We start from the raw sequence: 57,671 nt of genomic DNA on the forward strand, positions 1-57,671 counted from the left end.
CGGGCCGGCCGTCGAGGCGCGGGCGGGACAGCACGGGCCAGTAGCGCACCGCGTACAGGCCGAAGCCCGCCGACCACAGCAGAGCCGAGGCGAGCGTGGCGTGCACGAACAGGGCCGGTGCGATCAGGGGCAGGATCACGCGCACGGCGGCGGCGGACGCGACCAGCAGGTAGCAGGCGACCTCGTAGCGGTCGGCCTTCAAGGGCCGCCCGGTGTGGCCGCGCGCGGTGCGCGTCATCATGCCGATGACGAGGCCGCCCACGGCGCCCACGGTCAGCGCATGCGTGGCGAGCGACGGCATCAGCCAGCCGGCTGCGGCCAGCGCGCGCAGCAGCAGGTGCACCGGCACCCACAGATAGGCCAGGTGCAGCACCCACACGATGGGTACCCGCAGCGTGCGCCAGGGCTGCCACAACGCCCAGCGCCAGGCGTGCGCGGCGCCGGCCGCGAGGGTCAGCACCGCCAGCGGCACGCCCTGCAGCCCGAGGGCATCGGCGGCCAGCAGCGCCAGCACACCGCCCAGCGCCGCCTTCTCCACCCAGGCATTGCGTGCCGCGGCCGCGCCGGGCACGCCGTTGTTCGTGAACATCGGGATGACGCGCCCGCCCACCACGGCGAGGATGAAGAGCACCACGTCCAGCGCCACCTGGATGCCGATCCAGCCGGGCACCGCGACGACGCCGAACTGCGCCAGATGCACACAGCCGGCGGCCAGCGCCAGCAGGGCGAGCAGGCCGATGAAGAAGTAGTTGCGCCGGCTGCGGGCCTTCACGAAGGGCACGGCCAGCGCGATGGCGGCGGCCAGCGGAAAGGCGACGTTGGTGACTGCGGCGGTCAGTGCATAAGGCGTCAGCACCAGCACCCGGGCGGCCACCCAAAGCGCCGCCAGCGCCGCGAGCTTCCAACCCGTGGGCGTGGGCAGGTTGGCCCAGTTGCGGCCGGCCGTGAACAGGAAGCCGACGATGACCGCCAGCGTGAAGCCGAACAGCATCTCGTGGGCATGCCAGATCGGACCGGCCAGGTAGGGCTGCCCCAGCAGGCCCGAGAACTGCAAGGCCCACAGCGGCACTGACAAGGCCGCGAAGACGCTGGCCAGCAGGTAGAACGGCCGGAAGCCCAGCGCCAACAGCGCAAAACCGCTTGGCGCCACACGTGCGGGTTCGTCAATTCTGAGCAAGTGGGTCATGTCGTGTACTTCGTTGGCGGTGCGGCGGCACAACGCCGCCACGATTCGCCTGGGCAGGCGCCGTGAAGCGCAGCAGATGAACCAGTTCCCCCCGGTTGCCGGCGATGTCGGCCAGCGTGTAGCGGTCCAGCACGGCGTAGAAGGCCGTCACGGCCTCGCCCAGCACGCCCCTGAGCTGGCAGTGATTGGCGATGGCACAACGGCTCGCCTGCGCCGAGAAGCACTCGGCCGGCAGTGGCTCGCCCTCGGCGTCGCGCACCACGTCACCGATGCAGATCCGCTCGGCAGGCCGGCCCAGCATGAGGCCACCGCCCTTGCCGCGCACCGTCGTCACCCAACCGCGCCTGGCGAGTTGGTGAACGACCTTGGTGAGGTGGTTGAGCTTGATGTCGAAGGCCGCGGAGATGGCGGCGACCGTGACGCGCCGGTCCGGCTCGCAAGCCAGGTAGATCAGCACGCGCAGGCTGTAGTCGGTGAAGGCGGTGAGCCGCACGGACGGCTCAGGCGCAGCCGCATGAGCCGCAGCACTGTCCACGGCCAGCGTCCGCAGCAAGCTTGGTGATGCGCACACGCCAGTTGTGCGGGCCGTCTTCGAGAACCTCCCAGGCAAACGCGCCGGGCTGCTCCAGGCCCAGCTGCTCACAAAGCGGTTGAGCGTTCCGATCGACGATGACTTCCAGCGAGTCGTAAGGGACGAGGCGACGAAAAGCGCTGCTCACCCCATGAGGCTGCTCGCGCTCATCCCGGCCTCGCAGGTCCAGTTTCGTGTCGTCGGTGGTGGGTGTCATTGGCGATCTCCAGAACATGCATTTGATATGCATGAATGCTAGGAGGCAGCGGGCATGGACCGCTTGATCTCCGTCAAACAACGATCTTGGGGCTCGCGTGGGAGGCGTCAACTCGAGCCGCAGCGGTCACGCAGCCCGCAGGAAGCCGAGTGACCGGTGCTTGCCGCAGCGGTCATCACACGACCAAAACTGGATGTCGTCGCCAGCCTGTTGCTGTAGTTCGGCGAGTTTCCGCTTTGGGCACTTATGCACAGTGCTCAGTTATGTGCAGGTCTCCGATACCGATAGGCTGCAGGCCCCGTGAATGCTGGCGTTGCGTGCGTCAAGGGCGATGACGCGCTGCACATAACGTTTGATTTCCGACGAGGCGAGACTGAGGTCCAACAGTCTTGCCACGCGGCAGCCACCGACGCGATGACGATGGCACACCGCCCCAACCGACATCGCCCGTTGTGACAGGTGCTCTCTCGGCAGGGGGCAATCAAATTCCTGAGATTGGAACAGTTCGCCGCACGCTGGAGATGAAGCTGCGGCGCGCACCCCAGCAAGGATTCATCGCGTTTGACGCCTTTGAGCATGACGAAACTATGGACAGTTTCGAAGCCCAGGCACGCCCCCCGCACGAGGGAGATGTCGCACGAGCACCTACTGAGCTACTCATAATCGAGCACTGTGCATAAGTGCCCAAAGCCGAAGTCCGCACCCCGGGGGGGGCAATCATTTCGCGGTTGCCATCATTGGCGGTCAGCCGTCGAGTTCACGATGCCCGGCATGAAGCAGTCGCCGGCAGACTTGGCTGTTCAACGGCTTGAACCGGGCCTTGTGCGACAGATACGCGCACGGCATGCCGAAGTCTGGATGAGCCGCCTCTCGCTGCTATGACAGGCGCCTGCTCAGGGAGGAAAAGCAGGGGGCCGAAGCACGAGACCAATGTAGCGCATCCGTGGTGATGCCTGTGGTTGAACGCCGCCGTCAGCCGAGAAGCCGCTACCAGCGCGAGGCCTATGAGACGGCGATGGTTCAATGCGAGCCCGTTGAACTTTCTACTGACTCCGTGCGCGGATTTCCAAACCGGCTCCGGCCTCTCGCGATCCTGATCCTTGCGTTGCCGGCGTGGGCGATGGCTTCCAAGTCCTCGCTGGAAGCAGCGCGGCTGCCGACATCGTTTGCTCAGTGCCCGCAGTTCTTCCTGGGACAGAAGTCTCCTGCGTTGCAACCCGGACCTAAGCTGCGGGAACTCTGCTTTGATGGCTTCGCCGTGTTGCATAGCGGAGTGACGAAGACACCTGTGTTCTCGGCGCAGCGCCTGAACAAGAGGGCCCTGGGTGGCGTCAAGCGCCAGCGTTCAGATCGCTTCTTTGCCGATGCGCGCCTGCCACGCTCGGAGCGCGCGGAGCTCGATGATTACAAGCGGTCCGGGTACTCCCGCGGGCACATGGCGGCGTCGGGCGACATGGCGACTGAAGAAGCGATGGCCCAGTCGTTCTCTCTGGCCAACATGGTCCCCCAGTCGATTCGCCACAACTCTGGCGCCTGGTCGAAGATCGAGCAGGACACGCGCAAGTACGTCCAGCGAGCAGTCGGGGATGTCTATGTGGTGACCGGCACCGTGTTTGGCGACGGCGGTGAACGGATCGGCCCCAATGGGGTCGCCGTGCCCAGCCATCTGTTCAAGCTAGTCCACGACGCGCAGACCGGGCAGACATGGGTGCACTGGCAGGCCAACCGCGACGATGAGAGGCCGTCCAAGCCGATCAGCTACGCAGAACTGGTGCGCCGGACGTCCGTCGAGTGGTTGCCGATGCGGACTCGATAGTCGCGGTGGTCCTGACGGCCAAGGTCAGCGCAGGCGCAACATGTGGTCGGACTCGCCCTTCTTGACCTCGACAACCGAGTCCAGCGCTTTCACCATCTCGGCGAAGTTGGCGTGTCCGTGGTCTTTGGGGTCAAACGTCGGGTCTAGACGTTTGACCATGTGCCAGGCGGAGCCTTTGTTGACCCAGGGCTCTCCCTTCGCTTCGGCCAGTAGCCGCACTGCGCGCTGCAAGATTTCGGCGGCCGGGTCCGCCGGTGGCCGCGTGATGGCCTTCTCACCCACCGCGATGGGGACGTCGAGCACGGGCGCTGCCACCAGGGTGTCGTAGTAGCGGAACTCGTGACAGCTCTTCGCCCAGTGCCGGTTGGTGTTCTTGCGATTGCCGATGCCGATGAGCGTCCGTCCAGCGGCCTTGATCTTCTGCGCGACTGGCATGAAGTCACTGTCGCCGCCGATGACGATCACCGTGCCGATGTGGGGGAAGCGCGCGATGTCTTCTGTCGCATCCAGGCACAGCTTGATGTCCGCGCCGTTCTTGGCAGCGGCGCCGGGTGGGAACAACTGGATCAGCTCAACGGCGCTTTGCAGCAGGGCGTCGCGGTAGCGGCCGAAGAACTGCCAGTTGCCGTACGCCCGATTGATGGCCACGGGGCCGAAGGAGGCGCTTAGTTCGACGAGGGCCTGCACATCGATCAGCGGCTCCTGCGGCTTGAATCGGTTGTCCTGCCTGGCGTACGTGCCTTCGCCATGCTTGGCGTCAATCAAGCCGGCATGAAGATTCTCGAAGTCCCAGTACAACGCGACCGAGGCGTTGTCGTCCCTGTTGCTCGTGCTCATGGCATTCCTTCCCTTTTGTCGACCATCCTAGATGGCGACGGGAAGCTGGGCGGCTGTTTGGTGCGTCCGCGGTTGCAATGGCCGCGTGGGTGCCGCGTGGGCGCTAGGGCCTGGCGGCACTTTGCGCCACCCGCCGCTTCGGGTACAAGAAAGGGCTTGCTGCGCGAGGCAGCAAACCCGATGCCATCGGGTTGATGGGACCCATGGCGACTGCGGGGTGCGTTCGTGTGCGCGGTCAGGCGGCCGTTGCCAGCTCCTGGCGCCTCAGCTGCAGCGAGCTGTGGCTGTCGTTTTGGCTGGCCATCGCGGCCTCGTGCTGGAGCCGTCGCGCGTTGGACAGCTCAAGCGTCCGGGTCAGCTCGGGATATGCCGCGATGCGGCGGCGCGCTTCGTTGATGGCCGGCGCGAGCTCGGGGCTGACCCGGACCTGGTGCGACAGGTAAGCATCGTGGCGATCCAGGAGGACGGTCCACCAGGCCACGATGCTGTCGGGGTCGTTCAGGTTCAGAAGCATGCTGGTACTCCATGGGCGTCGGGGCTGCCGTACTGACACCGGCCGCGATCGTCAGCAATTGCTGGCGGAACCGCCGCTCGCGGCTGCGGCAACAGGAGGCTGATGGCGGCAGTTGCCTCAGCTGCCTCGGTGCGTAGGATTCGGTCCAGCGAGCGCCGCACGCTTGGTCTGCATCAAACTAACGAAACTCTCTTCTCTTCGTCTTCAAGCCCCCCAGCAGCGGCGTCAAGTCCTCCAGATGCCCCGCGATCAGGTTGCTCACGCCGTCCACTCGCTGCCAGGTGCCTCTCACCGCCAGAAGTCGCGAGCTCAGCGTCTCCTGGCGCTGCCGCTCCCAGATGGCCTTGTGCACGATCACCTGCACCTCGCCGGTCTCGTCCTCCAGCGAAATGAAGATCGTCCCGTTTGCAGTTTCGGGTTGCTGCCGCGTCGTCACGATCCCGCACGCCTTCACGGCGCGCCGGTCGGGAGCTGCCTCAAGCTCCGCCGCAGTCATCAATTGCCGCTCCTGCAACTGCGGGCGCAGCAGCGCCAACGGATGACGTCTGAGCGTCAGGCCCAGCGACTCGTAGTCCTTGACGATGGCCTCTCCTTCAGGAGCCTCGGGCAATTCCAGGTAGTCCTCGTTGACCGGGGCGCCTTCCAACAGCGGCGGCGCCGCACGCAGTGCCGCGGCGTCCCAGGCCTGCTGTCGCCGGTGCCCGCTCAGGCCCATCAACGCGTCACCGGCGGCGAGCGCCGTCATCTGCTGATGGTTCAGCCCCGCGCGCAGCGACAGATCCTCGGCACTCTCGAACGGCGTTTCTTCCCGCGCCTTCGAGATTGCCAAGGCCGAGGCTTCCTGCAAGCTCTTCACAAGCCGAAGGCCCAGACGCACCGCCATGCCCGACCCCGTCTCTTCGAGCTTGCAGTCCCAGTCGCTCCAAATCACATCCGGCGGCAGGACCTTGACGCCGTGGCGCTTGGCGTCCTGCACCAGCTGGCTCGGCGAATAAAAACCCAGCGGCTGCGCGTTCAGCATCGCCGCCAGGAACTCCATCGGATGGTGAAGCTTCAGCCAGCAGGACGCGTAGACGAGCAGCGCGAAGCTGGCCGCATGGCTCTCGGGAAAGCCGTACTCGCTGAAGCCCTTGATCTGGTTGAAGATGGCCTCGGCGAACTCGCGTTGATAGCCACGGGCCGTCATGCCGTCAACGATCTTGTCGTAGTGCTGCTGCAAGCCGCCTTTGCGTTTCCAGGCCGCCATGTCGCGGCGCAGCCGGTCAGCCTCTCCGCCTGAATACCCGGCCGCCACCATCGCGACCTGCATGACCTGCTCCTGGAACAGCGGCACGCCGAGCGTGCGTCCGAGCACGGCCTCCAGTTCCTTGCTGGGGTAAGTCACCGCCTCTTGCCCCTGCCGCCGCCGCAGGTAGGGATGCACCATCTGCCCCTGGATCGGCCCCGGCCGGACGATGGCGACTTCAACCACCAGGTCATAGAAGCAGCGAGGCTGCAAGCGTGGCAGCATCGACCGCTGTGCCCTTGACTCGATCTGGAACACGCCGATGGTGTCGGCCTTGCAGATCATGTCGTAGGTGGCCGGGTCCTCGGCAGGGATGTCCTGCATCTGGAAGTCGAAACCGCGGGTCTGGCTCACGAAGTCCAGCGCCTTGCGGATGGCCGTCAGCATGCCCAGGCCAAGCACATCGACTTTCAGGAGGCCAGCGGCGTCCAGATCGTCCTTGTCCCACTGGATGACGGTGCGGTCCGGCATGCTGGCGTTCTCGATCGGCACGAGGCGCGTCAGCGGTCCGTTCGTCAACACAAAGCCGCCAGGATGCTGGGACAGGTGTCGGGGCATGCCGATGAGGTCTCGCGTCAGCTCAAGCAGCTGCCGCACCGCGAGGTCCTCGATGTCGAGGCCGGCCTCTCGCAGCCGGTCAGCGTCGATCACGTTGCCGTCCCACCATTGGTGCGAGGCGGCCAGGCGCTCCAGTTCGTCAATGTCAAAACCCAGCGCCTTGCCCACGTCCTTGATGGCGCTCTTGACCCGGTAGGAGATCACCACCGCGGCGAGCGCCGCACGGTTGCGCGTGTACTTGCCGTACAGGTACTGGATGACCTCTTCGCGCCGCTCATGTTCGAAGTCGATGTCGATGTCGGGCGGTTCATTCCTCTCTTTGGATAAAAAGCGCTCAAAGAGCACATTCATGCGGGCCGGGTCCACCTCTGTCACGCCGGTGCAATAGCAGACCACCGAGTTCGCGGCCGACCCCCGCCCCTGGCAGAGGATGTGCTGGCTGCGCGCGAACTGCACGATGTCGGCGACAGTTAAAAAGTAGTGCTCGTAGTGCATCTCGGCGATCAGGGCCAGCTCACGCTCGATCTGCTCGGTGACCGAGGCCGGGATGCCCCCGGGCCAGCGCCGGCCGGCGCCTTCGTAGGTGATGCGCCGCAGATAGCTGCCCGGCGTCTCGCCGTCCGGCACCACCTCTGACGGGTACTGATAGCGGATCTCGTCCAGGGAGAACTCGCACCGTGCGGCTACCTGGAGCGTCTGCGCCATCAGATCGGCGGGGAAGGTGCGGGCGAGCCGCCCCCGCGTGCGCAGGTGGCGTTCGGCATTGCGGTCCAGCGCCCGGCCGCATTCGGTCAGCGGTTTGCCCAACCGGGTCGCCGTCATGACGTCCATCAACGGCTTGCGGCTGCGCACGTGCATCGTCACGTCGCCGACAGCCACCAGCGGGATCTCCGTCTGCGCGCTGACCTCGCGCAAGCGCGCCAGCCGCACCTCGTCATCGCTGAGCTTGAGCAGGTCCAGCCCCAGCCAGGCCCGCCCCATGAAACGGCCCAGCAGCCAGCGCGCCAACCCGATCAGCGCCTCAGGCTTGGCACGGCGCTCCGGGCAAGCAACCACGACACAGTCGTCGAGATCGTTCGGCCCGAAGTCGTCGGGCGTGGCCGAGTACGTGCCCTTCTCCGAGCTGCGTCGCAGCTTTGAGATCAGCTGGCAGAGATTGCCGTAGCCGTTGAGATTGCAGGCGTAGACGACGAGGGTGTGAGCGAACACGCAGTCCACCTGGAACTGGCTGCCGACCAGCAACTGGATCTCGTGCTCCTTGGCCGCGACATGGGCGCGGACGATGCCGGCCATCGAGCACTCGTCGGTGATGGCAATCGCGGTGTAGCCCAGGGACTTGGCGCGCTGCACCAGCTCTTCCGGCCAGCTGGCAGCCTTCAAGAAAGAAAAGTTGCTGAGGACCCTCAGCTCCGCGTAGCCCGGCAGCGTCGTCATGCTCGCGCTCAGGCGAAGTGGCCATGTAGGAACCACGCGATGCGGCCGTCGGCATCCTGGGTGTTGAAGATGGACAGCACGCCGGCGTTGTCGGACTGGGCGATCCAGTAGTCCCGCACCACATTGCGAGTGGCCGAGGTGCCGGGCAGCCGATCCCACCAGCCTCCTTCAACGCGGTCGGGGCCGATCAGCAATGTCAGCGGACCCTCGTAGTGCGGGCGGTGGTTGATGACCGCCAGTTCAAGCGGGGCCTCCAGCACAAAGGTGGGCTCGGGCTGTTCGGGTACCGGCGCCGGCGTGCGCTTCTTCTGCTTGGCCAGCGGCGTCCAGTGAGTCATCCACTCCATGCGGTGGTCATCCACCAGCACCGGCTGCAGCACGCTCTTCGGTCCGAGGCGCGCGGCGATGCGCTCGAGGACCAGGTACAGCGATTCGCCCGAACCCAGGCTCTCGGGCAGCAGCGATGCGCTCTGCTCGGTGAGGGCTTGGACGCCGATCGCATCGATCTTCAGCTCGCCGACCGGGGCCAGCAGATCCTGCTTGGCCAGGTGCTCAGCCAGCAACCTCACGAAATGCTCCAGGTCTCGCAGCACCTCGGCCGAGCGGATCGTCACTTCACCGCCGTCGCCTGCGTCCTTGGCGCGCATCGAATCGTGAATCCACCGGAACCGAAAACCGACCGCACCAGCATGCCGGGAGGCCAGCCAGCCGCACATCTGCATGAGCAAGGGCCGGGCGTACATCAGCAGCGCCGGCGCATGGTCCTCCCGGGCAGGCAGCTCGATCCGAGCCGAGAAATCCTCGGGGATGGTCTCGTACCTGAAAACCTCGGCACGCTGTCCGTAGGCCTGGTCCAAGGCGGCGAGCAATGCGGTCCCGAACCGGCGGCTGACCTGGGCGCGCGGCAGCCGGCGCAGTTCACCGAGCAAGGTGATGCCCGCACAGGACAGCGTCTCCTCATAGGCAACGGCTGCGGTCAAGGCAGCCAGCGGCAGCTCGTCGATTACCGGTTGCAGCAGGCGGCGCCCAAGGTCGAACACGCCGCAACGCGCCATCACGAGCGCCGCCATCGCCGTCGGCGCCCACCCGATGCCGACGACGCCCACGTCTGGCGCTTCCGCACTGACGCGCTCCTTCAGGGCTTCCAGCCCCTTGAACAGCCGCAGGCTGGATTCCACCTCCATCGCGACGGCGCAGCCCTCCACGACAGCCACGCGGGGCGTGAACTGCAGTGACCACAGCACCAGGCCGCGCACGCCGTCAGAGGCTGGCGACGCGCTCGAGGACTTCTCGGGTGAGATCGCTGGGATCGAGGTAAGCAGAACGACCCACAACAACGTGGTTCTCCTTGGTTGGCTTCAGGGCGCTGGGCCGGCGCGTGCGAGGGGTCAGGACGTGTTCGATGCCACCCGGCACCGAGCTCAGCTGCAGTGGCACCTCCTGAGCTGGCCCCCTGCGCTTCACGATCTGCACCTCGATCTGCCAGTCCACCAATGGCCTGGACACGATGCGAAGAGGAGCGGGCGAGGGGTCATGGCGGGCGACCAGGGGCCTGCAGATGAAAACCAGCCCTTCGCAGGCCTGCGCCAGCACCTGCAGGCGCCTCAGCTGTTCCGGCCGGGCTTGCGGCATCCATGCCACGACGGCTGCAGCGGCATTGGCCCGGAGCAACTGTTCCGTCGCCCAAAGCCGTTGCGACGGCGCGCCTGCCGCCACCCAGATCAACTGCTGCTCTTCGATCCCCAGGTGTCGCACGCCGGGCAGGTGCAGGGGCTTGGGCGGACCCACAACGACGACGGCCCGACCGCCCTTGAGCAGCGGGCGCAGCGACGGTCCGATGAGACGCCATTCCTGCACCGACGGCTGGGGCTGCAGGATCTCGATCAGGCAGCCGCAGGGCCAGCCGCCTTCAGGGATCTCCGCGTCCAGCGCAGCAAAGCCGGTGCTGACGGCTGCCGTCCTCGCATGGCCCAGCTGGTCGGCCCGCCAGACCGAATCGATCAGTGCGTCGGGAAGCAGACACGCTGGCCCGGCGGCGTTCTGTGCAGGCGCAGCCAGCGCGACGGGCTCGAGGGCCGCGTCGTGCCTTTCGCAGGCAACAGAAGGACTTTGCAGCGAGGACAGCAAGTCCTGCTGCACCGGGTGGGCAGACATGGGGGTGTGGCGTCAGCGGGGTTGGCGCGGCTCAAACTTTTGTTGAAAGACTGTTTATTTATACAGTACACCACAAGGCGACACGCGTCCAGCAGGCGGGTCACCGACTCGGGCGCCGGCGGTCGTCCTTCACGTCACGCGCCCTGCGTGCATCGATGTGCGATAACGGCGTCTCCCCATCTGCAGGGGCAGTTCATCCATGTGCTACTCAGCCCAGGTCCGCGCCAACTACCGCGACTACGTCCGCCTGTTCGGGGCGCACCTCAGCATCAAGGAGTTCGTCCAACTCTTCTTCAACCGGCAGGAGGCCAAGCTGAAGGTTCCGAAGGCCGTGGAAGCGGCGTTCGAGGGCGAGGCCACCACGCCCGAGGAGCAGGAGGTCAAGCGCCTCATTGAGGCCTTCAAGGGCGACCGGGCGATGGCGCTGGAGAAGGAATTGTTCGCCCAGCGCAAGCGCCTGGCCGATGCCGAGCGCATCGCGCAGTCGAACCTCAAGCCGGCGAAGACCGTGCTGGACAGCCTGCGCATCGCGCCGTCGAAGATTTCCAAGGCGCGGCTGGATCTGGAGGATCTGCGCAGAACGGATCTGCTCGACCGGGACTCGCGCATCTTCCCTGGCGTGTATGCACCCGTGATGGTCGTCCGCGACGGCCAGCGCGTCGTGCTGCCCATGCGCTACCAGTGTCGGCCCGCCGGTCGGCCGGCCGCGTATGACATCGAATACCCCGGGACCTACAACGCCCGCCGCGACAACCTGGAGCGGTTCTGGAAAGGCCAATTCGGCTACACGCACGGCATCCTGCTGGTGGACACGTTCTACGAGAACGTCAAGCGCCACGACATGGAGCATCGCGCGCTCGGGCCCGACGAGAAGCCTGAGAACGTGATCCTTCGGTTCCAGCCCAATCCGCCGGAGCTGATGTACATCGCCTGCCTGTGGTCGCATTGGAAGAAGGACGGTGAGCCGGACTTGTTGTCCTTTGCCGCCATCACCGACGAGCCCCCGCCCGAGGTGCGGGATGCGGGGCACGATCGCATGATCATCCGTATCAAACCTGAGCATGTGGATGCCTGGTTGAACCCCGACCCGAAGAACCTCCAGGCGCTGTACGACATCTTCGATGACCGTGCGCCTGCCTACTACGAGCACCGCCTGGCTGCGTAACGGAACTGCGCACTGCTAGTCTGTCAAGACAACGCTACGAGCAGCCGCCATGTCCTCCCGTACCAGCCGGACCACCTTGACCGAACGTGGGATGCAGATCGCGGAGCGGCGCATTCCTGGGCTTGCGGCCAAGGCAGGCCACGAGGCCTACTGGACCACGCTGAGGCACGCGGGTGCCGTCACGGTGAAGACCGCCAGCGGGCAGGTCGTTGAGCGCAAGCGCGACGGCAGCTTCACGGTCATCAAGGATCTGCCCGTTGGCAAGCGCGTCAAGCCGGGCACCATCCTGAAGCGTGTCAAGTAAGCCGGCCAACGACGCACCGGCGGCCGGCCGAGGTCACTGATTTCGAGACCATCCGGCTGGAAGCCAGCGACATCAGTCCCTGGTTTCTCGAGACCGAGCTGTGGAAGGCCTTCTCTTGAGGCTGGCGCGCTTCATGCGGCTGACTGTGTCACGCCTGAAGCAGAGCGCAGATGTCGACGCCAAGTGCAGCGGCAAGCCGCTCAATGTTGTCCAGAGATACGTTCCGCTCGGCCCGTTCAACCGATCCCACATACGTGCGATGTAAGTCTGCCAGTGCAGCGAGCGCCTCTTGCGACAGACCGCGTGCGGCACGGTGCTCGCGAAGATGGCGCGCGAGTCGCGCCCTCGCTGATGCAACCTTTTGACTACGCCCTGGCATGGAGCGCAGGTTCGCTTTGAGATGACTATGGGTCTACAGACTTAAAGTAGCATCTCTCGCTCCTGCGCGACTTACGTCGTGATCGGAGGACGATCACCGGTGTGCAATCAGCCGGCGGCAAGCAGCTCGCAGATGTCGACGCCGAGAGCCGGCGCTAGACGCTCGATGTTGTCGATGGAAACGTTTCGCTCCCGGCGCTCAACTGAGCCGACGTAGGTTCGGTGAAGCTCAGCCCTGGCGCCAAGTTCCTCCTGAGAGAACTTTTGGACGTCTCGAAGCTCGCGGAGCCGGCGGGCTAGTCGCCCCCTTGCTTCTCCGCCATTTTTGCCCCTGGTTACCATAGGGGTAGATTCCCCGGTTGATGACTTTGGGTCTACAGACTTAAAGTAGCATCAGCGCGGACAGGATTGCCTTCCTTTGGGATGCCCTACCGTGCCGAGCAGTGGAAGTGGCACGCAAATGGACACCGAGCGTCGATTGGAATCAGACAACGGTCATCGGTTCAAAGTGCAGGATCGGCCGCTCTGTCGCGGGTACCGCATCGTGGTCGTCACCGAATCGCATGCCGATGTTCACTTTGATGATGGAACCCTGGAGCTGAGTCTTGGTTGGGCGCTTGGCTGCCTGCCCAACACTGAGGCAGAGGTTCTTGGGCTTTGGGTTCAGCCGGCCGCGAGTGGCAACGTCATTCGTGACCTTCGCGAGCGCGGTGCTGAGCGCATCGCAATGGTGATCGATGCAGGCTGGCCTTCGGCCGCAGCGGAGATGCTGAGCGCCTACCCCCGAGCCCAGCGAGCACCCTCGACCGAGCATTTCGTTCGGCGCGCCACGGAGCCGCTGAAACGCAGGCTGCGAGCTGCTGCCGCCGCAGATCTACGTGCGGCCATCAGCGGTGGCGGCGAGGCGGCCCTTCTCGGTGCGATCCAGTCGGTGTTGCCGGCCACGGATCAGGCATCTCGCCTGGGTGAGGCGCAGCAGCTGCGTAAGTCGCTCGCCGAGCTCTCCGAGCAAGACCGGCGCTTCGTCCTGGCCGCCGACCGAACGGCTACGGTATTGCTCGAAGAACTGGCGCGCGCCGTGCAACGAAACGGTTACTTCTTGAATCAAGATGCCGCGCTAGAGTTCGTGGCAAAGGCGCTATTGGGAGCCGAGCGCAGGATGGATCGGGAGCGTGCCGCCATGGCAGCGCAGGCTGGAACTCTGCGAGCTGCTTCCCAGCGCTGCCTGGCTGTGTCCAGGGCTGTCTGACCCATACCGTCGCTGCGATTGCGGTTTCTCAGATGATCAAGGATCTGCCAGGCGTATTCTCCCGGGTGAGGTCCGCGCTGATGAGGCGCGGCCAGTCGCGAGAGGACGCAGATGACTTGGTGCATGACGCCTGGATCAAGTTGGCGTCCTTCTCCCTCACGCAGCCCGTCGAACAGCCCGAGGCATTCTTGATGAGAGCCGCGCTGAACCTTTCGATCGATGCCCACCGAGCCCAGGCGGTTCGCGGCGAGCAGGTGTCGCCCGACGATGTGGTGATCATTGATGGTCGCCCCAACGTCGACGACGTGGTGCTGGCCCGGGAGCGGCTGGATCGCCTGAGCGAGTGTCTGGCCCGGATGAACGAGACGACGCGCAAGATCTACCTGGCGCACAAGGTCGATGGGGTGAGCTATGCGGAGCTGGCGAAGCAGTTCGGCATGACGAGAAGTGGCGTTGAGTGGCACATCTCGAAGGCGGTGATGTTGACGGCGAGCCATATGGAGGGCTGGTATCCATGACGCCTGAGCGCACGGATACCCCCGGTGGCAAGGAAACCAGACCCAAGGTGACACCGGCCATCGCCGCTGAGGCAGCGGTCTGGGTGACGCGCCTGCACGGCCCCGACCGGTCGCAACAGATGGAGCGCGACCTCCGCGCCTGGCAGGCACAGTCGGCGGCGCATCAGGAGGCTTTCGAGAAATGCACGGATGCATGGCTTGATGTCGAAAAAATCAAGCTTTCGACGGCCTATGAGACCCTGTCTCGCCGAAATCCATGGCAGCCGGGGGGGGGATACAGGGGCAAGCAGCGGTGGGCCGCCATGGCTGCGTCAGTGGCAGTCCTGGCCGTCGGCTTGTTCATCGGGCAGCAGTGGTGGGACGAAGGCGCATTCCGCACAGATGTCGGCGAGCAGCGCGTCGTGATGCTGGAGGACGGCACACGCATGATTCTCAACACCGACACCCGCTTGCGGGTGAGCTTTGGCACCCGGCAGCGCACGGTGAACGTGAACAGCGGGGAGGCGATTTTCGAGGTCGCCAAGGACTCGACGAGGCCTTTTGTCGTTCGTGTGGCGGGTAGTGAGGTGGTGGCCGTCGGGACGGCCTTCTCGGTCCGCTATGGCGCGGCCGTCGCCGATGCCCCCCGTGAAGTCGCTGTCACCCTCATCGAGGGGCAGGTCAGCGTTCGGGCTGCGCCGGGAGCTGGCGGTGAAGGTATTGCACCAGCCAGCCCCATCCTGATGAAGCCAGGAGAGCGACTGCGCCTGGACATGGCGCCGAGCGCGACGTCGACTGTCGTGCCGAAGGTGGACCGGCCCAACGTTGAGCAGGTCACGGCCTGGAAGCGCAGCGAAGCAGTCTTCGACGCGACCGCGTTGTCCGAGGCCGTGGCGGAAATGAACCGCTACAGCCGAACGCCGATCGTGTTGGTCGACAAGTTGGCGGACTCAAATCTGCGCGTGAGCGGTCTTTACCGGACCGGCGACAACGTTGGATTTGCCAATGCGGTCGCCAGTTTGCATGGCCTGACCCTGAAAAATGACGGTGGACGATTGGAGCTCCGAAAAGCAGAGTAGGGCATCCACTGGCCGTTGGGCACTCGACTGAATCGTCATCTTGTTGCTAGCCATCAGCACAACAAGGACATCAGATGAGACGGCCCACCCACCAGAGATTCCCCAGCCAGCGAGGAGCGCTCGCGTACAGCGCCTGGTTTTGCATCGCCTTAGGCGCCAGCTTCGCCTGCGCTGCAGAGCCCGCCAAGACAGCGCGTTACGTATTCGAGCAGCCGTCCCAACGGATGTCGGAGGCTCTGCTCTCGATCGCTCGCCAGACCAGCGCGTCGGTGCTGTTCGACCCGGATGCCGTTGTGGGGCGCGTCGCGCGGCCCGTTTCCGGCAAGCTCTCGCCGATCGAAGCGGTCGCTGCCGCCGTGAAGGGGACCGGCCTCATCGCCGAGCTGAAGGCCGACGGTGGGATTGTCGTCAAGCCGGCCCCGCCGGGCGCCACGTTGCCTGCCGCCCCTGCGAGCAGCGGGCCGGTCATGGTCCCGACGACCGGGCGTGGCGAAGCTGCAGGCGCGCAGGAACAGCGGCGCCTCAGCGTGGTGTCGGGCAACGGAGTCGCCGACGAGGCCCAGGCGCCGAGCGGCGGCACAACCGAACTCATGCGGATTGAGGTCACTGGCTCCCGCCTGCGCCGCGTTGAGGGCGAAGGCCCGGCACCGGTGAACGTCTACACGCGGGAGGACATCGCGAAGAGCGGCCAGCCAAACCTGCAGCGATTCCTCGCATCGCTGACCGAGGTGTCGGCATCGTCAGGCGAGGGTGGTTTCAGCAACACGCTGGGGCAAGGCACCGTGCAACTGCGCGGCCTGCCCTTGGGCTCAACGCTGGTGCTCATCAATGGTCGGAAGGTGCAGGCCGTGGGGTCATCCTTCGGCAACGTGTTCAACCTGAACCTCATTCCCGTGGCGGCGATCGAGCGCGTCGAGGTGGTGCCGCAGGGTTCGTCCGCCGTGTACGGCGGAGATGCGCTGGCCGGCGTGGTCAACGTGATCTTGAAGAAGTCGATCAACGGCCAGTCTTTCGCTGTCAGTGCGGGCAAGGGACGCGGCTTCGATGACCACAGCGTGTCGGTGGCCACGGGCCGGCGTGATGCCGACAGCCAGTTTCTGCTGATGGGTTCTTACAGCCGTTCGTCGCCGCTGTCGATGAGGCAACGAGAGTTCTTCCTGGACGCTGACTATCGCCGCATGGGTGGCGTGGATGGGCGCCAGGGCCGCTGCAGCCCGGGCACGGTGCGTAGCGTCTCAGGCAATTTGCCAGGGCTGAGCTCAGGCATTGCAGCCATCCCAGCCAATGCAGGCCAGTCATTGACGGCGTCCGACTTCCTGGCGACCGCTGGCACGGAGAACCTGTGCAACCTTTACGCCACGGGCAATGGTGCCGCGCTGCTGTATGGCTACAAGACCTTGTCAGTCCACGCGCTGGGGGAGCGCAAGTTGCTCGGAAGCTGGTCTGCCTTCACCGAGGTTACGCATGTCAGGGATCGCATGGAGGGCGCGGAGCGCGGCATTCTGATTTCAGGGCTGACGGTGCCGGCCACGAACGCCTTCAATCCCTTCGGCGTTGACGTGAGGGTCTCGACGGCCCTTGGCGCCGAGAACGGCACTGACGGCCTGGCCAGGCAGACCAACTTCACGCGAGCCCTGGCTGGCGCCAGGGGCGAGTTGGGCGAGGGCTGGGATGCGGAGGTGGTGCTGTCGACGGCCAGCGACAGGGGTGGTTCGCAGGTCTGGAACGACCGTGTGAATTCGACTGCCCGGGCCGCTGCCCTCGCATCGTCTGATCCGGCCACTGCGCTGAATCCGTTCACGTCGGGCCGGGCGGCCAATGACGCGGTGCTGAGCCAGATCTGGTCGGACTCCATCAGGCGTAGCGTGGGCCGCAAAGACCAGGTCAGCGCGCAGGCCCGAGGACCGCTGATCGATCTGCCCGCCGGCCCGATCGACGTCGTCGTGGGTGCGGAGGCGGCGCGCGATGAGTACAACGTGACGACCTCGGAGGTGATCGACGTCAAGCGCAGCAGCTCGGCAGCCTATGTCGAGGGGAGGGCGCCGCTGCTCCGTTCCAGCAACGAAGGTGGCGGCCGGTGGGACCTTGCCGCGTTGACATTGGCCGCACGGCGCGACCACTACAGCGACTTCGGCTCGGCGAACACGTTCCAAGGCGGCATCGAACTTCGACCATCGCGGAACCTGTTGATCCGCGGATCCGCCGCGACCTCGTTCAAGCCGCCGACACTCGTTCAGACCAACTACGCCGACACCATCTACGACGCATCGATCTTCGGCCTGGTCGACCCGTCGCGTGGTGGTGAGGCGATCAACTCGGGAACGGTTGTCCAAGGGCGTAACCCGGTCCTGATGCCGGAGCGTGGCCAGGCGCGGAGCGTCGGAGCAGTCTGGGAGCCCGAGGGTGGACTCGGCACGCGGCTGAGCGTCACGCACTGGCAGACCCGCATCCGGGACATGATCGGCGTGATCCTGCCGCAGACGGTGTTGGACGCGGAGGCAACGTTTCCCCAACTCGTGACACGCGGACCGGCGGTGAACGGACAGCCCGGCGCCGTCACCAGCGTCCAGTACACCGAGGTCAACTTCGGTCGAGTTGACACGGCGGGCACGGACCTGGACCTGGCCTATGTGTGGAAGACGCCGGCAGGCAAGCTGACGCTGTCTGGTGGCACGAGCCATACCAGCAGGTACACCGTTCGGCTGACGCCTGGAGCGGCCGAGGAAGACCGGCTGGGCCGCCGCTTCAGCGACTACTGGGCGCCCCGCTGGAAGGGCCGTCTCGGTGTCGGCATCGATCAAGGAGCCTGGAGCCTCGGCTTGACCAGCCGCTATCTCGGCAGGTACCTGGACCGCGGCACCAGTGACCGCCGTCTGGGCGCCTACTGGTTGCACGACCTGGCCGGCACGATGGACCTTAAGAAGATGTGGCCGGAGCTGCTGCCCGGCTCCAAGGCCGCATCGCTTGGATTCAGCGTTGCCAACCTGGCCAATCGCCTGCCGCAGTACGCGGACCGCACGCCGTACTACGACGTGACGCAGGCGGACTGGCGCGGCCGATACCTCACCGTGCGGCTGACCCTGGACTGGTAGTCCGCCTCCAGCCTGAGCCGCCCGATCTGGTGCGGCCAATGATTCCCTAGGTGTTCCTCGTGTGCCCCCCGCCCCCTTCGCGGGGGCGGGCCGCGCCTTGACTCAGAAGTTCTCCGATATGCGTTTCTATTTCTTTGCGACTTTGCTTGCCCTGCTGGCATCAGCGGTCGCTCCCGTCGCGGCCGCAGGAGCCGCTGGGCCTTCCGTCCGCGACGTCGTCGAGTTCAAGAAGATCGTCCAGCCACTCGCAAATGATGCTGAAGCGCTGCGCAGACAAACCTCGCCCGACGGCAGGCGCGCGTTTGTCGTCACGAGGAAGGCCGACGTGGCATCAGACTGCAACCGCTACGAAATCGTGATGCTGGATCTCGAGCCTCAACGGCTCGCGCAGGGGCGACCGTCCGCTACCGAGGTCGTGTTCTCCTTCGATGCAAAGTTCGACGAAGACAGTGGTTATCCAGCCTTGGCGGAGGTCCAGTGGGCCGGCGACCAAACGCTGGTGTTCCGCGCAAAGATCCACGATGAAATCTTCCAGGTCTACAGCCTGAACTTGTCGACTCGCCAGGTCGCCCAGCTCACCCATTCGCCGATGCCGATCTGGTCGTTTGCCGCCTCTGGCGACCTCAAGCGCCTGGTCTACGTCGCGCTCGTTTCGAATCCACCGCTGAAGGACGGGGCACGCAGCATCGTGGTTGGCAATCAGTGGGCCCGTGGGGTGCTGTACGGTCAGGAACCCCTGAAGAACCAGATCAGCAAGTTTCGCTTCTACGTGGAAGACGTCGGAACTGGTCCTTCGCCACGGCCGCTAGGCGAGCCATTTTTTCTCACGAATGCCGGCTTGCCGATGGCCAACATTTCCCCTGACGGCCGGTGGGCCATCCTGCCGAAGTATGAGCCCAGTCGAGGGCCGGCCTGGCGCCAGCAGTACCCGTTGCTGGACGAGATCACCGGGGTTCACGGACCGGCGATGAAGATCGACCCGTTGGGCTACTTCACCGGGTCCACGGCATTCACGGCAAGACGCATGGTGGCGTGGCGGCTCGACGATGGACATGTCCAGACCATCGTGGATGCACCGGATGATGCGCTGCCCGGAGGGGGGCAGTCGCGCCGCGACAAGGCTTGGTTGGGCACAGGATCGTCCATCGTGCTTGCTGGCACCCACCTTCCGCTGGTTGCCGATCAAACTTCTACCGCCTCGCATGTCATCGAGTACTGGCCGGACAGCGGGCGTTGGATCGTCGTCGCCAAACTGAACGGGCGGCTGAAGAGCGCGGTCAGCGTTGGTGACCGCCTCGAGGTCGAGGACGGCACGAAGACGCGGCAGTTTCAGCGCGCAGAGGGCGGTGGTTGGCGCGAGGTGGCTCCGGTTGCGCTCGTCGCGAAGTCGAAGTGGTCGCTGGAGGTTCAGCAAGCCCTCAACGAACCGCCCGACGTGGTCGCCACAGGCCCGGCCGGGCAGGTCGTTCGCCTCACAAATTTCAATCCTCAGTTCGATGCGAAGACCTGGGGTGCCGTGTCCACCTACCGGTGGCTCGATGCCAAGGGTCGGTCATGGGAAGGCGGACTTCTGCCACCGCTAGACGCATCGCCTGGGAAGAGACTGCCCCTGGTCATCCAGGCCTACCTCTACCGCCCCAATGCGTTCTATCTGGACGGACCCAATTCGCGGTCGCAGGGTTATACAAGCGCGTATCCAGGCCGAGCGTTCGTTCGCGAAGGCGTTCTTGTTCTGGCGATGCGGTACTGGCCGCTGAACGGCAGCAACGAGAACTCGGCTGAAGAGAATCGCATCTTCAATGAGGGCGTAAAAGGGGCAGTCGATGCGCTGGTGAGGGAAGGGCGCGTCGACCCCGACAGGGTCGGCATCATCGGATTCAGCGCGACGGGCGCGAAAGTCATGAACCTGATTACCTTTTCGGGGCTCCCGATGCGAGCAGCAACGATCGCGGACGGCGATTCGGACACGCTCTTTTCATACGCCATCACCTACGCGTCCTCGGACTACACATGGTGGCACAAGGAGATGATCAATGGCGGCATCCCTGTGCGTCCGACGCTCTCGAGCTGGATGGCAAACGACCCCGCACTGAACACCGACTGCATAGGGTCGGCGCTTCGCATTGAGACTTACGGAAGGGCGATATCCAACTATTGGGACATCTACGCACTGATGAGACGACAGTACAAGCCTGCGGATCTCATCCTCATCCCGAGCGGAACCCATGGGCTCTCCACGCCGAGCGAACGCATGATCTCGCTGCAGGGCAACGTCGACTGGTTCAACTTCTGGCTGCAGGGGGAAAAACGCGACGAGCCATTTCTGGTCGCCGAAACTCAGGCCTCGTTGCGAGCGCAGTATGAGGCTTGGGACCAGATGGCCGTTCTGAAGCAGGCCGACGACGGCCGCCCGAGGTGCCCATTGAAGAGCGCTGGCTGACAGCAGCACTGCAACCCGGCGGGTAGTCAGTCGAGACCACCGCCTGGCGGCGGCTACTGCTCTTGGCCCGCCGAGTTCCCATCCATCTGGCGCCGCCAGAGCTGACAGTACAGGCCGCCCTGTGCAAGCAGGCTTGTGTGTGTCCCGCGCTCGAGGATACGACCGTGATCCAGGACAATGATCTCGTCGGCATCCATGACCGTCGACAGGCGGTGCGCAACGATCAGCGTTGTCGAGTTCGCCGCGACTTTGCGAATGGCCTGCAGGACCGCAGATTCGGTCTTGCTGTCCAGCATGGATGTGGGCTCATCCAGCAGAAAAATTGCCGACTGGCGCAGCAGGGCCCGAGCGATCGCCAGACGCTGGCGCTCACCGCCTGACAGCTTGAGCCCGCGTTCACCCACGACAGTCGCGTACCGGCTCGGCAACGACTCGACCACCCGATCAAGCTGTGCAGCAGTGGCGGCCCGCTCGATGTCGGCATGCTCTGTGCTTTGCCTGCCTAACGCGATGTTCGTCGCAATGGATGCGTGAAGCAGAGGGGTGTCCTGGGGCACCAGCGCGATGCTCGACCGCAGATCGGCAACCCCAAGGGCGTCGATCGGGCAGCCGTCCAGCAAGATGCGGCCTGACTGGGGTGCGTAGAGCCGCAGCATCAATCGGATCAACGACGACTTTCCGGAGCCGCTGGGGCCCACGATCGCCGTGGTGCTGCCCGCTGGGATCTCAAGGTCCAGCTCACGGATCACGGGGCGCCCGGGCTCGTAGCCGAAGGTCAACCCTTCGAATCGGATGCAGGGTGCTGAGCGCTGTCGTCCGGGGGTAGAGGTCGTTTCGGCATTGTGGCCAGGCTCAGTCTGCTCACGCAGCACATGCAGCAGAGGCTGTACGAATCCGAAAGCGCGCGCCAGATCTCTTGCGGCGGAACCAATGATCTCCAGCGGGCGCATCATCTGTAGCAGGTAGACGCTGCTGAGGACCAGGCCACCGATGCTCAGCGACCCGCTTACAACGCTGCCGGCGGCAGTGGCTATGCAGGCGGTGAGCGAGACTCCAAAGATCAACGTCGCGCAGAGCGCCGTCCCGGTACTCACGCGGTGGTAGCCCCGCCAAGCGCCGAGCAACCTTGAAGATGCTCGCGTCAGCGCCTCTTCGGCAGCGCTTTCTGCACCGAAGCAGCGCAGCGTCTCTACGTTGGTCAAGCTGTCGGCGAGTTGCCCGTGCACGGCGATGCTCGCGTCGGTGACAGCGCTGATGCGTCGAGTGATCCGCATGGAGCCCACCGCAAACACAGCGAGGTAGCCGACTGCAGTCAAGCCAAACAGCACGATCAAGACAGGTTGACCCAGCTGGACAAGGACCATTGTCATGACCGTGAGTTCCACAGCGACCGGAACACAGGTGCTGATGAGATGCGTCAGCAGGAGTTGGGCTCCCGTGATGCCCAGATCGAGACTGTGTTGCAGCTCGCCGCTGCGCTGGCGCAGCAAGCTGGCCAAAGGTAGGCGCAGGACATGCTCGACAAACCGTCGCCGGAGCGCCTTCATCAGGCGCTGCTCAACCTCGTTGACGAGGACAGGCCGGACATCCCCAATGAGCCTGTTCCCGCACAAGACGGCAATGTAGATGGCGCCCGGCACCATGACAGAGGTCAAGGAAATTCCGCTCACGGCAGCGCTGCCGGCTGCGCCATCGACAAGGTGCTTCAACGCGAGAGGCGCGAGGGCAGCCATGGCGCCTCCGAGGATGGCCAACCCGGCGGTAGCGGCGATGTACATGCGCAGGCGTTTGTCCATGGCTTTCGCCAGGAGCAGCATCAGGGGGCGAAGTGTCCAGCGGGTGGGCACAGCGAACCGGCCGTTCAGGGCATCGTGGCGGCGGTGCTACCGAGCACCTGGCTTAACCACGCTTCGGCCGCAAAGCAGCAGTGAACTTCTGCGACGTAGGCGCCGCTTGTCGATGGTCTTCCCGTCAGCGCTGCCTCGACCCGCTCGCGGTCCAGCAGGCCTCGACGGATCAGCTGTCCATCCAGCAGGATCTCCCTGGCCAGCGGCAGGCTTCGCTGCAGGACGGCGGTCGCATGCTCATCGATTCCGCCCTTGGAACGGCGTCTTGCGATTTCCGGTGGAATCCGGTCTGCGAACGCCTCCCGCGCCAGCGCGCGACCCTTGCCGCCGCGAGTCAGCAGATAGGTCGGCAACGTCAGGCAGAGTTCCAGGAGCGGCTGGGAGATCAAGGGGTGGACTGCCTCGGGTGAGGTGTCGCGCCGATAGGGGTTGTAGTACTCGACCGGGCAGATCAGGTTCCGAACCTGAAACAGCTTGCCGATCGGAAGATCGGATGCGCCCAAAAGCTCGGGATGAACGAAGCGCGGCGCCTGACGAAGTGTTTCCGCGACGATTGCACTGGGTACCAGGCTGATGTACTGACCGATTCCTGAGACCGGATCGTGCTTTGCAAGTCGATCTCGAATGGCAAGTTGAAGGGCCCGCCAGAATGACACGCGTCCCAGACGCGCAGCATCCAACACGGCTTGAGGGAAACCTCGATCTACCCCCCGGAGCTGCAGGTAGTCGGCGGCTGGCCAAGTGTTGCGGATCTCCTGAAACAGCTGGTCGCCGGCGGCACCCGTGAACATGACGCGCGCCCCGACGGCCTGCGCAGTCTGCGCGTCGATGCGGTCTGATCCCAAGCGTCCGAGGTGGTTGCTTGGCACAGGTTCGCGCGCGGGATGAAGAACTTCGCTGAGATGGAAGTCGTCGTCACGACGCCGCTCGATGAGCCGGCAGCCAACGCGGGCAGCAGCGATGCGCGCGTACTCGCGCTCGTCGCTATCTGAGCCTGGCGAGTGGTAGTTGAGGCAGGCAATACGAGCAGCCGAGTGCTCCTTGAGCATGCTGCCCAGCAGGATCGCCGAGTCGAGCCCGCCCGATAGTCTGAGCAAGATCGTGTCGTGGCACGACGTCCAGGCACTCACACACTGCGTCGTGGTGTCACGCAGCATGGCCGCGGCGACTTCTTGTGCGGGGTCTACGGGCTTGCGCGCGATATTGGCTGCGCTCCAGAGCAACTTCGGCTCAGAGCTTGAAGGCGTGCACGGAGTCAGTTCACCTGCCAACACCTGCGTCACGCCGGCCAATGCGGTCTCACGTCCACCGAGTTGGCGGAACACGAGGGCAGCCATCACCGCATCCCAGTTCACGGGCGGTGCCGGCATTCCGAGCAAGGCGAGCACGTCTTCCAGGGACGAGAACGTGATCGTGATGCCGTCGAGCTGCAACTGGTAGCAGGGGAGCGCGCCGCCGGGATCGCGAAGCACGCGACTCTCACCGGTCCACGAGGGCAGGAAGGCAATCCAACGTCCCCAGAAGTGGTCGATCAGGGCGCGTCCATCCGTCCTGACGATGCAATCGTCCTCGTCATCGCTGATCTGGAACTCGCGGTTGCCGCTGCCGTCTACCTCGGCTCGGCGGAAAAGTCGCCCGAGGACGACGCCCCGGCGCGATGGGAAAGTGTGGACTTCGTTCACGCCGAAAGCTGAGCCGGCAGCGTAGACGCGCAGTCCCTGGGATGAGAAGACGCGGCTCCAACCCTCACGCGGTTGGAGGGATGCTTCGAGGTGACGAGCGGAGCTCGCCTGGCCCTCGCTTGTCGATATCCAGCCGAATGCGATGTACCGGAACATGGAAGTCAAACCACGAGGATCGGGGTGTAGCCCCGCACGGTCTCGTGGAGGTCGTTGAGCACGAGAGAGCCGGCCTGAAGCCAGGAATGGGCTCCGAAGGGCCGTGTTCGAACGCCGATGACCCAGCGCGGATAGAGACCTTCCGATGACAGGAACCGAAGCATGATCAGCGAATCGCGCAGGCACTCGTCGTGAGACGACATCACCAGGGGACGTGTGCGCAAATACCAGTGTGCCGCGCCCTGTAGTTGCTCTCGCGACAAGTCCGTTGGTTCTGAGGGTTCGGTTGACCGTAGGCGTTCGACCCGAACGACGATCTCCGCGAGGTGCAGATGCCTGAGCCAGTGTCCAACTGCGAGTGTCGCGTTGGCAATGCTGGCCGCTCGTCGCCATTGCACGCCATGTCGCGCCGGTTCGTTGAAGGCCGCAAGGCTGTGTTGAGGCTCGGGAATGCCGATTCGATGGTGCATCGCCGTCGAGGCGCTGGCAAGCATGCCTTGCTGCCTCATGTGGTCGATCCAAGTGTCGACTTCTCTGCCGCTCGTTTCGCCCTCCGTCCCTGACGTGCCAAGCGGCCAGTCAGCGATTCGGGCTGACAACGCCGGCATCAGCGCACCGCCAACGCCAATGTACCGGTCGCGCCTGAGATCAAGCAGGATCACCTGCCCGTCGACATGACACCCGCGCACATGATCGGCAAGCCGAAGGTTCTGCTGGGGTGTTGCTGCGTTGGACATGGTGATCCTGCGCGGCGTGCCATCGTTGCTACACGCCGCGGCGCCGATCAGGCGTCACTCGCGGAACTTGATGACCGAGTTCTCTTCCAGGCGGTTGTTCTGCGGATCGCCCTTGGTTTCTTCCTTGGCGTCGCCCAGGTCGACCAGTTCCAGTTGCGGTGCTTCGTTCATGACGTTCTCCTTCAGTGGTTGAGGTCCGAATTGCCCTCGGCGGATGCCGCTGGCGAACCAAAGATAGGAGGGGCGGGTTCAGTCGCGCAATGGTTTGTGCCGGTCAGTTGAAGCGTTCGGGCTGGATGCGCCTGTGCTGCTCCAGCGTCCCGGCTGCGCCGACGGACATCGACTTTTGAGATGCGCCGGTCGGCATGTTCGGCGCCTTTGCAGGGGTTCTTGGCCAACTCGATTGCCAAGCTGCCCCGGTGCGAAATCTCGAGCCTGCGCACCGGGGCTCTGCGCATCATGCGCAGCCAGCGTGGCGTCGGTGCGGGGTTGGACGCCGCCTTTGGCCTCTTACGCAGACGGTGGGCGGGCCGCCTGCCGCAGTCGATTCGCGACCCCGAGACCGAACGTTTTTGGTGGTGGTCCGAAATTTCTACTGTGTCTTTTGCGGGGCTGAAACGTCATAGAGGGATGGAGACGTCTGTTTCAGCTGAAGACGGACCGAGGACGTGGCACATCTGCTGGCAGGCCGCCAAGGGGCGGAACCTGTTGGTGGACCCATCCATGGTGGACCGGATTCGCGATCGTCTGTTCGCTGCGCATGAGCCGCGGGAACGAGCGCTGCTGCTCTATCTTCTGATGCCGACTGAGATTCACGTGCTGTGCCGGCTTCCTGCAAGTGCCGGTCCCGGAACCATCGCGCGCGCGGTCGCCAACCTCGTATCCAGATGGGTGCGCGACATCGATCGGACGCGCGGACCGGTGTTTGCTGGCCGGTATCACGCCCACGAGGTTCCCGCGGCTGACATGCTGCGACGCGAGGTGCGGATGTTGGCCTGGCGACCAGTCGCTGTCGGCCTTTGCGCCAGACCGACCTACTACACCAGGTCCTCGTTGCGGATGTCCCTCGGTCTGGAGCGCACGAAGGACTTCGATGCGAAGGCGCTGGCAAGCACCTTCGGCGAGACGGTGCATGAAGCCCGCATGGCGATGCGGTCGGTGATCCGAGGTCGCCCGCCGGCTGTCGAGCTCCGTGAATGGGAGCTGTCCCATGGCCTGGCTCTCGCGATTGGGTCCGCGAACGCGGCGTCACCGCTTGTGCGAGAGGTCGACGGCGTTGCAGCGGCCTTCGTTGCCGCCGGTGGCTCGGAAGGTATTGATGGCGCCATCAAGCTGCTTGAGCGGTGGGTAGCCTTGAAGCTAGGTCTGCGTGACGGGCAGTGCCTGGCAAAGCTTGGCGGCTCGCAGGGCGCGAGAGCCAGGGCGCTGGTAGCCGGCCTCGCCGTTCAGTCGGAGCTGTGTTCCGCAGCGTTCGTGGCCCGCCATTTCAAGCGCGCGAAAGCCACTCTGTGCGAGCAGATGGCGGCCTCGCGGCGTCGGTTGGAAGACCAGCGGCTGCTCGCCGTGCCAAAGCGTGATGTCTTGAGCGAAGCCGTAAAACTCAGAGCCCAGAACAGATCTGACGGGCGGCGATGAGCGATAGACACGATCGCCTGATTGGCGATTGACCTTGCCCGCAGGCGTTGAACCGGGCGGCTCCGCATGCTGCTTCGGGCTGTTGCAGCCTGCGGCGGTCAGGTGGTGGATTCGCACCGACAGGCGCGACTGCAGCTGTCCTTGTTGCCGGTGCTCGTGGTCTTGGAGGAGGTTCGCCCGGCAGGGTACGTCGCTGCCGGGGGTCTTCAACCCACGCTCACCACACCGTCAGCGGATCGCTTGCCACCATCGCACTGCCAGGCTTGCAGCTGAACGCCTGCGCGAAGTACGCCGAATTGCTCATCGGCGTCAGCACGCGGTACTTGGCCGGCGAATGCGAGTCGGTGCGCAGCTGGTTGATGAGGAATTCCGTCCTCACCTTGGTGCGCCAGACCAGGGCGTTGCTGAGGAAGAAGCGCTGCGCCGGTGTGTAGCCGTCCACCGGCTTGGCGGCAGCAGCGCCGCCGCGCTTGAGCGCGCGCTGCAGGCCTTCGAACGCGATTGGCAGGCCGGAGAGGTCGGAGATGTTCTCGCCCAGCGTCAGCCGGCCGTTGATGCTGTAGCCGGGCAAAGGCGAGATGGCGCCGTAGCGCTCGGCCACCTTGTCGGCGCGCGCTTTGTAGCCGGCGGCATCCAGGGGCGTCCACCAGTCCGCCAGCGAGCCGCCCGCGTCGAAGTTGCGGCCGCTGTCGTCGAAGTGGTGGGTGATCTCGTGGCCGATGACCATGCCGATGCCACCGTAGTTGCTGGCGTCGTCGGCTGATGCGGAGAAGAAGGGCGGCTGCAGGATGCCGGCCGGGAAGATGATCTGGTTGAGCCCGCCGGCGAAGGCATTGACGATGTGCGGGCTGGTGCGCCAGCGGCCGCGATCGACCGGGGCATCCAGGTCCTTCATCTGCTGGCCGCTGTGCCACAGCGCCACCTTCAGCCAGTTGCCGGCGTAGTCGTTGCTGCTCAGCTGCAGGCCCTCGTACTGCGGCCACTTCTCCGGCGCGCCGATCATGGGCTGCATGCGCGCGAGTTTTTCCTGGGCGCGGGCCTTGGTGGGCGGCGTCATCCACTCCAGCTTGTCGATGCGCTCCTTCATGCTGGCGCGGATGTCTTCCACCAGCTGCACCGAGCGCCGCTGCGCCTCGGGAGAGAAGGCGCGGGCGACGAACAGCTCGCCCAGGGCCAGCGCCACCGGCTCGCCGCCCGTGCGGCCGCCGATCTGCTGGATGACGCTCTCGCTGCGCGGCGGCGGCGCCTGCAGCCCGGTGAGGGCCTTGCCGCGGTACTCGAAGGCCGCCGTGGCATAGGCCTTGGGCAGGCGTGGCGCCGTCGTGTCCAGCACGCGCAGGGCCAGGTAGCTGCGCCAGACCTCCAGCGGCGTCTCGGCCGCCAGCTTGGCAACGCGGGTCGCGAACTCCGGCTGGCCGACCAGCAGGCGCTGCGGCTGCTTGGCGCCAGCGGTCAGCACGGCGAGATAGCCCTGCCAGTCAAACCCCGGGGCGGCAACGGCCAGCTCGGCCGGTGCAAAAGGGTTGTAGTTCGCGTTGGGGTCGCGCAGCTTGGTGCGTTCCCGCGAGACCTCGGCCAGCTGGGTCTCGAAGGCCAGCAGCGCGTCCAGCTCGGCGTCACCCGCCGGGCGGCCGGAGGCGCCGAGCACCGTCTTGGCGAACACGCGGTAGGCCGCGGTGATGCTGCGCGTGCGTTCGTCGCTGCGGAAGTAGTCGTCGCGGTCCGGCAGGCCCAGCCCGGCCTGGCTCAGCGCCAGCACATTGCGCCGCGTGTCCTTGCGGTCGGGCTGCACGGCGTAAGCCAGCGGTGCGGCCACGCCTGCGCGTGACAGCAGTGCCAGCAGGGCCGGCAGGTCTTCACGGCGCTGCAGCGTGTCGATGCGGTTGAGCAGCGGCGCGACCGACGTCAGGCCGCGCGCCTCGATGGCGGCTTCGTCCATGCCGGCGGCGTAGTAGCTGGCGATGAGCTTCAGGCCGGGCGTCGTCTGCAGCGCCGGCTTGTCGGCCAGCTCCTTGAGTGCGCGGTTCAGCAACTCTTCGTTGGCCTGGCGCAGCTGCTCGAAGCTGCCGATGCGGGCGCGGCTGGCCGGGATCTCGGCTGCGGCCTCCCAATTGCCGTTGACGAAGGCATAGAAGTCGTCGCAGGGCTTGACGTCCTTGGACAGGCTGCTCAGGTCGAGGGCAGGGCTGCTGGCTGCCAGGCCGAGCAGGGTCGCTGCGAGGGCCAGGCGGTGGCGGGGAAAGCTGGGCATGGGGGTGGTGCGCAGAGTCAGGGAGAGCCGGAGATTAGAGCGCCTAACTCCTCCCAGGGTCAGCTGGAAGCTTGGGCGTCAAACCGGGGCTCAGCTCGTGCGCCCCGCCATCACAACCTCTGCCGGAAGCGATGGCCGGACAGCCGTGCGGCGTGCGTCGACCGTATCTCGCAGCGATCAGCAGGTATCCATCAGATCCAGCTTTCCACCTCTTCTTCTTGTTCCCCTCGCATCTTTCGCTTTCGCCGCTCGCATACATGCCAGATCAATACGGCAGCCCAGCCGACCATGATCGAGATCAACAAGAAAAAAATGACAAACTCACTCACTGTCAATCCCCCAGTAATTAAATGTTACAGGGGCTCGGCTGGCAGATTTCCTAAGGTTTTCCTATCCCCTGATGTAAGCGAAGCGCTGTACGGGCTAGCCCCTAGACTGATTGGTGCAGGCTGGTGCTAGGTCGGCGAATCACGGAGGGCGACGGTGGGATCAGCCAGTTCAGGGCGTTTGGAGGTGCTGCAGGCATTGCGTGCTATTGCCGCAGCGCTCGTTGTCCTGCTTCACTCTTTTTATACATACGCGGAGAAGGTTTCCCCCGTCGACCCGATTTCGGGGGTTGGGCTGCATTACGACTTGGCGGCATTTGGCGTCAAACTCTTCTTCTGCATCAGCGGATTCATCATTTATAAATCCACTGCTTCCCTTGATCCGGGGTGGGATTCAGCCAGTTTCTTTGCTCGCCGTCGCCTGATTCGAATCGTTCCCTTGTATTGGGCGGTAACCCTCATTTACGCTGCAAAGCTTGCAATGGGGGGTGATTCGCCCACCCTAATGGATGTCGCACGGTCCCTGTTCTTTATCCCTTTCGCCGACGCGAGCGGTCAGATCAGGCCTGTGCTGGGCGCGGGGTGGACTTTGAACTTCGAGATGTTGTTTTACGCTGTGCTATGCGCGTCACTTGGGTTGACGCAGAAGTGGCGGTTCGTAGTTGTTGGGGGGGCGTTCGCAGCCTTGCTGACAGCACGCCTGTTTGACGTGGCGCCCCAAAACTACCAGCCAGGCGATACCGCGTGGGGTTTGATGGCGGATTCGGTGCTGCTATTTTTTCTCGCCGGGATGGCCGTCGCATCGCTGACGCAGCGCGACAACGCGCATGGACCTTCGGCACCCACATTTGTGGTCGGAATCCTGGCGATGCTGGGAATCCTGTTTGGCTTCGCGGTTCCGGCTGCAGTTTTCGGCCTTGACGCGATCGGGAGCCCACGGTCTATAGGCGTGACCTTGCTGGAGGTGACGGTCTGCTTTGCGCTGGTGTATGTGTGTGTCAAACCTTATGTCGGAAGTGGGTTTGGTGCGGCGCGGGTGGTTCGGCGGAGTGTTGTTGCTGCGGGTGATGGGTCCTATAGCACCTATTTGATCCACGGCTTTGTAATGGGGCCCGCAGCACGAGTAATTTACGAGCTTGGACTAAATGTTGGTCCTTGGGTATTTGCAATTCTGATGGTGCTCCTCTGCACCGTGATTGGTGTGCTTGCCTATCGATTTTTTGAATGCCCTATGCAACTACGCCTGAACGAAGTTTTCGGGAAACATAAACAGGGCGAGTCGCTTCGTAGTTGTTGATGCCTTGCCGCGTGCGCCGCCTACACTTCGCGCCATGCCCGTGCCCACCGAGATCACCGTCCACCAGCAATCCCGCGTGCTGGAGATTGCCTTCGACGACGGCGCCCGCCACCGCATCCCGTTCGAGCTGATGCGCGTCTACAGCCCCTCGGCCGAGGTCATGGGCCACGGCCCCGGCCAGGAGGTGCTGCAGACCGGCAAGCGCGATGTCGTCATCACGGGCCTGGAGCCCGTCGGGCACTACGCGGTGCGCCCCGAGTTCAGTGATGGCCACGCCAGCGGCCTGTTCACCTGGGACTATCTCTACAAGCTCGGCAGCCAGCAGGACACGCTGTGGCGCGACTACGAAGCCCGCCTGGCCGCCGCCGGCAAGGGCCGCGACGATGCCATGCCGGTCAAGGGCGGCGGCAGCTGCCACTCACACTGAACACTTGCCATGAGCCAAACCCACTTCGGTTTCAGCACGGTCGACGAATCTGAAAAGGCGACCAAGGTCCGTGGCGTCTTCGACTCCGTCGCGTCCAAGTACGACTTGATGAACGACTTGATGTCGGCCGGCCTGCACCGGGCCTGGAAGGCCTACACCGTGCAGGTCGCCAACCTTAAGCCGGGCGAGCGCGTGCTGGACATCGCCGGCGGCACGGGCGACCTGTCCCGCGCCTTCGCCCGCAAGGTGGGCGAGAGCGGCGTGGTCGTGCACACCGACATCAACGAGGCCATGCTGCGCCAGGGCCGTGACCGGCTGCTGGACGAAGGCCTCATCCTGCCCACCAGCCTGGCCGACGCCGAAAAGCTGCCCTTCAAGAGCGAGAGCTTCGACCTCGTCAGCGTCGCTTTCGGCCTGCGCAACATGACGCACAAGGACCTGGCCCTGGCCGAGATGTGCCGCGTGCTCAAGCCGGGTGGCCGGCTGCTGGTGCTGGAGTTCTCCCGCATCGCCGAGCCGCTGCGCAAGCCCTACGACTGGTATTCCTTCAACATCCTGCCCAAGCTGGGCTCGCTGTTCGCCGGCGACGCCGAGAGCTACAAGTACCTGGCCGAGTCCATCCGCATGCACCCCGACCAGGCCACGCTCAAGGCCATGATGAAGACGGCCGGCTTCGGGCACGTGGACGTGCACAACCTCAGTGCGGGCATCGTGGCCCTGCACGCCGGCATCAAGTGCTGATCGCCTGAGCTGGCCCAGGCCCCTCCGGGGCCGCATTTTTCGCTTTCTCCTTTGTCCTCCCCCGCAGACGCGGGGGGTGAGGGAACTTGTCCCTTGAATCCGCTCTAACCGCGGGTTCGACCCACTTTTATGCGGGACAAGGCCCCCATAGAAGCGACATATCCGGCCGCTACACTCGTTCGTTCCCTAGGGCCCGGACCCCTTCTACGCACAACAAGGACATCGAAAAGATGGCAAAGCGACTGATCAACCCCCGCGTTTCGTTGCTGGCAGCCGTGGCGGCTGCCGTGCTGCTGGCGGCCTGTGGTGGTGGTGACAAGGGTGACAAGGCTTCCCAGACGGCCGCCAAGGTCAACAAGGAAGAGATCACCGTCCATCAGATCAACTTCGTGCTGCAGCGCCAGCCGGGCCTCAAGCCCGAGCAGGCCGAGGCCGCGAGCCGCCAGGTGCTGGAGCGCCTGATCGATCAGGAGCTCGCCGTCCAGAAGGCCCAGGAGCAGAAGCTCGACCGCGACCCGCGCGTGGTGCAGCAAATCGAGGCCGCCAAGCGCGAAATCATCGCCCGCGCCTACGTCGAGCGCGTTGGTGAGAGCGTTGCCAAGCCCGCCAGCGACGAGATCGCCAAGTACTACAACGAGAAGCCGGCCCTCTTCAAGGACCGCCGCGTCTACAGCCTGCAGGAACTGCAGATCGAGGCCAAGCCTGAGCAGTTCGCCGTGCTGCGTGCCAAGCTGGCCGAGGCCAAGAGCCTGAACGAGTTCGCCGAGTTCCTGAAGGCCAACGATTTCCGCTTCGCCGGCAACCAGGCCGTGCGCGCCGCCGAGCAACTGCCGCTGGCCAGCCTGGACAACATCGCCCGCATGAAGGACGGCGACTCCATGGTCAGCCCCAGCCCCACCGGGCTGACGGTGCTGTTCCTGGTCGGCTCGCGCAGCCAGCCGGTCGACGAGGCCCGTGCCCGCCCGGCCATCGAAGCCTTCTTGCTGAACCAGCGCAAGGCCGAGGTGGTGCAGAAGGACATCAAGGCGCTGCGCGACGGCTCCAAGATCGAATACGTCGGCAAGTTCGCCGAAGCTGCGGCCAGCGCTCCTGCGCCGTCGGCCGCGCCTGTTGCCCCGGTCGCGCCTGCTGCCTCCGAGGCCGCCGCGCCCGCGCCGGCCGCCAGTGGCCTGGATCCTGCTTCGATCTCCAAGGGCATGGGCTTGAAATGATGAAGATGCGCTTCTTCCAACTGTTCTTCGCGGCCGTCCTGGGGCTGTGCTCCCTGGGCGCCCAGGCGCAAGCGGGCGCCGCCACGGCCTCCGCCGAGTACCGCCTGGGTGCCGGCGACGTCGTGCGCATCCTGGTCTACCAGAACCCCGACCTGACGCTCGAGACCCGCGTTTCCGAGTCCGGCGTCGTCAGCTTTCCGCTGCTGGGCAATGTGCGCATCGGCGGTCTGGGCATCAGCGCGGCTGAGAAGCTCATCGCAGACGGTTTGAAGAGCGGCAACTTCGTCAAGCAACCGCAGGTCACGCTAACGCTGCTGCAGGTCAAGGGCAACCAGGCCAGCGTGCTGGGCCAGGTCAACCGCCCGGGCCGCTACCCCATCGAGACGGCCGACATGCGCCTGACCGACCTGCTGGCCACGGCCGGCGGCGTGGCCAGCACCGGCGGCGACCTGCTGGTGCTCAGCGGCACGCGCAACGGCAAGCCCTTCCGCGTCGAGATCGACCTGCCTACCGTCTTCAGCGCCGACCAGAACCGCGCCAACGACGTGCTGATCCAGAACGGCGACGTGCTCTGGGTCGACCGCTCGCCGCTGGTCTATATCTACGGTGAAGTGCAGCGGCCCGGCCCCATGCGGCTGGAGCGCGACATGACGCTGCTGCAGGTGCTCGCCGCTGGCGGTGGCCTGAACCAGCGCGGTACCGAACGCGGCATCCGCGTGCACCGCAAGGGTGCTGACGGCAAGGTGCAGATCGTGCAGCCCGTGATGGACGAGCAGATTAAGGACGGCGACGTGGTCTACGTGCGCGAGAGCTTGTTCTGATCTTGAACCGCGCCAGGCCAGGGCCGGCGGATAAATGGAGTTGGGAATGACGTTTGCACAGTTTTTGTCGATCCTGCGTGCGCGCAAGTGGGCGGCGCTGGTGGTGTTTGCCGTGGTCGTGGCGAGCACCGTGGCTGTGAGTCTGCTGCTGCCCAAGCAGTACCAGGGCACGGCCAGCGTCGTGATCGACATCAAGCCCGATCCGGTGTCGGCCACCATGTTCCCCGGCCTGACGACTCCGGGCTTTATGGCCACACAGGTAGATATCCTGTTGAGTGATCGGGTCGCCCAGAGGGTGATCCGAGATCTCAAGCTGATGGACAACGCCGCCATTCGCGAGCAGTGGCAAACGGAGACCCAGGGCGAGGGCACATTCGAGCAGTACCTGATCCAGTTCCTGCATAGTTTCCTGGATGTGAAGCCCAGCCTGCAGAGCAACGTCATCAGCATCGATTACAAGAGCCCGTCGCCGCAATTCGCTGCGGGCTTGGCCAATGCCTTTGCCCAGGCCTACATCGCCACGACGCTGGAGTTGCGCGCCGATCCGGCCAAGCAGTTCAACAGCTTCTTCCAGGCCCAGACCAAGGAAGCCCGCGAATCGCTCGAGCGCTCGCAGCAGCGCCTGTCGGCCTTCCAGCAGGACAAGGGCATCATCGTCACCAATGAGCGTCTGGACGTCGAGGCCGCACGTCTTGCCGAGCTGAGCAGCCAGCTGACGCAGTCGCAGGGTATCTCGGCCGAGAGCAGCAGCCGCCAGGCCCAGGCCCGGGGTGACCAGAGCGACCGCCTGCAGGAAGTGCTGAACAACCCGCTGATCAGCGGCCTGAAGGCCGACCTGACGCGAAACGAGGCCAAGCTGCAGGAGCTGTCGCAGCGCCTGGGCGACAAGCATCCGCAGGTGGTCGAAGCCCGCGCCAACATCGCTGAGCTGCGCAGCAAGATCGATTTGGAGACGCGTCGTGTCACCAGCGGTGTGGCCGTCAGCAACAACATCAACAAGGCGCGCGAAGGCCAGGTCAGCGCAGCGCTGAATGCCCAGCGCACCAAGATGCTGGAGATGAAGGCAGTGCTCGACGAAGGGCTGGTGCTGCAGCGTGAGGTGGAGAACGCGCAGCGCGTCTACGACAACCTGGTGGCGCGCATGAACCAGTCCGCGCTGGAAGCCCAGAACACCCAGAGCTACGCCAGCGTGCTGACCGTGGCCCAGCCGCCGACCAAGCACAGCAGCCCCAAGATCCTGCTGAACACGCTGCTGGCTGTGTTCCTGGGCGGGTTGCTGGCCGTCGGCGTCGCGCTGTTGATGGAAATGAGCGATCGCCGCGTCCGCAATCCTGAAGATGCGGTTGCCGCATTGGGCCTGCCGGTCCTGGGCTCACTGCCCGCCCCCAACGCCAAGCGCTTCAACCCGGCGCGCCCGGTCGGGCTGGGACTGGCATCGCAGCAGCGAGCCGTGAGCCTGCCGGCCCCCGGCTATCAAACCGGCGTCTGACCTGTCGTCCGATCACCGCACCCAGCCGCACAGAAAGACCGCCCCGTGACCGTCGACACCCAAGATTCCAACATCGCCGACCGTTCGATCGGCAGCATCCTGGCCGATCTGCGCAACCTGTCCGCTGACCAGGTGGAAAAGATCGTCCGCCACCAGCGCGACAAGAGCGTGCGCTTCGGCGAGGCTGCCGTGGCGCTGGGCTTTGCCAGCAGCGACGATGTGCTGGTGGCGCTGAGCCAGCAGTTCCACTACCCCTACGCCCCGGAAGAAAGCCGCAAGGCCAGCCCGGAGCTGGCCGCGCTGAACCAGCCGTTCGGCGTGCAGGCCGAGAGCTTCCGGGCCATCCGCAGCCAGATCATGATGCGGCTGTTCAACGAAGGTCAGGCGCGCCATGCCATCGCTGTGGTCAGCCCCGAGTCCGGCGACGGCAAAACCTTCTTTGCCGCCAACCTGGCTGTGGTGCTGGCCCAGCTGGGCGGCCGCACGCTGCTGGTGGATGCCGACATGCGCCATCCGCGCCAGCATGACGTGTTCGGTCTCGACAACAAGGCCGGCCTGTCGGGCATCCTGAGCGGTCGCGCCGAGGCCAAGGTCATCCAGCAGGTGGCCGGTGTGCCCAGCCTGTTCGTGCTGCCGGTCGGCATCACGCCCCCGAATCCGCTGGAACTGGTGGAACGCCCGGCCTTCGGTTTGCTCATCCGCGAGCTGTTGAGCAAGTTTGATCACGTGGTCGTCGACACACCCGCCGCCTGCTACGGCAGCGACGCTGCCGTCATTGCCGCCCGTTGCGGCGCTGCACTGGTCGTGGCGCGCAAGGACCAGGGCCGCGTGCCGGCTCTGCAAGACCTGGTGGCCAATCTGGCCGAGACGCCTGCAGTGTTGGCTGGCGTCGTGTTCAACGAGTTCTGACCTTCACATGGCTGCCGCGACCGATCCGCGCAGCGCGGCGCCTCCTGCGTCGCGCGAGCGCGAACCTTTCCTGCCTGTCGGGGCCGACCTGGTGGTGCTGGGTCTGCTGCTGGCCGGCTTTGCTGTGCTGTACGTGCCGTCCTGGATGGAGCTGGCCAAAACGGTATGGGCCACCGACGAACAAGGTCATGGCCCGATCATCCTGGCCGTCAGCTTCTGGCTGCTGTATCGCAACCGCCATGATCTAGCCGCGTTGCCGGCTCGGCCCATCGGATGGCTGGGTTGGCCCATCTTGCTGTTCAGCCTGGCGCTGTATGCGCTCGGCCGATCGCAGGACATCATCATGTTTGCCGTCGGTTCTCAGATCGGCGTATTGGTGTCGTTGCTGCTGCTGTTCAAGGGCCGAGCGGCGCTTCGGCTGCTGTGGTTTCCGCTGTTCTTCATGCTGTTCATGGTGCCGCTGCCCGAGGCCCTCGTGGCGGCGGTGACGGCGCCTCTGAAGTCGGCGGTGTCGGCCATTGCGAGCAGCCTGCTCTACAGCCTGGGTTATCCGGTGGGCCGCACCGGCGTGGTCATGACCGTGGGTCAATACCAGCTGCTGGTGGCTGATGCCTGTGCCGGCCTGAACAGCATGTTCACGCTGGAAGCGCTGGGCATGCTGTACATGAATCTGATGCGGTACACCAATCCTGTGCGCAACGTGGTCCTGGCCCTGCTGCTGGTGCCTACGGCATTCGTGGCAAACATCGTGCGCGTGATGATCCTGGTGCTCGTCACCTACCACTTCGGCGACGAGGCAGGGCAAGGCTTCGTGCATGGGTTTGCCGGCATGGTGCTGTTCATCGTGGCGTTGGGCTTGATGCTGGTGCTCGACAAGTTTCTCGGGCTGTTTCTGCCGGCGCATCGCCAGGAGTCCAAGCAATGACCGCCGCTCGATGGAAGGCTGCGCTGGTTGCGTTGCTTGCTGCGCTGTCGGCGCTGGGCGCCTACGCCTGGCGTCCGACCCAGCATCTGGCAGACATGCGGCCGAAGTTGGAGCTGGCGCAGTTGTTCCCACGCAGCTTTGCTGGCTGGTCCGAGGACACGCGCGGGCCGGTGCAACTGGTTTCGCCCGACCAGCAGGCAGTCTTGAACAAGATCTACAACCAGACGCTGAGCCGGACCTACGTGAACGCGGCCGGTGACCGCGTGATGCTGTCGGTTGCCTACGGCGGCGACCAGTCCGACGGGACGCGCGCACACCGCCCGGATGTCTGCTATCCAGCGCAAGGCTTTCAGATGCGCAGTGATCGTGCATCGACCGTTTCTGTCGGTACCCATCAAGTGCGCAGCAGGCAGCTCGTGGCTCAGCTGGGCAATCGCATCGAGCCCATCACCTATTGGACGGTGGTTGGAGAACGCATCGCGCTCAGCGGTACCGAACAGAAACTGGCCCAGTTGGCCTACAGCACGCGCGGCGTCATTCCGGACGGCATGCTGGTGCGTGTTTCGACCATCGACCCCAACCCTGAGCGGGCCTACACCGTTCAACGGCAGTTCATCGAGGAAATGGCGACGACCGTCTCCGGTCCAAATCGGGCTCGAGTCTTCGGCACCCCCCTGTGAGCCTGTCGATGACGAAGGATGCGAACCCGAGCACTGCTGCCGTTGCGAAAAAGAGCCTGAGTCACTTTGCGATCGGCAAGGTGCTGGCGGTGTTGATCGGCATCACCACGCTGCTGCTGTTGGTCCGCTCCCTTAGCCGTGACGACTACGGGGTCTACATCACGCTGTTCGCGGCCTTCGAGATCCTGCAGCTTGCAGCGAGCCCGGGTGCGTATGCCATCGCCTTTCGCTACCTGCCGGAGCTGAGGCCGGCTGGCGGCGGCGTCGGCCTGCAAGCCTTGGTGCATCGGGTCACGGCCTACCGCATCGGCACCCTCGTCCTGTGCGGGGCGGCGCTCTACATTGCCGCCCCGGCGCTGGCCGACTTGGCAGGTGCTGCCTACACGACCAACGTGGTGCGGCTGTTTGCCTTGATGCTGTGCTTCGAGGGCACGGCGCGTTTCATCGACGTGCAGTTCGAGTCGCTGCTGCAGCAGGGCCGGGCGCAGGCCTCGGCGTTGCTGAGGAACGGAAGCAAGCTGGTGGGCTTGTTGTTGGTCGGCGGCGCTGGCCAGCACGAGGTGTCGCTGGAGATGTGGTTGAGCATCGAGGTGGCCACATCGGCCCTCGGAGCCGTGGTGTCCACTGGGCTGTTGCTGCACTACGGGTCAAAGCGCGGTCGCGAGGCCGTGGCGCAGACTTTGCATATGCCAGCCATGGCACGGCAGTTGCGCTTCTCGGTTCCCACCTACTTCTCACAGGTGCTCTATCTCTTGACCGGGACGGAGATGGTCAAGCTGTTGGTCAGCCGCTTGCTCGGGGTGCAGGCTATTGCCGCCTTCGGTTTCGCTTCGGCGCTGTCGGCCACCATCCAGAAGTACCTGCCGAGCTATCTGCTCATCGGCTGGGTCCGCCCGCTGTTCATCTCGGCCCGCTCCGGTGGGCGCTCCACGGCCGACCTGGTCAATCTGGCGGGGACCGTCATCAAGATCAACGTGTTGATGTTGGCGCCGATCACGACGGCGCTGCTGGTTGCCGGCGAGCCCTTGCTGGCGCTGCTGTCGGGTGGGCGCATGACCGACGGCATCGGCTACCTGTACTTCTTCGTGTTCCTGCTGTTCATCCAATCGATCCGCGCGGTGATCTCGCTGCTGGGGTTCACGATGGAGATCGGCTCGGGCGGGTTGGTCGCGACCGTGGTTTCGGTCGTCGGCATCGCGCTCGGCGTGGCGGGTTATCCGAGCTTCGGCGTCTGGTCGCTGTGCGGCGGGCTGGTCGTGTCCGAGCTGTCTTGGGGCGCCGTGATGGCCGGCTATCTGAAGGCGTCCGGCATGAGCTTCCGCCTGCCGCTTTTCAGCCTGGCGAAGTTCGCCGCCGCCATCGCGCTGTCGGCTGCGACGCTGCATGCCCTGGGGATTGAGCGTCTGGCCAGTGGCGGCCTTCTCGGGTTGTGCTGCGCACTTGCGGCGGCGGTGGCAGTCTGCCTGGCGCTGTGCGCCGCACTGCGGCCGTTCTCCAGCGACGAGCGTTCGCTGATCAACAAGCTCCTGCCCGTGAAGGTGTTCGTGTGGTGAATTCCAGTTGCAGCTGTGAGCACTGCGGTAGCGCTGCACGGCTGTGTGGGCAGCGGCTGTGTCGTGGTTCCCGCAAGAGCGGTTGAGTTTCAGGTAATCGGGTCATGGGTATCAAACAGTCATTGAAGCAATCGGTTCAGAGGAGTGCAACGCTCTGGGCTGGCTACCAGTTCATCAAGGCGCAGGTGAACCGCGTTCGCACCACTGCCTATTACCTGTATGACGCGAGGCGCTGCTGGCGCCACATGATCTGGCGTCCCACCGAGCGCGCGCGTTGGGCGCTGAGTTCGGAAATGCTTTTCCAGTACCACAAGCTGGAAAAGGGTCTGGTCATGCCGGGCAAGCCACGGTTGTTCGGCACGGATCCGGTTCGCGCCACCATGGCCCTGGTGCGGCGATGGGAAGCTGCGGGCTATCCCACTTCCGATGCGATCTATCGCGGGGCCTGTGCCACCGTGTCCTGCTATCGCGCTGGGCTGATTGCCCGCGGCCTGCATCAGGAGTCTCCTGCCATCCACCAGGTTGACCAATTCCTTGCCGAGCGACAGCAGGTATTGGCGGCCGATCCGATGGTCACACCGGTGCCGTTGGAGGCACCGACGAAGCCCGGCGCCGGGCCGTGGGAAGCGTTTGAAGCCCTCAGCGTGGCGCGTCGCAGCGTGCGCGACTTTGCGCCCACTGCGGTGCCGAAAGAGTGGGTGGAACGGGCCGTCCGAATCGCGGCGTTGAGCCCTTCGGCGTGCAATCGCCAGCCCAACAAAGTGATCTTGATCGAGGACCGTGCCGAGATCGATCGCGCGCTGTCTTTCCAGAATGGCAACCGAGGCTTTGGGCACAAGGTCCCTTTGCTGGCGGTGCTGGTCGTCGACAGCACGGGCTACTTCGACGGCTCCGAGAGAAACCAGACCTACGTGGACGGCGGGCTGTTTGCCATGAGCCTCATGTTTGCACTGCGGGCTCTCGGCCTTGGCAGCTGTTCCTTGAACTGGTGTGTGACGCCGGCCACGGACAGAGCCTTCCGAAAGCTGGGCCACGTCAAGGATCAGGAGACGGTCATGATGATGTTGGCGATTGGCTATCCACCTGAAGCAGTGGCTGTGCCGCTGTCTCCGCGCCGGGATATGGAAGACCTGATGCGTTGGAGCAAAGCCAAGAATGCCTGATGCAGCTGGCGCCGTGAACGCCTGTGGCGGCTGCGCCGGAGCGGGCGCTCGTGACGCACGCAGCTTGAATGATGGATGGGGCGGCTGTGCAAGTCGAGTCGCACCAACTGGAAAACGAAATAGGGGTACGAAATGAAATTCTTCTTCGCCGGCCACACCACGTTCGGCAACCGCGGCTGTGAGGCGCTCATCCGCTCGACCGTCGGGCTGATCCGCCAACGACAGCCGCAGGCGCGCTTCGTCGTGCCGTCGTCGGCCATCGAACTCGACCGGCGCCAGTGGCCGCAGGCGGCGGACAACGGCGTTGAGTTCGTGCCGACACCGCCCTTCCCGTCCAGCATCAAGTGGTGGAACCGCGCCGTGCGGCTGCTGCCGCCGGTTGAGCGCAGCATCGTGCCCCGCCACAGCCTGCCCGCCGACACGCTGGACGTGCTGGCCGGCTGCGACGCAATGATCATGAGCGGTGGCGACGTGATCTCGCTCGACTATGGCCTGGCCTCGCTGTACGACTGGACCGGCTACGTCGACAACGCCCGCCGCCTGGGCAAGCCGGCGCTGCTGTGGGGCGGCTCGGTCGGCCCGTTCAAGGCCAAGCCGCATGTGGAGCGGCACATGGTGGGCCACCTGCGCTCGTATGCGGCGCTCAGCGTGCGCGAGTCGTCCACCCACGCCTACCTGGCCAGCCTCGGCATCGAGGCCAGGCTGGTGGCCGACCCTGCCTTCACGATGCAGCCCGAGGTCTTCGACCACGCACCGCTGCTGCCCACCGGTGCCGGCGGCGTGCTCGGCTTCAACGTCAGCCCGCTCATCCGCGGTTACCGCGACACCGAGGCCTCACGCCAGGCGCTGGATGCCGAGATCGTCGGCTTCATCGCCGAGGTGCTGCGCCGCACCGACATGGGTGTGCTGCTGGTGCCCCATGTCGGCCCGCTGGGCGGCGGCAGCTTCAACAGCGACCACCTCTACATGAAGGGGCTGCTGGCATCCTCTGGGCTCGACCCCGCCCGCGTGAAGCTGGGGCCAGACACCCTGAATGCGGCCCAGCTCAAGCACCTGATCTCTCAGTGCCGCTTCTTCATCGGCGCGCGCACCCATGCCACGATCGCCGGCTTTTCGACGGCAGTGCCCACCGCCTCCATCGCCTACAGCGTCAAGGCCAAGGGCATCAACCGTGACCTGTTCGGCCACCTGGACCATGTGCTGGAAACCCCGTCCGTCACACGCGAGACCTTGATGCAGCACCTGAAGCTGCTGCAGGACCGCGAGTCGGACCTGCGCCGCTTCCTCGCCGAGCGCGTTCCCCAGGTGCGTGAGCAATCGATGGCCGCCGCCGACCACGCGCTGGCCCAAGTGTCTCCGGCCCACGCCTGAGGCCCGCGCCCGCCTTCCGCCGGAGACCCTCGCCATGATGCTGACACGACGAACCGCTCGAAGCCAGGTCAGCGTCCTGCCCTGGCTGCTCGGCCTGCCGCTGTTGGTGCTTGTCGGCATTGCGGTGGCGTTGGCGCCGCCCTACGCCACGGCGCTTGTGCTGGGGCTGGGGCTGCTGGGCGTGGCGCTGCTCATGCCCTTCAACGCCCTGCTGCTGGCCTGCCTAGTCACCGCGGCCGTCATCGGCGGCTCGGCCGAATACTTCCTGGGCATGGGCCAGGCCAACTGGCTGCCGTTCATGCTGGCGATGCTGCTGGCGCTCAAAGGCTTCATGCTGACCCAGCTGCAGCCCGGCGCAGGCCGCCCGCTGGCCGGGCAGCGGCTGGACCGCATCGGCTGGGCCTGGTTCGGCCTGCCCGCCGTCGTCTATGTGTTCACGCTCATCGCGTCTTCGGTGAGCAACGCCATCCCGTTGTCGCAGGCCATGGCGGCGATGAAGAACTACCTGCTGATGTGGGGCGTTCTGGTGGCGGTGATCTATCACCACGACATGGCGCGGGCCTCGACGCTGATCTGGCGCGCATTCGTGGTCATTGGCCTGCTGCAACTGCCCGTGGCCCTGTATCAACGCTTCTTCGTTGCCAGTGGACTTGCGAACACCAGCGCCTCGCTGAGCTTTGATGCCATCAACGGCACCTTCGGCGGCGGTCTGCTGGGCGGGCGCTCCGGCGCGCTGGCGATGTTCATCTGCATCGTGCTGGGCTACCTGCTGATCCTGTGGCGCGACCGCCGCCTGGGCGGCTTGTCGTTCGCCGGCCTGGCGATGCTGTTGCTGCCCACGCTGTTCCTCATCGAGGTGAAGGCCGTGGTCGTGTGGTTGCCGTTGGTGGCCGTGCTGGTCTTCAGCCAGCAGTTGCGCCGGCGACCGCTGCTGTTCGTGTTTGGCGTTCTCGGCAGCCTGGCGCTGGTCGTGGGTGTGATCGCCGTCTATCGGATGTCGTTCTATTCCCATTCCAGCGGAATGTCGCTACTGGAGTTTTTCACCAGCCAGATCCAGTACGTCTACGACCCCAACCGATTCAATCCCGAGACGCGCGAACTGGGCCGTGCCTCGGTACTCGCTCATTGGTGGCGTGAGGCGGGTAGTCATGGCGGGGTTGTGAACTGGCTTTTCGGTTTTGGGCCGGGAGCGAGCCGCGGAGTCAGTACGGTTGCGGTGGGCACCATTGCAAAGCTCTACCCGTTCTATATCGATCTGTCGGCAGCTGCAGCACTCCTTTGGGACGTGGGTGTTGTAGGGTTTGTGGCGTTCTGCTCGATGTTGCTTTTGGGCGCGATTGAATGCTGGCGCATGTCAAAACGTGTCGCTTTGCCGTTGGCATTGCGCCAGCAATATGAAGCGTCTGGGATTGCATTGCTTTTGATTCTGTCCAGCGTCATCTATGTGCGCGACGTAATTGACGGGACGATTGTTCAATTCCTGATCTTCTTCATGCTTGGCACACTTGTCTTCGGACGACGATTGCTGTCGATGACAAAAGCTTCATCAGTCGCAGTCTCTCAACGATTGCAAAGGGGCTGATGCGTGCTCGCTAAGGGACGGTTGCCCGCCGGGCTCACTCGACGTGGAGTTTTGCTGCTGCCCGGGTGCGGTCTGGGTGCGGCGATGGCGGCGGATGCCGGGCGCCCGGGTCGCGATGACGCCGCTGCGTGGCCGCCGCTGACCGAGCGGTCCCTGGAAGTCGATGCGGGCTCCGTGCTCGACTTTTCGGCGCTGGTCGAGGCCGGCCCCGCAGGGCGGCATGGCTGGGCGCGCGCTTTGGCCGATGGGCATATCGGTTTCGAGAAGCGGGCAACGGCGCAGCGCTTCTTCTCGGCTTCGTTCCAGTTCGCACCGGGCAACGGCGGCTTTCCGGAGCGGGACGAGGCGCGGCGCATGGTCACGCAGTTGGTGCGGACCGGCTACAACGCGGTCCGCCTGCAGTGCGTCGAGCAGCAGCTGATGTCCGGCCAGAAGCAGGACTTCGACTTCCAGCCCGAGCAGTTCGACCGCTTCCAGTTCCTGCTGGCCGAGCTGAAGCGCCAGGGCGTGTACACGGTGATCGACGTCGCCTACGTCGACAACGGCGCCTATGGCGGCGTGTTCCCGCACCGCTGGGTGCGCACCGCCCGGCAGTTCCGCCGCGATCTGCTGGCCGGCAGCGACGAGGCCCGCGACCACTGGAAGCGCCTGCTGCAGCGCATGCTGGGCCAGCGCAACCCGCACACCGGCACCGTGCCGCTGCAGGACCCTTCGCTGCTGTGCCTGGTGTTCAGCAACGAGGGTGGCTTGATCGAGCTGGCGTTCCGCACGGGCGGCGCCTGGAATGCCAAGCTGCCGGAGGTCTATGCCGAGCCGTTCCGCGCATGGCTGGCCAAGCGCTACCCGGCCGAAGCCGACTGGCGCCGCGCCTGGGGCAGCGAGGCCGGTGCCGACGAGTCGCTGGCAACACGAGTCCAGCTGCCCCGGCGCCTGCGCGTCAACGGCGTGCGTGAGCGCGACTTCATGCGCTTCGTGGTCGACGCCGAGCAGGAGGCCTTCCGCTGGCAACTGGCCTATGCCCAGTCGCTGGGCTACCGCGGGCTGGCCACGTCGTACAACAACTGGTCCTGGCTGCACAGCGACATCACGCGCTCGGCATTGCCGGTGGTCGACCAGCACGCCTATCACGCCCACCCCACCGGCTTTGTCGAGCCGGGTTCGTCGGTGCCGGGCGAGAGCTCGCTGCCTGGTGCCGCTTCCTATCTGCGCGAGTTGTTCGCCACGCGCCAATGGGGCAAGCCGTTCATGGTCACCGAGTATGGCCACGCGTTCTGGAACGGCTTTAGGCGCGAGGCGAGTGCGCTGGCGCCGGCCTATGCGGCCTTGCAGGGCTGGGATCTGCTGACTCAATTTTCCGAGAACTCATTGCAGTTGAGCACCCAGTCACCGCAGCCGGGGCGGCGCTCGGCGATCTTTCCGTTCACGATCAGTACGGACCCGGTGCGCCGCACCGGCGAGCGGCTGGCGGCGCTGCTGTTTGCGCGCGGCGATGTGGCGCAGGCGCGGCGCCGGCTGGAGTTCCGCGTCGATGCGCAGGCCGCGCTGGAGGCCAATGGGGGCTGGAGCCAGCTGGGCGATGCGCCGGGGCGGCTGGGCCTGGTGTCTGCCGTGGGCCTGGGCTTCGGCCGCGAGCCGGCGTCCGCGTCCGGCCGCGTGGTGCTGGACGACGTGGACGACTTCATGGTCGACAAGTCCCGCGTCGGCTACCAGGTGCTGAGCGCGCTGAACGGACGCGGGCTGCGCCGCCGTTTGGACGCTGCCGGTGGGGCGGATGCCGCGACGCTGGCTGCCTTCGAGCGGGGCCGCTACGTCAGTGACACCGGCGAACTGCAGCTCGACCCCTCGGCCCGGCGCTTCAGCGTCGAGACACCGCGCACCGTTGCGCTGCTGACGGCCTCGGCGCCCGACGCGGTGGGCCTGCTGTCGCTGCAGCGCCTCAGCGTTCCGGCCTTAGTGGCGGCCAGCAGCATGGACGGGCGCGCACTGTCACAGAGCCGGCGCATCCTGCTGTTCGTGATCACGGACGCCACCAACACCGGCATCGAGTTCCAGGACGAGGCGCGCACGCGCCTGCGCAAGCTGGGCACGCTGCCGGCGGTGGTGCAGCCGGTACAGATCACGCTGCGACTGGCCTTGTCGGGCACGCCCGGTGCGCTGCGCCTGCACTCGCTGTCCCAGAGCGGGCGCCGCCAGCAGGCGCTGCCGGTGCGCATGGACGGCGCGACCGTGCAGTGCGACATCGACACCGCTGCGCTGTCGTCCGGCCCGAGCCTGATGTTCGAACTGACCTCTGAATGAAGCCCATGTTGTCGTCGCCATCGAAGCCAGGCCAGCGGGTGTGCCTGATCGCTCCGCACTTCGCCGAATACGCGCTGGCCCTGGCGCAGGCCATGCAAGCGGCCGGCGCCGAGGTGTTGCTGGTGGCCAGCCGCGAGAACCTGCTGGCCGAGATCGGGCCGGCGGCCTTGGTCGCGGCGCCTGGCGGCCCTGCGCTGCACCTGATCCACAAGTCACGCAACCCGCTGAGCCTGTTGTGGCAGGCCCTGCGGCTGGTGGCGGTGGTGCGCCGCTTTGCCCCGCAGGTGCTGCATGTGCAGGAGGACTCGAAGGATGTGCTGGCGGCGGCGCTGCCCTGGTTGCCCAAGGTGCCCTTGCTGCTGACGATGCACGACCCCAAGCCCCACTCGGGCGACGACACGCGGGTGCGTACGCGCACGCGCCACGGCGTCTACATCGACCAGCTCCGGCGCCGCGCGGATGCCGTGCTGGTGCACGGCGAGCGGTTGGTGGCCGACGCGCGGCAGGTGCTGGGCGGCAGCCAGTTGCCGGTGCATGTGGTGCCGCACGGGCCGCTGGGTCAGGGCTTGGCGGCGCGCCAGAGTTCGGCGCAGGAGGCCGGTCGCTGCCTGTTCTTCGGTCGGATCGAGGCCTACAAGGGGCTGAAGCACTTTGTTGAGATGGTGCGCCGCTTGCGCGCTCAGGGTGTGATGGTGCGTGGCGTGGTTGCCGGCCGTGGGTCGGACCTGGAGCCGAACCGCGATGCGTTGCGCGATCAAGACGCCTTCGAGCTGATTGAGCGTTTCCTGTCGCCTGAAGAGGTGGTACGGGAGTTCCAACGTGCCAGAGTGGTCGTGATGCCATATGACAATGCGACCCAGAGTGGTGTGGCGGCCTATGCGATCGGCGTTGGCCGTGGCGTCGTGGCGTACGACGTCGGCGCTCTGCGCGAGATGGTCGAAGACGGCCGGACCGGCTTGCTGGTGCCTCATGGGGACATGCCTGCCTTGATGGCTGCGGTACGGCGGGTGGTCGAGGACGACGGCTTGGCGCACTACTTGCAAGAGCAGGCCCGGGCCCGCGCCGAAGGCGAGTTCTCCTGGGCCAGCATCGCCACGCGCACGCTGGCCGCGTATGCAAGCATGACCGCTACCCGTGGTTGATGCGGCATTCCACTGACCTCGCGCGCTAGCAATCCTCAACTCTTCAGCAAACGGCCCCGTTCACACCGTCGATGTCCAGCAACCGCCCACCGTTGATCTATCTCGCCTGCCCATGGCATCCCTTCGGTGGTGGCATGTTCAAGGTCACCGACTATCTGGTGCAGCACCAGTCGGTCGACGACAGCCCGGCGCGCCTGTGCCCGCTGGACACCCGCGGAGGTGGGCACGTGGCCATGTCTCTGTACTACATGCCCAAGGCGATGGCCACCCTGCTGTGGCGCCGCCTGACCGGGCGCCTTGCGGGCGTTCACATCAACATGGCCGAGCGTGCCAGTGCCGCACGCAAGGGCTTGCTGGTGGTGTGGGCGCGGCTGATCGGCGCACGTGTGCTGATCCACATGCATGCGGCCCAGATGCACCACGTCTACCGCGGCATGCCGGGCTGGGGTCAGGCCTTACTGCGCTGGGTGTTCTCGCTCGCAGACGAAGTGGTGGTGCTGGGTGACGCGGCGCGCAGCTTTGTGCTGGAAGACATGAAATGCGATCCGGCCCGCGTGCATTCGGTGATGAATGGCGTGCCCGGTCCCAAGGTTGCGCGCCGTGTCGAGGGCAGCCAGGACAAGCTGCGCGTGCTGTTTCTGGGCAACCTGCTTGAGCGCAAGGGGCTGTCCGACCTGTTGCAGGCCTTCGCCCGCCTTCGCACGCCCGCCGACCGTTGGCAGGCAACGGTGGCCGGTGGCGGCGACGTCGATGGCTACCGGGCGAAGTCAGCGGCCCTGGGGCTGGAATCCCAGGTGAATTTCTTTGGCTGGGCCCGTCAGGATCAGGCGGCGGAGCTGCTGTCGCAGGCCGATGTGCTGATCCTGCCTTCCTATGACGAGGGGCTTCCGCTGGTCATTCTGGAAGCGCTGGCGCATGGGGTGGCCGTGGTGTGCACGCCGGTGGGCGAGATCCCGCACACGCTGGAGGACGGCAAGCACGCGCTGTTCGTGCAGCCTGGCGATGTGGACGGCATTGCCGCCGCGTTGGACCGCCTGATGGCCGAGCCCGAGCTGCGCCTGACGCTGGAGCGCGAGGGGCATGCCACTTATCTTGAGCGCTTCTCCATGCGTGCGTTCTTCGGTTCTGTGGCCGAGGTGCACCGGCGCGTGTTTGGCATCAGTGCACGCTTTGACGAGGCGGGCAGCGCCCGGGGGCACGGCGGATGATCGAGAGCGCCGACGCCATCGAAACAGGCACTGTGCTGAAGGCCGATCTGTGCATCGTGGGTGCCGGTGCGGCCGGGATCACGCTTGCCCTGGCGATGCGCGACAGCGGCCTGGATGTGCTGCTGCTGGAGGGCGGGCGTGAGCAACTTGACCCGCGCGCCCAGGCACTGATGGAGGGTGAGGTGGCCGACCCGGCGCTGCACAGCCCGCCGGTGTTCTACCGCCAGCGGCGACTGGGCGGTGCCACCGCGATCTGGGGTGGGCGCTGCGTGCCGCTGGACCCGCTGGACTTCGAGCCTCGCGAGGCCGTGCCCGGCAGTGGCTGGCCGATCGGCTACGAAGAGGTGGCCCGGCACTATCCCGCTGCCAGCCGCCTCTGCGAGGCCGGGCAGGGGAGCTACAGCGCAGACGGCGCCTTGCCCACTGGCACGCCGCCGATGTTTGCGGCTGCGCTGGGTAACGGTGTTACCGCCGAGGGCCTGGAGCGATTCAGTTGCCCCACCAACTTCGGCACCCGCTACCGCGCCCGTCTTGCGCATGCGCGCCGGGTGCGCCTGATCACCGGCGTGAACTGCACGGCGGTGCGCCTGCAGGCTGGCGGTCGCCAGGTGAAGCACCTGGACCTGGCCACCCTGGACGGGCGGCGGCTGCAGGTCCAGGCGCAGGCCGTGGTGCTGGCGGTCGGTGGCCTGGAGACGCCTCGGCTGCTGCTGGCCTCGAACGATGTGCATCAGGCCGGCCTGGGCAACGCGCACGACGTGGTGGGCCGCTACTACATGTGCCACCTGGCCGGCAGCGTCGGCATGCTGAAGCTGGCCGGGGCGACTGCTGCGGTTCGGCACGGCTACGAGCGCAGTGACGATGGCATCTACATCCGGCGCCGCCTGGCGCTGACGGCCGAGAGCCAGCGCCGGCTGGGCGTGGCCAACATGGTCGCCCGCTTGCACTTCCCTGCCGTGTCCGACCCAGGCCATGGCAGCAGCGTGCTGTCAGGCATTTTTCTGTCGCGTCGGCTGTTGAGTCACGAGTATGGCCGCCGGGTGGCCAATGCCAAGGACGGCGGCCTGAAGCCGGCCTTGCGTCACATCGGCAACGTGTTGCGATATCCCCATGATGCGGCCGGCTTCCTGACGCATTGGCTGCTGAAGCACCATGTGGCGCCGCGTCGCTTCCCGTCGGTGATCCTGAAGAACCGGGCCAACCGCTTCAGCCTGGAGATCAACGCCGAGCAGCGGCCCCTGGCCGAGAGCCGGGTGACCCTGGTCCAGGCCACGGATGCCTTGGGCATGCCGCAGCTGAAGGTCGATTGGCGCTACCACCGCGCCGACATCGACAGCGTGGGCCAGTCGCTGCAGCAGATCGCGCGCTCGGTGGCACAGGCCGGTCTGGGTGAGTACACCTTCGATGAAGCGCGCCTGGAGCACGACCTGACCTGCTTCGGCGCCTATGGCGGCCACCACATCGGCACGGCCCGCATGGGCACGGATGCGCGCAGCAGCGTGGTGGATGCCGACTGCCGCGTGCATGGCGTCGACAACCTCTGGATTGCCAGCAGTGCGGTGTTTCCGACCTCGGGCCAGGCCAACCCCACGCTCAGCATCGTGGCCTTGAGCCTGCGACTGGCCGAGCATTTAGGCCCGCGCCTGTGCGGGCGTCCACTGGATGCCGCTGCGGCGGTGGCGTGAGGATGTCTATGCGCGTGCTTGTTATCGGTGGAGCGGGGTTTGTGGGGCGTCGCGTGGTGGCGCAACTTCAGGCGGCCGGCGATTTCGCCATCACGTCGGCATCGCGTCGCCCGCGGTCCATGCCGGGTGTGCAGGCGTTGAGCCTGGATGCACGGGACAGTGACGCCTTGCGGACGGTGCTGCGTGACCACGATGCGGTGGTGAACTGCGTGACCGGCAGCGGCCCCGACATCCTGGCCAATGCCCGCAGCATGGCGCAGGTGCTGCCTGGCAGCGCGTGCCGCAGGCTGGTGCACATGAGTTCCATGGCTGCCTTCGGCGAGCTGGACGGCGACATCGACGATGACGCCCCGCTGGGCGATGGTGGGGGTTGGTATGCGCAGGCCAAGCGCGACGCCGAACTCCAGCTTTCGGCCTTGGCCGGGCCGGATCTGGGCGTCGCCTTGTTGCGGCCCGGCTGTGTGCACGGGCCGGGCAGCCACCTTTGGGTGGAGCGCGTGGGCGACTGGCTGCGCCAGCGACGCCTGGGCGATCTTGGCGTGGCCGGTGATGGCTGGAGCAACCTGGTCCATGTGGACGATGTGGCCAAGGCGGCGGTCCGTGCGTTGCAGGTGGCGTTGCCCGCAGACGCGCCTCTGCGGGCCAACCTGGTGGCCCCGGACAGCCCGCGCTGGAACGACTACTTCACAGCGCTGGCCATCGCATTGGGGTCCACACCAGTTCGTCGCATCCATCCGCGACAGTTGCAGTTGGATGCCTATCTGGCTGCCGTCCCGCTGCGGGTGTGGGAGCGCCTGGCACCCCGGCTGGGTATGGGCCCAAGCCTGGCTCCGCCGGCTTTGCCGCCCTCGTTGCTGAAGCTGTTTGCACAGCATCGGCGCCTGCGTTCGACCAACGCGACGGCGGTTCTGGGCCTGCAGTGGACTTCTTTCGAGGACGGCGTTGCCGATTCCGCCCGCTGGTATCGCTCTTCGCGCCAACTCGCCCCATGAAGCCATCATTCGTGTCAACTGACAAGCCATTGAAGCTCGTGGCGGGTGCCTCCACAGGTGGCCATGTCAACGAGTTGTTGAACCTGCTGGATGCTGCGGGCCTGGCCTGGCCCGTGATGCCCCAGGCCTATGTCACGACGATGCAGATCGGGGTGAAGAGCTTCGACCGTTTCGGTCAGCCCGTGCATGTGCTTGGTGAGGGTGACCGCACCAAGCCGCTGCAGTCGCTGATGGTGCTGTGGCGGGCCTTCATCACGGCCTGGAAGCTGCGTCCCGATGTGGTGGTGACGACGGGCTCGATGCCGTTGGCACTGTTCTCGCTGTGGGCCAAGTTGTTCGGCGCCCGCATCGTCTGGATCGACAGCGTGGCCCAGGTGGAGCGCATGTCGCTGAGTGGTCGCCTGGCCAGCCGCTTTGCGGATCTCTGCCTGGTGCAGTGGCCGGGGGTGGCGCAGGGCAAGAAGGGCGTCGAGTACGCAGGAGAGCTGTTTTGATATTCGTGACGGTCGGCAGCATGTTTCCTTTTGATCGCCTGATCCGGGCGATGGACGAGCATGTCGCGGCCGGGCGCATCACTGATGAAGTGGTGGCGCAGATCGGATCGGGCGACTACGAGCCCAAGCATTTCCGGTTCGAGCGCTTCATGGAGAAAGGCCCGTTCGAGCACCTCTTGCGCACGGCCGACTGCATCGTTTCGCACGCCGGCATCGGCTCCATCGCCACCGCCCTGGCCCACGAAAAACCGATGCTCGTCCTGCCGCGCCTGAAGCGCCATGGCGAGCACGTGAACGATCATCAGGTGGCCACGGCGAGAAAGTACGCCGAGCTGGGCCATGTGCTGGTGGCCTATGACGAAGCCGAGATCGCGCCGGTGCTGTCGCGCCTGGCAGAGTTCAGGCCGGCGCCGCGGGTGGTCAATACGGTCGGCGTGGCCGAGCGGGTGGGGCAGTTCCTGCATCAGGTGATGCAGCGACGGTGAGTATGAATTTCTGGGGTGCGGGCGTCGCGTGGCGGACGCCGGCACTGGATTCGATTGACTTCAGGAGAATGAAAGCATGATCAGACTCGGCATGATTGGCCTCGGCAAAATGGGTTTGTCCCATCACGCCATCGTCAACGCGCATCCGCAAATCAAGGTGGTTGCCGCTTGCGACACCACGACTTACCTGACCGATGTGCTGACCAAGTACACCGGCCTGAAGTGCTATTCCGACCTCGACCGCATGCTCGCAGAGGAACAGCTCGACGCGGTGGTCGTGGCCACGCCTTCCAAGCTGCATGCCGGGATGGTCAGTAAGGCGTTGGAGCGTGGCCTGCACGTGTTCTGCGAAAAGCCGTTCATCCTGGACGTGGCCGACGGCGAGCGCCTGGTGGCGCAGGCTGAAGAGAAGAAGTTGGTGACCCAGGTGGGATACCACTACCGCTTCGTGGGCGCGTTCCAGGAGGCGGCGCGCATCGTGCAGTCGGGCGCGTTGGGTGAGATACACCATGTGCGCGCCGAGGCCTACGGCCCGGTGGTGCTGCGTGCCAAGGGCGGCACCTGGCGCTCGGCCAAGAGCGAGGGCGGCGGCGCTCTGTACGACTACGCCTGCCATGCGTTGGACCTGGTGAATTTCATCGCTGGCGCGCCCGCCAGCGTGTCGGGGGTGGTGCGCCACAGCGTGTTCTCGCGCGACGTGGACGACGAGGTGTACTGCTCGCTGAACTACGCTAGCGGCGCCAGTGGCCAACTCTGTGTGAATTGGAGCGACGAGAGCTTCCGCAAGATGTCGACCAAGGTGTCGATCTGGGGAACCAACGGCCGCGTGACGGCAGACCGCCAGGAATGCCAGATCTACCTGCGTGAGCCGGCGGCCGCCTTGCCCGACCTCAAGACGGGCTGGACGGTGCGCTACACGACCGACCTGACCCAGGAGGTCTGGTTCTATCTGCGCGGCGAAGAGTACTCGGCGCAAATTGACTATTTCGTGCAGAGCATCCTGCAAGGGCGGCGTGATGGCACGAACAACTTCAGTTCGGCGCTGCAGGCCGACCGCGTGGTGGCGATGATCTTGGCCGAGGCCGGCGGTGTGTCGGCGGCGGTGCCGGCTGCGGCGCCCAAGGGCCTGATGTCCCGGCTGTTCGGCTGATGCCGAACCCCCGCACTTCACATAACTTCGAGATCAAATGACCATGGACCGTGTACTTTTTGGTGACAACCAATTCTTTGGCGTGAACCACATGTCGGAGGAAAAGGCCCGCGCACAGCAGATGAAGTTCCAGGATCTGCAGGCCATCATCGACGTGCTGGATGCTGCCTACCAGGAAGGCATCCGCACCTTCATGTGCACCACGCACGACCGTGTGGCGGACATCTGCGACCACTTCCGCGCGCATCCGGGCAAATACCCCGACTACCAGTTCTACCCGTGCATGCCCTATGCGCACAAGTACGCGAATGCCGTCACGGAGCACGGCATGATCGACGCACTGCGCAAGTTCCTGCCGGAGGACGGTGCCATCGGCGCGATGCTCAAGGGCGGCATGGCGCTGGCGAACAAGGATGTAGACACCATCCTGCGCCTGCTGATCGACGCTGAGATGAAAATGTTCCACGGCCTGAAGACGCCGGTGATCTTCATCCAGAACGTGATCACGGACCTGTTTCTGGGCCTGGGCATGAACGACTGCCTGAAGATCTTCCACGACCACGTGCGCGAGCGCTACAACGCCGAGGCGGGCTTCATCACGATGAACGTGCCCAAGCTGCTGGCGGTGACCGAGAAGCTGGGCATCGAGAACCCCATCATCTGCGCCAACATCAACAAGATCGGCTTCCGCATGAGTGGCGGCGTGGCGACTTATGAGGAACTGATTGCCTCGGGCAGGTTCCGACCGGTGGCGATGTCGGTGCTGGCGTCCGGTGCCATCTCGCCGCGCGAGGCCATCGAATACGTGTGCAAACAGCCGCGCATCGAATCCATCGTGTTCGGTGCGTCGAGCCGCGGCAACATTCGTCAGACCAAGGCTTTGATCGACGAGTTGACGGCGCCCGCTACGCCGGCCTGAGTCGCACAGTAAGCCCGCAGTTCAGGCCCGGCCTGAGCTGCGTTTGGCTTGGCAGATCAGAACAAGCCCGGACCGGGCCCGAAATTTCCGAGGTTGGGCAATACCTGCAGCTGTTCGCTGGCGGACAGCCCCATCCAGCCTCCCAGGCTGGCTGCAAGCTGCGACACACCAATGCCTGGCAGCAGCCGGCCCGACCCTATGTCGTCGCCGGAGCCGGTGGCCAGATTCGGGAATCGTCCGAGCGTGGTGCCGCCGCGCACGGCGCCGCCGGCCACGAAGTGATGGCTCCCCCAGCCATGGTCGCTGCCATCGCCGTTGCTGACCAAGGTACGGCCAAAGTCGCTGGCGGTGAACAGGGTCACGTTGTTCAGCAGGCCGAGGGTCTGAAGGCTGGTCAGGAAATAGTCGATTGAGCCGGCCACCTGGGCCATGTGGCCGGGTTGGTCTCGCATCTGGTTGGCGTGGGTGTCAAAGCCACCCATCGACACCATGAACACCTGGCGACGCATGCCCAAGGTCTGGTTGGCTGCAATCATCTGCAGCACCACCCGGAGCTGTTGGGCCAGCCCAATCGTGTCGAGCGTGGCAGTGCCGCCACTAGCCGCAACGGCGGTGGTGGGCAGAGGCGGAACCGAGGCGCCGCCCAATGCCGACTGCAGCAGGCCGTTGGCGTTCAGGCCTCTTTGCAGTACGCGGGTGTATTCGGCCAGCAGCGGGTCGGTGGTGCTGGGATTCAGGACGCGCCCTAGTGCCGTCGAACCTCGTGCAGCGCCATAGATCGATGGCGCGTTGACGCCACTTGTGGCGACGAGGCCGTTCGCGCCTACTTGAAACTGCGTGACGTTCTGCCCCGTCAGGAACACTGCGTTGCCGGTGGCGGAGACGGCCGTGAACACGGGGTGTGCGTTGGCTGCCATCAGCAGGTCGCCCATGCGCCCCCCCCAGCCCGAACGAGCGCCTTCGGTTGAAAGGCTCTGCCACATGGAGGCCTGGTCATTGTGGGAGAAAAGCTTGCGGGGCAGGCCTGCACCGGCCAGGTATTCGGCCTTGGTGACGGGCCGCTCCAGCGTGCCGCAGTTGAGAACCACAGACGCCTTGCCGGCGTTGTACCAACGAGCCAGCGGTGCCAGCTCGACCGGCATGGCCAGCGTGCGGCCGGCGGCCTGGCCAGTCGTCGCAATGGCCTGTAGTCGGGCGAGAGGCCAGGCCAGATCCGGCCTGGCCTTGCTGTACGCGGCATAGCCCTCGGTGTCGATGGGCACTACCCAGTTGTGCGTGTCGCAACCGCCGTTGAGAAAGACGCACACCACTGCCTTGTAGCCGCCATTCAGATCGGCCGCGTGGCTGGACTGCTGTGCCATGGCGGCCAGGCCTGCCAACTGCGTGCTGAGCAGCAGGCCTTGTCTGGGAACCGCGGCTGCATTGGCTGCGAGGCCGGTCAGGGCATGCATGAAACCGCGACGAGAGGTGGGGGTGGATGCGCTCATGATTCAGCGTTGGATCAGGTAGTCGGGTGCGGCCAGAGCCAGGAACAAGGCTACGCGGGCGCGGTTTGTATAGCTCGGGAGGTCGGTGCCGCTCACCGAGGTGACGGCGTCGACGATGTCGGCCTTGAGTGCGGCGCTCATGCGGCCGGCGTAAAGCAGCAGGTTCAGCCGCTCCACCATGCCGTCGAGGTTCCCGGCCTGGGCCAGGTCGATGAGCGGTTGCAGATTGGCGCTGACGTCGGCGGCGCTGCCGTACTGGCCAACGCCGTTGCCAGCCATGGACATAGCCAGGTTGACCCAGCGCGCGGTCGTCGTTTCGCTCGTGAGTTGAAGTTCAGGAACCGTGATACCGGCGTTGGCGAAACTGGAATTGGGTGGCACGTAGCCGGGCCTGAAGTAGCCGAACACACTGGGGGCATGCCACTGCTGCTGGCTCAACCCGATGAGGTCGTGGTTGATCATGTACTCGCCACTGGCTGAGCGGGCCTCCAGCGCGCGCAGCCAATGGCTCACTGCCAGGACGGGCTCACGCAACTTGCCGATGCTGCCTGCCGGTGTGGTGACCGCTTCGGGGTCCATGAGGATGGCGCGCACCACGGCTGCCAGATCGCCCCGGACGCCCTTGCCGTTGTTGTTGAATGTGGCCGCCACCCGGGCCACGTAGGCCGGGCTTGGGTGGCTGGTCACAAGGCGTTGGATCAACTGACGGCCGATGAAGGGGCCCACATTGGGGTGCTTGAACAGTGCGTCCAGTGCGGCCGTCAGGTCGGCCTGGGCGCCTTGGCCCGCAGGCAGGGTTGCCGCCCAGGGCTTGGACGCAAACAGGCGCTTTTCACCGGTGGAGTGCTGACCCGGGTATGCCTTCATGCGCTGCAGGTCGATGCGCAGGTCATTGGCGGCAGTCTTCAGATCCGGCGTGCCCCCACGAAAGGTTGTTTCCGTGAGCTGGCCGTCAGGGAAGCTCCAGCTCCAGCCGGTGAACACCTTTGCCAGGGCGACGACGTCCGCATTGCTGTAAGTTTCAACGGGTTGGCCGTAGCCGTCCAGCACCGGGCTGCCGTCGACGTTCAACTCATGCAGTCCGATGCTGAAAAGCTGCATCACCTCGCGAGCAAAGTTTTCGTCGGGCATGCGTGAGCCCCCGACGTCCTCTGGGCGGTTGCGCATGTGCGAGAGGTAGATGCCCATCATCGGGCTCAACGCGATCTCCTCCAGCAACTCGCGGTAGTTGCCGAAGGCCAGGCGATTCAGCGTATCGACATAGCGCGCATAGCCGCGGACGTGGCCGTACAGCCCGCTGTCCGCCTGCGACACCGTCAGAATCTGATGCAGCGCAAAGCCGACGCGGCGTCGTAGCTGGTGCGCGTCAGTGGCAGCAGTGGCCCAGAACTTCTGGCTCACCCAGTTGATGCTGTAGTTCGCGCCACCGGGCCGGTACGAATCACCCAAGGCGAACTTGGATTCGACGTATGGGACCATGTCGGGACTGAACGGCTTTTGAAGCTGTTCGTCGACCCAGCCGGACCGGCCGAGTTGCACGACCCGGTCAATGTCGTTGGGCGTGACGCCAAAGGAGGCCTGCTGCAGCAGTCGCACCGCGTTCTGCTGCGCGGGCGTGCTGATCACCGGTGTGATGGTATTGACGGCAAATCGCGTAGCACCATTGGCGTACATGGCGCCGCCGGTGGCGCTGACGTTCAAACCGTCGATCGCCGCTTCACCGGAGCCCATGTCATAGCTGACGTGGGTTGCAAACGCAGCCTGCGTCCAGCCGCTGCCACGAATGGACTGCACGAAGAGGTTGCGGTCCTGCCCGTCGACCACGGCATCGTTGATGAACTGCACGTCGACCTTGTCGCCGGGTTGAATCTTGGGCACGGAGAAGACGTGGTCCGTTGGCGTCGACGAACGGACCTCCCGGACCCCGACGATGACGCCATTGACGCGCAACTGCATCAGCGCACCCACATTGCCGGCCAGGCTGGCATGGGCGCGCACGGTGAGGGTGTCGGTGAGGTTGGCGGCAGGCCAGGGAGCGGCGAGGTTGCCTGCGGAGTAGGTGGCGCCGGAGGATGTGGGGGTGAGGAAGGTGGAGCCGGCGATGAGGTACTGGACTTGGAGCGCGCGGGTCACGCCATCGACCGTGCCCGGGTTGCCGAAGGTGACGGCCACTTGAGCGCCAGGCGCGAGCGTGGGGCTGGGCATCACGAAGTCGGTGGGCGTGGTGCTGTT

Annotated in this window: 47 protein-coding genes (2 of these 47 cut by a window edge); 31 read left to right on the plus strand and 16 right to left on the minus strand. The window is 65.4% G+C overall.

The genetic code is table 11. The features are described from left to right. The 3 genes in view from ACG00Y_RS19440 to ACG00Y_RS19450 are tightly spaced (at most 7 nt apart) and all read right to left on the minus strand, a layout consistent with a single transcriptional unit that may run on beyond the window. Positions 1-1,186: the 5' portion of an NnrS family protein gene (locus ACG00Y_RS19440; RefSeq protein ID WP_394481700.1), read on the minus strand. It extends 5 nt beyond the left edge of the window; only the first 1,186 of its 1,191 coding nucleotides appear in the window; it begins with the start codon at positions 1,184-1,186; its stop codon lies off the left edge, out of view. After that, positions 1,164-1,679, minus strand: coding sequence for an Rrf2 family transcriptional regulator (locus ACG00Y_RS19445; protein ID WP_394481702.1), 516 nt, complete (start codon positions 1,677-1,679; stop codon positions 1,164-1,166). The genes ACG00Y_RS19440 and ACG00Y_RS19445 overlap by 23 nt, the downstream gene beginning before the upstream one ends. 7 nt (positions 1,680-1,686) lie before the next feature. Further along, entirely contained in the window at positions 1,687-1,974 is a 288-nt protein-coding gene (locus ACG00Y_RS19450; RefSeq protein WP_394481704.1) for a DUF2249 domain-containing protein, read from the minus strand. A gap of 1,120 nt (positions 1,975-3,094) precedes the next feature. On the opposite strand from ACG00Y_RS19450, the gene ACG00Y_RS19455 reads away from it, so the two are divergent. Then, on the plus strand, positions 3,095-3,790 hold the full coding sequence (locus tag ACG00Y_RS19455; RefSeq protein WP_394481945.1) for a DNA/RNA non-specific endonuclease: 696 nt from the start codon (positions 3,095-3,097) through the stop codon (positions 3,788-3,790). A 24-nt stretch (positions 3,791-3,814) separates the two neighbouring features. Here ACG00Y_RS19455 and ACG00Y_RS19460 read toward each other — a convergent pair whose 3' ends face one another. The 5 genes from ACG00Y_RS19460 to imuA all read right to left on the minus strand — a co-directional run bounded on the left by ACG00Y_RS19460 (position 3,815) and on the right by imuA (position 10,572). After that, complete coding sequence (locus tag ACG00Y_RS19460; RefSeq protein ID WP_394481706.1) at positions 3,815-4,627, minus strand: NYN domain-containing protein; 813 nt, start codon at positions 4,625-4,627, stop codon at positions 3,815-3,817. Positions 4,628-4,862: 235 nt separating this feature from the next. Then, a complete protein-coding gene (locus ACG00Y_RS19465; RefSeq protein WP_394481708.1) occupies positions 4,863-5,141 on the minus strand; it encodes a hypothetical protein in 279 nt (92 codons plus the stop codon). Between the two features lie 178 nt (positions 5,142-5,319). Next, complete coding sequence (locus ACG00Y_RS19470; protein ID WP_394481710.1) at positions 5,320-8,418, minus strand: error-prone DNA polymerase; 3,099 nt, start codon at positions 8,416-8,418, stop codon at positions 5,320-5,322. Positions 8,419-8,426: 8 nt separating this feature from the next. Next, entirely contained in the window at positions 8,427-9,755 is a 1,329-nt protein-coding gene (locus tag ACG00Y_RS19475) for a Y-family DNA polymerase (protein ID WP_394481712.1), read from the minus strand. Next, entirely contained in the window at positions 9,679-10,572 is an 894-nt protein-coding gene (imuA, locus tag ACG00Y_RS19480) for a translesion DNA synthesis-associated protein ImuA (protein WP_394481713.1), read from the minus strand. Before imuA ends, ACG00Y_RS19475 begins: the two co-directional genes overlap by 77 nt. A 199-nt stretch (positions 10,573-10,771) precedes the next feature. On the opposite strand from imuA, the gene ACG00Y_RS19485 reads away from it, so the two are divergent. Together ACG00Y_RS19485 and ACG00Y_RS19490 are read left to right on the plus strand one after the other, a co-directional pair. Continuing rightward, the gene (locus tag ACG00Y_RS19485; RefSeq protein ID WP_394481715.1) at positions 10,772-11,737 is read left to right on the plus strand and encodes an SOS response-associated peptidase family protein; all 966 of its coding nucleotides are present in this window, start codon (positions 10,772-10,774) and stop codon (positions 11,735-11,737) included. A gap of 49 nt (positions 11,738-11,786) precedes the next feature. Then, the gene (locus ACG00Y_RS19490; protein WP_394481717.1) at positions 11,787-12,041 is read left to right on the plus strand and encodes a hypothetical protein; all 255 of its coding nucleotides are present in this window, start codon (positions 11,787-11,789) and stop codon (positions 12,039-12,041) included. A 148-nt stretch (positions 12,042-12,189) separates the two neighbouring features. Here the strand turns inward: ACG00Y_RS19490 and ACG00Y_RS19495 are convergent, their stop codons facing one another. Together ACG00Y_RS19495 and ACG00Y_RS19500 are read right to left on the minus strand one after the other, a co-directional pair. Continuing rightward, entirely contained in the window at positions 12,190-12,420 is a 231-nt protein-coding gene (locus ACG00Y_RS19495; RefSeq protein WP_394481719.1) for a helix-turn-helix transcriptional regulator, read from the minus strand. Positions 12,421-12,527: 107 nt separating this feature from the next. Next, a complete protein-coding gene (locus tag ACG00Y_RS19500) occupies positions 12,528-12,761 on the minus strand; it encodes a helix-turn-helix domain-containing protein (protein WP_394481721.1) in 234 nt (77 codons plus the stop codon). Between the two features lie 118 nt (positions 12,762-12,879). Between ACG00Y_RS19500 and ACG00Y_RS19505 the strand changes: the two genes are divergently transcribed. The 5 genes from ACG00Y_RS19505 to ACG00Y_RS19525 all read left to right on the plus strand — a co-directional run bounded on the left by ACG00Y_RS19505 (position 12,880) and on the right by ACG00Y_RS19525 (position 20,776). Further along, positions 12,880-13,668, plus strand: coding sequence for a transposase (locus tag ACG00Y_RS19505; RefSeq protein WP_394481723.1), 789 nt, complete (start codon positions 12,880-12,882; stop codon positions 13,666-13,668). 32 nt (positions 13,669-13,700) lie between these two features. Continuing rightward, positions 13,701-14,186, plus strand: a complete 486-nt coding sequence (locus ACG00Y_RS19510; RefSeq protein ID WP_394481725.1) for an RNA polymerase sigma factor — start codon at positions 13,701-13,703, stop codon at positions 14,184-14,186. Next, the gene (locus ACG00Y_RS19515; RefSeq protein ID WP_394481727.1) at positions 14,183-15,244 is read left to right on the plus strand and encodes a FecR family protein; all 1,062 of its coding nucleotides are present in this window, start codon (positions 14,183-14,185) and stop codon (positions 15,242-15,244) included. Before ACG00Y_RS19510 ends, ACG00Y_RS19515 begins: the two co-directional genes overlap by 4 nt. 74 nt (positions 15,245-15,318) lie before the next feature. After that, entirely contained in the window at positions 15,319-18,336 is a 3,018-nt protein-coding gene (locus tag ACG00Y_RS19520; protein ID WP_394481729.1) for a TonB-dependent receptor domain-containing protein, read from the plus strand. Positions 18,337-18,454: 118 nt separating this feature from the next. Beyond that, entirely contained in the window at positions 18,455-20,776 is a 2,322-nt protein-coding gene (locus tag ACG00Y_RS19525) for a hypothetical protein (protein WP_394481730.1), read from the plus strand. 53 nt (positions 20,777-20,829) lie between these two features. On the opposite strand, the gene ACG00Y_RS19530 is transcribed toward ACG00Y_RS19525, so the two are convergent. The 3 genes from ACG00Y_RS19530 to ACG00Y_RS19540 are packed head-to-tail and all read right to left on the minus strand — an operon-like array spanning position 20,830 to position 25,198. After that, complete coding sequence (locus ACG00Y_RS19530) at positions 20,830-22,593, minus strand: ABC transporter ATP-binding protein (protein WP_394481732.1); 1,764 nt, start codon at positions 22,591-22,593, stop codon at positions 20,830-20,832. Positions 22,594-22,637: 44 nt separating this feature from the next. Continuing rightward, entirely contained in the window at positions 22,638-24,461 is a 1,824-nt protein-coding gene (locus tag ACG00Y_RS19535) for an asparagine synthase-related protein (protein WP_394481734.1), read from the minus strand. 5 nt (positions 24,462-24,466) lie between these two features. Next, positions 24,467-25,198 carry a lasso peptide biosynthesis B2 protein gene (locus ACG00Y_RS19540; protein ID WP_394481736.1) on the minus strand — a complete coding sequence of 244 codons (732 nt, stop codon included), beginning with the start codon at positions 25,196-25,198 and terminating at the stop codon, positions 24,467-24,469. A gap of 390 nt (positions 25,199-25,588) precedes the next feature. On the opposite strand from ACG00Y_RS19540, the gene ACG00Y_RS19545 reads away from it, so the two are divergent. Then, positions 25,589-26,833, plus strand: coding sequence for a transposase (locus tag ACG00Y_RS19545; RefSeq protein ID WP_394481738.1), 1,245 nt, complete (start codon positions 25,589-25,591; stop codon positions 26,831-26,833). Between the two features lie 217 nt (positions 26,834-27,050). Here ACG00Y_RS19545 and ACG00Y_RS19550 read toward each other — a convergent pair whose 3' ends face one another. Beyond that, positions 27,051-29,084 (minus strand): M13 family metallopeptidase, encoded by a 2,034-nt coding sequence (locus tag ACG00Y_RS19550; RefSeq protein WP_394481739.1) that lies wholly within the window; start codon positions 29,082-29,084, stop codon positions 27,051-27,053. A gap of 483 nt (positions 29,085-29,567) precedes the next feature. On the opposite strand from ACG00Y_RS19550, the gene ACG00Y_RS19555 reads away from it, so the two are divergent. The 22 genes from ACG00Y_RS19555 (at position 29,568) to ACG00Y_RS19660 (ending at position 53,952) form a co-directional block, all read left to right on the plus strand. Then, entirely contained in the window at positions 29,568-30,707 is a 1,140-nt protein-coding gene (locus tag ACG00Y_RS19555; protein WP_394481741.1) for an acyltransferase family protein, read from the plus strand. A 34-nt stretch (positions 30,708-30,741) separates the two neighbouring features. Next, positions 30,742-31,134, plus strand: coding sequence for a gamma-butyrobetaine hydroxylase family protein (locus ACG00Y_RS19560; RefSeq protein WP_394481743.1), 393 nt, complete (start codon positions 30,742-30,744; stop codon positions 31,132-31,134). Between the two features lie 9 nt (positions 31,135-31,143). Next, complete coding sequence (gene ubiE / locus ACG00Y_RS19565; protein ID WP_394481745.1) at positions 31,144-31,875, plus strand: bifunctional demethylmenaquinone methyltransferase/2-methoxy-6-polyprenyl-1,4-benzoquinol methylase UbiE; 732 nt, start codon at positions 31,144-31,146, stop codon at positions 31,873-31,875. A gap of 230 nt (positions 31,876-32,105) precedes the next feature. Then, on the plus strand, positions 32,106-33,086 hold the full coding sequence (locus ACG00Y_RS19570; protein ID WP_394481747.1) for an EpsD family peptidyl-prolyl cis-trans isomerase: 981 nt from the start codon (positions 32,106-32,108) through the stop codon (positions 33,084-33,086). 5 nt (positions 33,087-33,091) lie between these two features. After that, positions 33,092-33,907, plus strand: coding sequence for a polysaccharide export protein EpsE (gene epsE, locus ACG00Y_RS19575; protein ID WP_394481749.1), 816 nt, complete (start codon positions 33,092-33,094; stop codon positions 33,905-33,907). Positions 33,908-33,953: 46 nt separating this feature from the next. After that, positions 33,954-35,396: a chain length determinant protein EpsF gene (epsF, locus tag ACG00Y_RS19580; RefSeq protein ID WP_394481751.1), complete on the plus strand. Its 1,443-nt coding sequence runs from the start codon at positions 33,954-33,956 to the stop codon at positions 35,394-35,396. 45 nt (positions 35,397-35,441) lie between these two features. Then, entirely contained in the window at positions 35,442-36,305 is an 864-nt protein-coding gene (locus tag ACG00Y_RS19585; RefSeq protein WP_394481753.1) for a polysaccharide biosynthesis tyrosine autokinase, read from the plus strand. 7 nt (positions 36,306-36,312) lie between these two features. After that, positions 36,313-37,230 (plus strand): exosortase B, encoded by a 918-nt coding sequence (gene xrtB / locus ACG00Y_RS19590; RefSeq protein ID WP_394481755.1) that lies wholly within the window; start codon positions 36,313-36,315, stop codon positions 37,228-37,230. Then, entirely contained in the window at positions 37,227-37,910 is a 684-nt protein-coding gene (epsI, locus tag ACG00Y_RS19595) for an exosortase-associated protein EpsI, B-type (protein WP_394481756.1), read from the plus strand. Before xrtB ends, epsI begins: the two co-directional genes overlap by 4 nt. Beyond that, a complete protein-coding gene (locus ACG00Y_RS19600; protein WP_394481758.1) occupies positions 37,907-39,463 on the plus strand; it encodes a lipopolysaccharide biosynthesis protein in 1,557 nt (518 codons plus the stop codon). Before epsI ends, ACG00Y_RS19600 begins: the two co-directional genes overlap by 4 nt. A gap of 104 nt (positions 39,464-39,567) precedes the next feature. Beyond that, the gene (locus tag ACG00Y_RS19605) at positions 39,568-40,626 is read left to right on the plus strand and encodes a nitroreductase family protein (protein WP_394481760.1); all 1,059 of its coding nucleotides are present in this window, start codon (positions 39,568-39,570) and stop codon (positions 40,624-40,626) included. A gap of 132 nt (positions 40,627-40,758) precedes the next feature. Continuing rightward, positions 40,759-41,997: a polysaccharide pyruvyl transferase family protein gene (locus tag ACG00Y_RS19610; RefSeq protein ID WP_394481762.1), complete on the plus strand. Its 1,239-nt coding sequence runs from the start codon at positions 40,759-40,761 to the stop codon at positions 41,995-41,997. A 34-nt stretch (positions 41,998-42,031) separates the two neighbouring features. After that, complete coding sequence (locus tag ACG00Y_RS19615; RefSeq protein WP_394481764.1) at positions 42,032-43,579, plus strand: hypothetical protein; 1,548 nt, start codon at positions 42,032-42,034, stop codon at positions 43,577-43,579. A 174-nt stretch (positions 43,580-43,753) separates the two neighbouring features. Further along, positions 43,754-45,877, plus strand: a complete 2,124-nt coding sequence (locus ACG00Y_RS19620) for a hypothetical protein (RefSeq protein ID WP_394481766.1) — start codon at positions 43,754-43,756, stop codon at positions 45,875-45,877. A gap of 5 nt (positions 45,878-45,882) precedes the next feature. Further along, positions 45,883-47,019, plus strand: a complete 1,137-nt coding sequence (locus ACG00Y_RS19625) for a glycosyltransferase family 4 protein (protein ID WP_394481946.1) — start codon at positions 45,883-45,885, stop codon at positions 47,017-47,019. A 134-nt stretch (positions 47,020-47,153) separates the two neighbouring features. Next, the gene (locus tag ACG00Y_RS19630; RefSeq protein WP_394481768.1) at positions 47,154-48,227 is read left to right on the plus strand and encodes a glycosyltransferase family 4 protein; all 1,074 of its coding nucleotides are present in this window, start codon (positions 47,154-47,156) and stop codon (positions 48,225-48,227) included. Further along, positions 48,224-49,912, plus strand: a complete 1,689-nt coding sequence (locus ACG00Y_RS19635) for a GMC oxidoreductase (RefSeq protein WP_394481770.1) — start codon at positions 48,224-48,226, stop codon at positions 49,910-49,912. The genes ACG00Y_RS19630 and ACG00Y_RS19635 overlap by 4 nt, the downstream gene beginning before the upstream one ends. Positions 49,913-49,920: 8 nt before the next feature. Next, complete coding sequence (locus ACG00Y_RS19640) at positions 49,921-50,904, plus strand: NAD-dependent epimerase/dehydratase family protein (protein ID WP_394481772.1); 984 nt, start codon at positions 49,921-49,923, stop codon at positions 50,902-50,904. After that, the gene (locus ACG00Y_RS19645; RefSeq protein ID WP_394481774.1) at positions 50,901-51,398 is read left to right on the plus strand and encodes a hypothetical protein; all 498 of its coding nucleotides are present in this window, start codon (positions 50,901-50,903) and stop codon (positions 51,396-51,398) included. Before ACG00Y_RS19640 ends, ACG00Y_RS19645 begins: the two co-directional genes overlap by 4 nt. Positions 51,399-51,403: 5 nt before the next feature. After that, a complete protein-coding gene (locus ACG00Y_RS19650; protein WP_394481948.1) occupies positions 51,404-51,883 on the plus strand; it encodes a glycosyltransferase in 480 nt (159 codons plus the stop codon). A 76-nt stretch (positions 51,884-51,959) separates the two neighbouring features. Further along, a complete protein-coding gene (locus ACG00Y_RS19655; RefSeq protein WP_394481776.1) occupies positions 51,960-53,033 on the plus strand; it encodes a Gfo/Idh/MocA family protein in 1,074 nt (357 codons plus the stop codon). 43 nt (positions 53,034-53,076) lie between these two features. Then, positions 53,077-53,952: a hypothetical protein gene (locus ACG00Y_RS19660; RefSeq protein WP_394481778.1), complete on the plus strand. Its 876-nt coding sequence runs from the start codon at positions 53,077-53,079 to the stop codon at positions 53,950-53,952. A gap of 56 nt (positions 53,953-54,008) precedes the next feature. Here the strand turns inward: ACG00Y_RS19660 and ACG00Y_RS19665 are convergent, their stop codons facing one another. Then, positions 54,009-55,439 carry a DUF1501 domain-containing protein gene (locus ACG00Y_RS19665; protein ID WP_394481779.1) on the minus strand — a complete coding sequence of 477 codons (1,431 nt, stop codon included), beginning with the start codon at positions 55,437-55,439 and terminating at the stop codon, positions 54,009-54,011. 3 nt (positions 55,440-55,442) lie between these two features. Continuing rightward, positions 55,443-57,671: the 3' portion of a DUF1800 family protein gene (locus ACG00Y_RS19670; RefSeq protein WP_394481780.1), read on the minus strand. It continues 1,761 nt past the right edge of the window; the window shows 2,229 of its 3,990 coding nt (coding positions 1,762-3,990); its start codon lies beyond the right edge, outside the window; the stop codon is at positions 55,443-55,445.

It is taken from the genome of Pelomonas parva, from assembly GCF_043555835.1.
Taxonomy (GTDB): domain Bacteria; phylum Pseudomonadota; class Gammaproteobacteria; order Burkholderiales; family Burkholderiaceae_C; genus Pelomonas; species Pelomonas parva.

What these genes read in the sequence shown, in the direction of transcription:
- ACG00Y_RS19450 (WP_394481704.1), bottom strand. Translation starts at nt 1,974, where the DNA reads ATGACACCCACCACCGACGACACGAAACTGGACCTGCGAGGCCGGGAT.
- ACG00Y_RS19455 (WP_394481945.1), top strand. Translation starts at nt 3,095, where the DNA reads ATGGCTTCCAAGTCCTCGCTGGAAGCAGCGCGGCTGCCGACATCGTTT.
- ACG00Y_RS19460 (WP_394481706.1), bottom strand. Translation starts at nt 4,627, where the DNA reads ATGAGCACGAGCAACAGGGACGACAACGCCTCGGTCGCGTTGTACTGG.
- ACG00Y_RS19465 (WP_394481708.1), bottom strand. Translation starts at nt 5,141, where the DNA reads ATGCTTCTGAACCTGAACGACCCCGACAGCATCGTGGCCTGGTGGACC.
- ACG00Y_RS19470 (WP_394481710.1), bottom strand. Translation starts at nt 8,418, where the DNA reads ATGACGACGCTGCCGGGCTACGCGGAGCTGAGGGTCCTCAGCAACTTT.
- imuA (WP_394481713.1), bottom strand. Translation starts at nt 10,572, where the DNA reads ATGTCTGCCCACCCGGTGCAGCAGGACTTGCTGTCCTCGCTGCAAAGT.
- ACG00Y_RS19485 (WP_394481715.1), top strand. Translation starts at nt 10,772, where the DNA reads ATGTGCTACTCAGCCCAGGTCCGCGCCAACTACCGCGACTACGTCCGC.
- ACG00Y_RS19490 (WP_394481717.1), top strand. Translation starts at nt 11,787, where the DNA reads ATGTCCTCCCGTACCAGCCGGACCACCTTGACCGAACGTGGGATGCAG.
- ACG00Y_RS19495 (WP_394481719.1), bottom strand. Translation starts at nt 12,420, where the DNA reads ATGCCAGGGCGTAGTCAAAAGGTTGCATCAGCGAGGGCGCGACTCGCG.
- ACG00Y_RS19500 (WP_394481721.1), bottom strand. Translation starts at nt 12,761, where the DNA reads ATGGTAACCAGGGGCAAAAATGGCGGAGAAGCAAGGGGGCGACTAGCC.
- ACG00Y_RS19505 (WP_394481723.1), top strand. Translation starts at nt 12,880, where the DNA reads ATGGACACCGAGCGTCGATTGGAATCAGACAACGGTCATCGGTTCAAA.
- ACG00Y_RS19510 (WP_394481725.1), top strand. Translation starts at nt 13,701, where the DNA reads ATGATCAAGGATCTGCCAGGCGTATTCTCCCGGGTGAGGTCCGCGCTG.
- ACG00Y_RS19515 (WP_394481727.1), top strand. Translation starts at nt 14,183, where the DNA reads ATGACGCCTGAGCGCACGGATACCCCCGGTGGCAAGGAAACCAGACCC.
- ACG00Y_RS19520 (WP_394481729.1), top strand. Translation starts at nt 15,319, where the DNA reads ATGAGACGGCCCACCCACCAGAGATTCCCCAGCCAGCGAGGAGCGCTC.
- ACG00Y_RS19525 (WP_394481730.1), top strand. Translation starts at nt 18,455, where the DNA reads ATGCGTTTCTATTTCTTTGCGACTTTGCTTGCCCTGCTGGCATCAGCG.
- ACG00Y_RS19530 (WP_394481732.1), bottom strand. Translation starts at nt 22,593, where the DNA reads ATGCTGCTCCTGGCGAAAGCCATGGACAAACGCCTGCGCATGTACATC.
- ACG00Y_RS19535 (WP_394481734.1), bottom strand. Translation starts at nt 24,461, where the DNA reads ATGTTCCGGTACATCGCATTCGGCTGGATATCGACAAGCGAGGGCCAG.
- ACG00Y_RS19540 (WP_394481736.1), bottom strand. Translation starts at nt 25,198, where the DNA reads ATGTCCAACGCAGCAACACCCCAGCAGAACCTTCGGCTTGCCGATCAT.
- ACG00Y_RS19550 (WP_394481739.1), bottom strand. Translation starts at nt 29,084, where the DNA reads ATGCCCAGCTTTCCCCGCCACCGCCTGGCCCTCGCAGCGACCCTGCTC.
- ACG00Y_RS19560 (WP_394481743.1), top strand. Translation starts at nt 30,742, where the DNA reads ATGCCCGTGCCCACCGAGATCACCGTCCACCAGCAATCCCGCGTGCTG.
- ubiE (WP_394481745.1), top strand. Translation starts at nt 31,144, where the DNA reads ATGAGCCAAACCCACTTCGGTTTCAGCACGGTCGACGAATCTGAAAAG.
- ACG00Y_RS19570 (WP_394481747.1), top strand. Translation starts at nt 32,106, where the DNA reads ATGGCAAAGCGACTGATCAACCCCCGCGTTTCGTTGCTGGCAGCCGTG.
- epsE (WP_394481749.1), top strand. Translation starts at nt 33,092, where the DNA reads ATGCGCTTCTTCCAACTGTTCTTCGCGGCCGTCCTGGGGCTGTGCTCC.
- epsF (WP_394481751.1), top strand. Translation starts at nt 33,954, where the DNA reads ATGACGTTTGCACAGTTTTTGTCGATCCTGCGTGCGCGCAAGTGGGCG.
- xrtB (WP_394481755.1), top strand. Translation starts at nt 36,313, where the DNA reads ATGGCTGCCGCGACCGATCCGCGCAGCGCGGCGCCTCCTGCGTCGCGC.
- epsI (WP_394481756.1), top strand. Translation starts at nt 37,227, where the DNA reads ATGACCGCCGCTCGATGGAAGGCTGCGCTGGTTGCGTTGCTTGCTGCG.
- ACG00Y_RS19605 (WP_394481760.1), top strand. Translation starts at nt 39,568, where the DNA reads ATGGGTATCAAACAGTCATTGAAGCAATCGGTTCAGAGGAGTGCAACG.
- ACG00Y_RS19610 (WP_394481762.1), top strand. Translation starts at nt 40,759, where the DNA reads ATGAAATTCTTCTTCGCCGGCCACACCACGTTCGGCAACCGCGGCTGT.
- ACG00Y_RS19615 (WP_394481764.1), top strand. Translation starts at nt 42,032, where the DNA reads ATGATGCTGACACGACGAACCGCTCGAAGCCAGGTCAGCGTCCTGCCC.
- ACG00Y_RS19625 (WP_394481946.1), top strand. Translation starts at nt 45,883, where the DNA reads ATGTTGTCGTCGCCATCGAAGCCAGGCCAGCGGGTGTGCCTGATCGCT.
- ACG00Y_RS19630 (WP_394481768.1), top strand. Translation starts at nt 47,154, where the DNA reads ATGTTCAAGGTCACCGACTATCTGGTGCAGCACCAGTCGGTCGACGAC.
- ACG00Y_RS19635 (WP_394481770.1), top strand. Translation starts at nt 48,224, where the DNA reads ATGATCGAGAGCGCCGACGCCATCGAAACAGGCACTGTGCTGAAGGCC.
- ACG00Y_RS19640 (WP_394481772.1), top strand. Translation starts at nt 49,921, where the DNA reads ATGCGCGTGCTTGTTATCGGTGGAGCGGGGTTTGTGGGGCGTCGCGTG.
- ACG00Y_RS19645 (WP_394481774.1), top strand. Translation starts at nt 50,901, where the DNA reads ATGAAGCCATCATTCGTGTCAACTGACAAGCCATTGAAGCTCGTGGCG.
- ACG00Y_RS19655 (WP_394481776.1), top strand. Translation starts at nt 51,960, where the DNA reads ATGATCAGACTCGGCATGATTGGCCTCGGCAAAATGGGTTTGTCCCAT.
- ACG00Y_RS19660 (WP_394481778.1), top strand. Translation starts at nt 53,077, where the DNA reads ATGGACCGTGTACTTTTTGGTGACAACCAATTCTTTGGCGTGAACCAC.
- ACG00Y_RS19665 (WP_394481779.1), bottom strand. Translation starts at nt 55,439, where the DNA reads ATGAGCGCATCCACCCCCACCTCTCGTCGCGGTTTCATGCATGCCCTG.